Here is a 52,090-nt window from a genome sequence, read left to right on the forward strand (position 1 = left end):
ATTATCGATGCGTTTATCGAGCAGACCGGTTGTGGAGCTATCTATGGAAACAAAGTTGCTTCCGGTATCCCGATTATTGCGGAATATGGAGAAGAACACATGAAAACCGGATATCCGATCATCTATACGTCGGCAGATTCGGTATTCCAGATCGCGGCGTCCGAGGAGAAGGTCGGACTTCCGCGGTTGTATGAGATGTGCGAGATTGCAAGAAGGATTTTAGTCGGCGAACATGGCGTCGGACGCGTGATCGCAAGACCATTTGTACGAAAAGACGATGGCTTCGAACGGACGAGCAATCGGCGCGATTATGCGTTAGAGCCGTCGGAACACAATGTGCTGGTGCATCTGGCAGACGCGGGTGTGCGGGTATGCGGAGTGGGTAAGATCAGTGATATCTTCCACGGCAGTGGTATCTGCACTTCGGTGCATACAACCGGGAACACCGATGGTATGCAGAAGACGCTTGACTATATGCAGACAGAACCGGAGGGACTGATCTTCACGAATCTGGTTGATTTCGATATGAAATACGGACACCGCCGGGATACGCTTGGCTATAAGAATGCGCTCGAAGAATTCGATGCATGGCTGCCGAAGCTGTATGCACAGATGACGGACGAGGATATTCTGATCGTGGATGCCGATCATGGCTGTGATCCGACATTTAAGGGAACCGACCACACACGGGAATATATTCCGATTCTGATGTATGGAAAGGGATTGAAGCAGGGAACAGATCTTGGCACAAGGCCGACCTTTGCGGATATTGGCAAGACCGTGGAGGAGTACCTGCTTGGAAGCTGTGTGGATGATGCGAAGGCAATTGGGAACAGTTTCTTAAAAGAAATCATGTAGTTACGATAGGGGTGACGTTGGATGTATCGAATGTACGATATGATCATGAAGAAGCGGAGCGGTGCAGAGCATACCACAGATGAAATCCGTTTTATCGTGGAAGGGTTTACGAAGGGAGAAATCCCGGATTATCAGATGAGTGCGTGGTTGATGTGTGTCTATTATAAGGGTATGACACACGACGAGACCTGCGCACTGACACATGCGATGGCACAAAGCGGCGATCAGTTAAGTCTTGCAGCCATCCACGGTGTGAAGGTGGATAAGCATAGTACCGGAGGTGTCGGGGATAAGACGACATTTATCGTGGCACCGATCCTCGCAAGTCTGGGCGTACCGGTTGCGAAGATGAGCGGCAGAGGGCTCGGACACACGGGTGGTACGATAGATAAGCTGGAGGCGATTCCGGGCTTCTGTGTGAGTATCCCAGAGGAAGAATTTATCGAGCATGTGAATTCCATGAAGCTGGCGCTCGTCGGACAGACAGGTGATCTGGCACCGGCAGATAAGAAAATCTATGCGCTGCGTGATGTGACGGCGACGGTCGACAGTCTGCCGCTCATTGCATCTTCGATTATGAGCAAGAAGCTTGCGGCAGGGGCGGATGCGATCGTACTGGATGTGAAATGTGGCAGTGGCGCATTTATGAAGAACGAGGCAGATGCGAAGGCACTGGCACAGATCATGGTTGACATCGGCAAATCCGCGGGCAGAACATGTTATGGTGTGATTACCGATATGAATGAACCGCTCGGCTGCAAGGTCGGCAATGCGCTCGAAGTGATCGAGGCGGTGCAGGTGTTGGCAATGAAGGATGTGAAGGCATATCTGAAACCCGATTTATCATTGGTTGAAGATAATAACACTTCTACCCGCGAGGGCTACGACAGGCATGGCATTCATCGCCTGCTTACCGTGTCGCTCACACTGGCGGCATACATGTATATGGCGGCAGGTAAATCGGATGATTTTGAAGCTGCGAAGGCACAGTGTGAAAAAGCAATCGAGAGCGGTGCGGCGCTTGATAAGTTCAAAGAGTTCGTGGAAGCACAGGGTGGCGATGGCAGTTACATCGACGATGTGAACAAATTCCGGCTCGCGGCAAACTGTGTTCCAATCGTCTGCGAAGAGGATGGATATCTGGCAGCCTGCAACACAAGCGAGGTTGGCATGGTAAACCTCATCTTAGGCGGCGGACGTGCGACGAAGGACAGCACGATCAACTTAGGTGTCGGGCTCGATATCAGAAAGCATCTGGGCGATGTGGTGCGAAAAGGCGACGTGCTTGCCTATATGTATATCGATGATATGGGTGTATTTGAAGAGGCAAAGAAACGGTTGCTTGGGGCATATACGGTTGAGCAGAAACAAATAAAACCAGAGAAACTTGTGAAAGATATAGTGGCGTAGGAACTACAATAACATAACAGCAACAAATACTGTTTCCTTTATCAGGAGATAGTGATACAATACAATATATTTAACATCAAGGAGGCAGAACAAATGAGAGTAGCAGTGATTATGGGATCCACAAGTGATCTTCCGAAAGTAGAACCGGCAATTAAGATTCTGAAGGATTATGGCGTACAGGTTGATGTGCGGTGCCTGTCCGCACACCGTGCACATGCAGGACTTTCCGCATTTATTGAGGAAGCAAACGGAAACGGCACAGAAGTGTTTATTACAGCCGCAGGTATGGCAGCCGCACTTCCGGGCGTTGTTGCAAGCCAGACCGTACTTCCGGTTATCGGTGTTCCAATCTCCGGTTCCGTACTCGATGGACAGGACGCACTTTACTCTATCGTGCAGATGCCATCCGGAATTCCGGTTGCAACCGTAGCGATCAATGGTGCAAAGAATGCCGCATATCTCGCATTGCAGATCATCGGTGTACAGCATAAGGAAGTGCAGGAGAAGCTCCTTGCAGAGAGAAAGCAGATGGAAGAAAGCGCCATGAAGGCAAACGAAGAGGTTATCGCAAAATATAACTAGGAACCGATAACTTGCAGAGACAACACCAATTTTTAACAAAATTCCATTTTACTTTACTATCTTTATCAAGTATAATAAAAGCAACGTGGATTTCACGGTATGAAGATGAGAGTTATAGGAGGGTTTTATTACAATGGGAATTTTACAGAGATTTAAAGACATTATGGCTTCAAATATCAATGCACTTCTCGATAAGGCGGAAGATCCGGAGAAGATGATTGATCAGACACTTCGCAACCTGACAAAGGATCTGGCAGAAGTGAAGAAGGAAACAGCTGCCGTTATGGCAGATGAGCAGAGATGCAAGCGTGAGCTTGATGAAGTGAATTCTGAGATTACGAAGATGCAGGCATACGCAGAGAAGGCACTTCTTGCCGGAAACGAAGCAGATGCCATGAAGTTCTTAGAGCAGAAGAACCAGCTTACAGCGAAGCAGGCAAGCTTGCAGCAGACCTATGATGTTGCAGCTGCAAATGCGATGAAGATGCGTCAGATGCATGACAAGCTTGTGACAGATATCAACCAGCTTGACTCCCGCCGTGATGCAATCAAGGCGAAGATGAAGGTTGCTAAGACGCAGGATCGTCTGAACAAGATGACAAACAATCTGTCAGATTCAGCAAGCAGCATGGCTGCCTTTGATCGTATGGAAGCAAAGGCGAACGCAATGCTTGATCAGGCAAATGCCATGACCGAATTAAATCAGACAACACAGGAGAGTGGCATCGACAGTTTAGCAGCCAAGTATGATGCAGCTCCGAATGCAGCTGTACAGGATGAACTGGCAGCGATGAAGGCAAAGTTAGGTTTACAGTAAACCGATGCCGGGATTAAATGACAAACAGTTAGAGGCCTGTTGTACAACCGACGGGCCTTTACTTATTTTAGCTGGTGCGGGCTCCGGAAAAACCAGAGTGATCACGCACCGGATCGCATATCTGATTGATGAGATGTCAGTCAATCCATACAATATACTGGCAATCACATTTACGAACAAGGCTGCGGCAGAGATGCGGGAACGAGTAGACAATCTGGTAGGATTTGGCGCAGAGAGTGTGTGGGTATCGACGTTCCATTCGATGTGCGTGCGGATCCTGCGTAAACATATTGACAAGATCGGTGGAACAAGCAGTTTCACGATCTATGATGCAAGTGAACAGAAGACGGTTGTAAAAGAAGTGTTAAAATATCTGCAATTAGATCCAAAGCTATATCCGGAGCGTGCGATGCTTTCGGCGATATCAAAGGCGAAGGAAGGGTATATGACACCGGACGATTACGAAAAAGCACATGCAGCAAGTTTCCGGGATCAGAAGATTGCAGAGGTTTACCGGGAGTATCAGAAACGTCTGCAGAGCAATAATGCACTTGATTTTGACGATCTGATCTTCAAGACAATCTTCCTTTTTGAGACGAATCCGGATGTGCTTGCCGAATATCAGACTCGGTTTAAGTATATTATGGTGGATGAGTATCAGGATACGAACCATACACAGTTTATATTGGTGAAGATGCTGGCGGCAAAATATCGGAACTTATGTGTCGTAGGTGATGACGATCAGAGTATCTATAAGTTTCGTGGCGCGAACATCTATAATATACTGAATTTTGAGGAAGAATATCCGGATGCCAAGGTGGTAAAGCTCGAGCAGAACTATCGTTCGACAGCGAACATCTTGAATGCAGCAAATGCAGTCATTGCGAACAATGAGGGCAGAAAGGATAAACGTCTCTGGACAGAGCAGGAAGACGGAGACAAGATTACATTTACCAGATATGGGACAGAATATGAGGAGGCGACAGGCGTCGCATCCCGCATCAAAACATTGAAGAATCAGGGAATATCGCTCGATGATATTGCAGTCTTATATCGTACCAATGCGCAGTCCCGTGTGCTTGAGGAAAAACTTTTGTATGAGAATCTTCCGTATAAAATATATGGCGGACAGAACTTCTATGGAAGAAAGGAAATCATGGATCTCGTAAGCTATCTGAAGGTGCTTGCAAATCCAATCGATGACCAGGCAGTCAAGCGTATCATCAATGTGCCAAAGCGTGGAATCGGTGCGACGACCGTGGATAAGCTTGATATGTATGCGCAGTCGCATGATTATAATCTGTATGATGCACTGTTAGATATCGAAGAAGTACCGGGCATGACACGGAATGTAGAAAAGATTCGGAAATTCACAGATATGATGGAAGGTTTTAAGGCGCGTCTGGTACAGGGGGAATTTATCAGTGAAGTGTTCGATGCAATCATGGATGAAAGCGGATATCGCGAAGCATTGGAGGCGGAAGCTACGGATGAAGCGCGTACCCGGTTGGATAACTTAGAGGAATTAAAGAATAAGATCGTTACCTATGAAGAGAGTGCAGAGGTGCCAACACTGACCGGACTTCTCGAAGATATTGCACTCGTGGCAGACACTGAGGAGGAAGACGAAGATGGTGTGCCAACCGCGAAGGTGACGTTGATGACGTTACATAGCGCGAAAGGCCTGGAGTTTCCGTATGTATTTATGACAGGTATGGAAGAACGGTTATTCCCGAGTGGAATGTCGCTGGATTCCGATGATCCGGATGCACTTGAAGAGGAACGTAGACTCTGCTATGTCGGAATCACACGTGCGATGGAGAAGCTGTATATGACGGCTGCCGGACAGCGTATGGTACATGGTTCGACAAATTTTGAGGAAGTATCGCGGTTTGTCAAGGAGATTCCGAAGCATTATCTCGAGTATGAAGAGAAGGCTTTTGGCTATGCACCGGCAAATATGGACCGGATTCCGTCGAGAAAGCCTGCAGAGCAGGTAATTCAGTTAAAGGCATACGGAAAGAACAATCCGTACATACGACCTGCCACAGCGAATGCGAACCCGAGTGCCAATCCGGGATTTGGGAAGGCGTTCCCGATGGGAAATACAGCTTCTGTGCCGGCAAGTTACGAAGTGGGAGATAAGGTGCGTCATATCAAATTCGGAAACGGTGAGGTAATCGATGTGATTCCATCGGGCGGCGATCAGGAAATCGTGGTGAATTTCGACCGTGTCGGAGAAAAACATTTATTTGCATCGCTTGTAAAAATGAAAAAGTTGTAAATCACGGTAGAAATATCAGATAAGCTGTGGTAAAATCAATATATCAGTAGCGATGAAAGGAAGGTAGAAAACTATGAAAAAGTGTTGTGACGAAGTAAAAGTTGTAAAAGAAGACGAGTGCGTAACAGAAGCAAAGAACGCGTTTTTCTCTGTTGCATTGATCGTTGGTATTCTGACAATTATCGTAGGTATCTGTGTAGCAGTTTACAAGTATCTGACACCGGATTACTTAGATGATTTCGATGATTACGATGATGACTTTGATGATAGCTTCTTTGATGATGACGATGCAGAGGCATCCACAGAGGAGAAGAAGGAAGAGGAGTAAAACTGCTTCGGAAAAGAAGGTTAAAAAAAACCGCTACATGGAGACAACAATCAGGTTGTTTCCATGCGGCGGTTTTTTTGTGGTGGTGCGCCTTGCGGTGCACGATTCTAAAATAGTCAAAAATAGCGTGTTTTTACAGGCATGATATATTGAAAATACGGATGGTTTCGTGTAGAATATTATGCAATAGTGGGTTACTGTCGATATACATAATAAACAGTAATTATTCTTAACTTAACCGGGCATAGCGAGATGCTTAGGTTTTATCATAGATTATTCAGATGCATAGATGCGAGGATGTGTCTGAAAAAATAAAATGGAGGATGGAGTTTATGAACAAACAAAAAAACAAGAAAAAAGTAATCGCCTTTCTGCTTTCAATGTTGATGTTAATTTCATTATTCCAGAACATCAGCTATACACCGGTTGCGGAAGGTGGGGAGACAGAAGCGACGGTTACGATAGAGACAGAGGAGATGACCGAAAGTCTGCCGGATGCTTCGGAAACCGATGCGGTATGTGCACAGCCACTAACATTGCAGGAAGATGGAATACAGGTATATGCCGGAGAGACAAAAGATCTGTTAAAAGATGCAAATGCAATATTAGATGGTCTGACATTAAAAGGTGTTTATAAAGATAAAGATGGAGTCAGCCATGTGATAGAGTTTACACAGGATAGTGAAATCACGATACCGGGTGATGCAGATATCAATATGGACTTGAACTTCCTTTTGAAAGATGGAAACAGCATTGACGGATCTGCAAAGTATGTGTATAAGCTGCCGGATACAGTTCGTGTGGATGTAGAGAAAAAACATGAGCTGCTCGACAAGAATGGAAAATCAATCGGAAATGTACAGATATCGAGGGATGGTACACTGACATTCCAGTTCTATGAAGATGCAGTACAGAACAATAATGATATCCCATTCTATGTAAAATTTGATGGTAAATTCAGCTCAGAACTGTCGGAAGGAGATAAAAAGGGCGATCTTGTGTTCCCTGCCGGAGATACATCCTACACATATAAGGTTGATGTTACGAAACCAAACAGTAGTGACCCGTCAAAGGTTTATTCGGATTATGGTATTCAGAAGAGCGGTACGGTTACAACAACAGCGGACGGAAAAAAGGTGATTCGCTGGACGATATCGGTATGCCCGCAGGGAAGAAAAGATTTCTGTGGAACAGTCGTGGATGTGCTGCCGGAAGGACTTACATATCAGGGAAATGTAACATATGAAGGATTGCTTGCAGGTGGAACGATCACACCGAAACTGGATGGAAATATCTTAAGCTTTGATATGGATAAGTGTAATACTTATTATGATATCAAAATTTCGTTTGATACAGAGATAACCCCGGATTATGGTGCCACTATTACAAATGAAACTTCTATAACAAAGGAGAATACATCTACCTTCAATCCGGATGATACGGAAGATAAGTCCGTTACAAGTAATAAGGCGAATGTAAAAGTAACGCCGAATGTATTATCAAAATCCGGCGTGAACAATGGAGGCGTGATTACATGGACGGTTAAGATCAACGCGGACCGGTTTGATCTTGCGGGAAGTACATATACAGACACGATTGGGGCTGGACAGGAATTGATATCGGACAGTTTTACATTCACAAGTCCGGCAGGTGCGAATGCATCCACTATTATATCTTCTAAATCCCAAAATGGATTCACAATTAACTTCGGCTCAGATAGTAATACAGGATACTATGAGTTTACCTATCAGACACAGCAGACGGATTGGGCTGCTTCCAGTCTGAGTAATACAGGTACTTTGAATGGCGGAAAGTTTAGCAATTATACAACAGGACCAGTAACGGTCAACGGTGTCTCCATGATTACCAAGCAGAGTACCGGATATGATAATATCCTTCATACATTAACCTGGAAGATCGTAGTGAATCCGGAAGCTTATGGTGATATGGGGGAGGTTATGATTACAGATTCATTTCCACAGTTGTCTAAGTGGACGAGTAGTGGGGAAACGAAATATGATACAATGGATTTGGTAAGTGTGACAGATGATACAGGCAAAAAAATTTCTGTAAATGAAACTGGAAACGGATTTACATATACATTTGCGAATGGAGCGCTTGATAACAAATCAATCACGTTAACAGTCGTAACAAAATTAAAAGACAACTGCATAGAGGCTTTTGATGGTCAGTGGATGAGAGTAAAAAACAAGATAGAGATGACCTCAGGGAAAAATACAACACCGGCCACGGCGGAAGCAGAACGGAATATCGAGATCAAGAAGACATCTCTGATTGAAAAGACAGGAAAGATCCAGACAGATGGAACAATCATGTGGCAGATCAGAGTCAATGCATCGGAGATGAAGAAAAATAAGATTCTGATTACAGATACGATCGATAATAAGCAGAAGTATATTGCAGGTTCTTCTAAGATTGCAACAGATGAATGGAGATTGGATCAGGACAATGGTGTATATGCGAGAGAACCACAGGTATCAGCAGATGGAAAAACGCTGACGTATACATTTGATGCAAGTGATGCGTTGTATGATTCCGGATATTTTAATTCACAGTTCTATATCCGCTATTATACAAAGGCAGACGTTACGGTAGATAAATCCAATATAGAAGATACATACAACAACAAAGCAAAGGCGGAAATCGATTTTGACGGGGATGTTCATCTCAAGGATGAGAAAACTGCAAGTGTAACCGGAAAAGTAGGCGGTGTAGTAGATAAGACTGCGAAATATTCCGAAAACCAGAATTATATTGACTGGGCGATTACAATAAACAAGCCTGGGTATGATCTGAGCGCGGCGGTTAATCCAAGAATCGTCGATAAGCTGGCATCTTATTATGATTACAGTGTGGGAACCCTCTATGAAGTGGTAAATGGAGTGGAGACAGAGGTACCAGGCTCTGAATATATTATTACAGTGGTAAATCAGGAACTGATAGTGCAGCTTCCGACAGATGGAAATGGCAAGTATAAAGGTACTGCAACCTATGTATTTAAGTTCCGTACGAGATTTAACTGTCTGGATGTAGAATTACCTTCAAGTCTTACAAATTCGGTATCTTTTATAGGACTGGCAGATGTATATGAGCAGACATCACAGGAAATTAAGAACATACATTTCTCTTCTTCTTCCGCCGGTGCAAGTACAAGACAGCGGATCCGGATTAAGAAGGTAGATGAGGGTGATTCATCAATGGTACTGAAAGATGCGGTATTCGAGATGTATGCGGGTACGGTAAAAGTTGGTGAGGCGCAGACAGATGCCCGTGGCTATGCAGTTTTTGATAATCTGACGATATCAGAAGATGCAACGGTTAAGATTCGCGAGACGGTTGCACCGGATGGATATGATCTTCCAAGCGAGACGGAGCGGGTTACGACGATTCCGATGTCTGCTTTCAAGACGGTATCTGTGATAAATGGTATGCAGACGATGGAAGTTGAAATCCAAAATAAGAAGACCGCTTCTCAGGCAGTGACCGGTAAAATTGAGCTTACAAAAGTGGACGCGGCAGATGCTGCTCCGTTGCAGGGGGCACAGTTTACGTTGTATACGGAGCTCCCAACTGCAGCATCAACCGGACTTACTCGGAAAACAGATGCAGATGGCAAGGTGGAATTTGGAGCTTTGGAGGCAGGAACTGCAGGAGCTCCGAAGAAATATTATGTTGTAGAGACGATGTCGCCGGATGGGTATCTGTATGATGCGGCAAAGCAGGTTGTGATAATGGCAAGTATTGATGACCAAGGGAATACGACCTATAAGCAGGGAACGATTGTCAGTGGCACGTTTATAGAAGACACGATAATAACAAATGCTCAGACGATTGCAAATACAAAGACAACGGCTGAATTGCAGATTATCAAGGTAGATGCGGCGAGTACCACTACATTGTTGCAGGGTGCGGTATTTGGCTTATACAAGGATGCGCAGTGTACTGACCTGGTAGGAAAGGCAACAACTGACGTTGATGGCAAGGCGGAATTTACCGGCCTGGAGCTCGGAAAAACATATTATTACAGAGAAGAGAAGGCCCCAACCGGTTATGTGCTGGATAGTAGCATCAAGGACGTTACAATTGGAAACGGTACAGAGACAGCGATTGAAACAAAGAAAATCACAGTGGAAGATGAGAAGCAAAATGGTTCTCTTCGCGTGAAGAAGGTGGATGACGGCGTACCGGCAAATCCGATTAAAGGGATACAGTTTAAGCTTAAAGACAGTAGCAGTGTATATGTACAAAAAAATGGCACGGATTACACTGTTACAACCGATGAAAACGGTGAAGCAATCTTCGAGAATCTTCCATATGGCAGCTATACTTTAGAGGAGGTAGCCGTCAGCGTTCCGGCAAAATATACATCTTCAACAGAAATCAGTGTGAAGATAGATTCCAACATAGCAAAAGATGTTACTGTTGTGAATGCTGTGAAGAAATTTAAACTTCAAGTTGTAAAGGTGGATAAGAATAACACAACAAAAAAATTGTCAGGTGCAACCTTTACACTTTATTCTTCTACTGGTGCTAAATTAGCGGAGAAAGAAACAGGGGCAGATGGAACAATTGAGTTTGATAACCTTGCATATGATGGTTATTATATCACAGAGATGAAAGCTCCGGATGGATACAATTCTATCGGCAGAATAGCATTCAGTGCAGACAAGTTCTCTGCTACGCAGAGTGGTACAGATTGGAGTTCTGTATGGGATGAAGCTTCGCGCACATTCAAAATTACGGTACAGGATACAAAGCAGAACGGACAGATTGTTATGACAAAGACAGGTAAAGATGGAGTGACAGTATTGGAAGGTGCGGAGTTTACGTTATACAAGGATGGTCTGAAAGTTGCGAAAGCTACTTCAGATACATATGGTAAAGTCGCTTTTACCGGTCTTGCATATGGAACTTATACCGTTCAGGAGACAAAGGCACCTACTGGAACTGGAAAGACGTATATTATGGATCCGACAGTTTATACCGTTGAGGTTGTGAGTGATACGCAAAACAAAATCACAGCTCCAGATACTCTGACAAATGTGGGACAGTTGATTGATTCAACAAATAGCCTTGTGACAGTGACTAATGATGAACAGATAACAACGCCGCCAAACATCAGCTTCAAGCTTTTGAAGCAGGCAAAGAATGGCGTGACATCAGCGAAAACAGCGTTGAGCGGGGCAAGCTTTGGTTTTTATGAGCAAACAAGCAGCGGAACGGAAAAGTTACTTGCAACAGCTACCAGTGGTAATGACGGCATGGTTTATTTCCTCCAGATTAATATTGAAAGCTGTGCCAGCGATTCAACCTTTGTTGTTCGTGAACTGCATGCACCAGCAGGATATAAGAAATCAGATATAGATTATGTTCTAGGTAGTACGAAGAAGGATTTAACAGACTATGCGGATGTTCCGAGTAGCGGAAGTTCCGGCAAGAGTGATGAACAGATATTATGGATGCTTGAAAAGTCCATAAATCAGAATGCACCATCTAAGGCAACGGTTGTAAATGAGCAGATACTTGGACGTGTCTATGTAAAGAAGACTTCTTCTTATGATAATACGGCACTTGCAGGTGCGGAATTTACGCTGTATAAGGAAGATGGAACAACTCAGGTAAGTGGAATGAATATAACGAATCCACAGAAAACAGACGCGACAGGCGGGGTAACGTTCGGTAATCTTCCACTCGGCAAATATGTGGTGAAGGAGACGAAGGCTCCGAAGGGATATGTTGTTTCTACAGAGACACAGACGGTAACGATCAGCGATGACACATTGCAGAGCTGCACATTCCGGGATAATCGAATTGATCTGAGTGTTAGCAAGCTGGCTGTTGGCGGAAGTGCAGAGCTTCCGGGTGCAAAGCTTGCAATCAAGAAAACAGATGGAACAACTGTAGTTGAATGGACGAGTTCAACGACACCAAAGAAGATTTCGTATGCGGAATTGGAGACAGGTGTAACATATATCCTGAAGGAGACAAGTGCACCGGCAGGGTATGCATATTCAGCGGATATTAAGTTTGAAATCAAGGCAGATGGAACGATTTCAATAACCAATTCTGCAGCAAATGCTTCTGTATCCGGTCAGACACTTGTGATGCGGGATGCACCGATTGCCATTTCGGTTGAAAAGGTAGATGAAACCACCAGTGCGCATCTATCGAATGCGATACTTGCAGTCATTGATGCAACAAGTGGTAAAGAACTGGAACGGTTCACGACGAATGGAACAGCCCATGCACTGGATATGAGCAAGATTACAGTTCCGGCAGATAATACAAAGAAAGATTATATTCTGCGTGAGATTTCTGCTCCAACCGGATATGAAATTGCAGAGGATATTATCTTTGCGGTAGATAAAACTGGAACAGTTTATACGAAGGATACAGTTGGGAATTATACGATGGTAAGCGTAGTTGGTACAACTGCGACTTTGACCATGACGGATAAGAAAATGCCGGAGGGAACGATTTATATTCGGAAACTGACACCGGCAGGTAATACTTTGAGTGGTGCAAGCCTTGCAATATATAATAAGAATGATTACGACCAGAATCAGGCTTCTGCAACGCCTGCAGTTTCGGAATTTACATCCGGGACAACGCCGTATGCAATTAAGGTTACTCCAAGTGAGACAGACACTCTGCATCCGAATGTAGAATATGTTCTTGTGGAGAAGTCGGCACCGGATGGGTATATTATTGCAAAGCCAATTACATTTAAAATTAAAGACGTCGGAGCAACAAGTGGGACAACTCAATACAGAATCACAACGATTTCCGATACTAACAGCCTGAATAGCGATAAGGTTACAATCATGATGACAGATCAGCCATTGTCACTTCGAATTAAGAAGGAGACGAGCTCTGGGGATCTGCTTGCAGGAGCAACCCTGAAATTATATGAAGGAACTGTTGCAGACGAAGCAAAGCTGGTAGAGGAGTTTACGACAAACCGTACGAATATGCATACGGTTGAATTTACAAAGCTGAAGGCAGGGCAGGAATATCTGCTTGTAGAGACGGCCGCTCCAAATGGATTCCTCAAGTCAGGAGATATAAAGTTTACAATAGAAGCAGACGGAAAGATTACCAAACAATATCTGCAGCAGGAAAATGGTACATGGAAAGAAAGTCGTGTGTCAGGAAATATAGTAATTATGACGGATGACGAAGAAGCAGTCACACTCAGCAAGATTGATTCTGGCACGAACGGTAATCTGGCAGGGGCAACTGTGAAGTTAGAATCAGTTGTGTATGGTTCCTATGGTGTGAGTGGATATGATCGGAATTTCACACCACAGATATTCACGACAACCAATGATGTGATTTCGTTGGATGCAAATCTGTTCCATACAGGCTGTGTCTATGCATTGTCCGAAGTAACTGCACCACAAGGGTATGGATATGCGAAGAATGTAGTGTTCTTATATACAGATGACCATCGTGTGCAGTATCTTACAAGCTCGAATACAGGGCGTGATCGCACGGTTTATATGTTTGATGAACCAATTGAATTAAGTGTTCATAAGAAGAACAGCGTGACGAATGGATATGTGAAAGATGCGAAGTTACAGATCCTTGATGATGCAGGAATAGTTGTAACAAGCTGGACGACAGGAACAGATGCAAAGGCAGTCGGTGGTAAGCTTACAGCACCGGTAGCTGGTCGTAAGCGGTATATTTTGCGAGAGACAGAGGCGCCGAAGGGATATACAAAAGCAAAGGATATCAGTTTTGAGGTTGCTTCGGATGGAACGATTTATATCGCTGATGCAAATGGCAATTATACACAGGAAGTAACAGAGATTACGATGCACGATGAGCCACAGCTTCAGGTCATCAAGCAGAATCCGGACGGGGATGAAGTCGCAGGTGCGACACTCACGATCACGAAGAAGGATGATACAGCATTTACCCCGATCACATGGGTAAGTACAGATGAACCAAAGGTATTTGATAACAGTCAGTTTGCTCCGGATGAGACATATATACTGACAGAGACGAAAGCACCGGATGGATATGGATATGCAAAGCCGGTTTCATTTACAATCGGAGCAGATGGCACAGTCAAGGCAGATGGTAAAGTCGTTTCAAATCATACAATTGGTATGACAGATACACCAATTGAGGTTGTATTTGAGAAGCAGGATGCGGACAGCAAGCGTACAATCGCGGGTGCGCAGATTGCAATTCAGAATGCGGCAGGGGATGTGATTTACACATTCACAACGACAGAGAGCGCAATCGCGATTCCGAAGGAAGTGCTTCAGGCACCGGCCAAAGAGGGCGTGCTTGCGAACTATACATTTGTAGAGCTTTCAGCACCGTTTGGATATGAAAAGGCAGAACCGGTAGCGTTTGCGATTGATTCGGAGGGAAATGTATATGCAAAGAATCCGGAGAACGGGGAGATGACATTACTTTCCTCACTTGGAATTAAGGCATTGATCATGTATGATGCACCGGATTATCTGCATATCAGTAAGGTGGATGCGACGAATTCAGAAGAGATTGACGGAGCGAAACTTGCAATCCGGGATGCGGATGGAAATGAGATTGTTTCATGGGAGTCTTCGAAGAAGGATGGTGCAAAGAAGCTTAGTATCAGCGAATATTTCGAGGCAGATAAGGAATACACGTTGAATGAGGTAGAAGCACCGAAGGGATATAAACTTGCGGAGGCGATTGTCTTCAAGATTGGAACGGATAATGTGATCTACGTGAAGGATGCGGGTGGAGCATTCGCAGCGGTTACAGATCAAACGATTGTGATGAAGGATCTGCCGTCAACATCAGTTGTGACTACAGAGACAACCACCACGACAACAACCACGACAACAACCACGACCACCACCACCACTTCTTCAACCACTTCGAAGAAGACAGGCGATACAGCGCCGGTTGCACCGATTACCGTAGTAATGCTTGTTGCAGCCGTTGGAATTATCATTCTGGGTGTTGTCAAGAAGAAACGAAACGATAAGTAAATAAGATTTACGAAGAAGGGCTTTCCATAAGCCCTTCTTTTAAGTAAACAGAAGGATTTTTCATAGATGAAACAAACATATTATAAGACAGCTCTGCGGTCGCTGATCAGCCTGTCCATCCCGACGATCTTGGAAGAAGTTCTGTCGACACTGCTGCAATATGTCGATACGGCGATGGTGGGACATCTGGGCGAGAAAGCGACAGCGGCGGTCAGTACGACAGCAACGATTGGCTGGCTGATTCACTCGATTCCGAGTGCGATTGCAGTTGCTGTGCTGGCAATTGCATCGAAGGCAAATGGAGCCGGGGACGAAGCGAAACTGAAGAAGCTGGCGGGACAATCAATACTATATGCATTTACAATTGGTGCGCTGTTGGAGATAATCGTGCTTGTACTGTCCCCGTATATTCCGGTTTGGATGGGCGTTGAACCAGAGATTGTAAAACCGGCAAGCACATATTTCACGATTACGAGCATTTCGCTCATATTCCGGGCAGCCTCCCGTGTGTTCTCGGCGATGATACGATCCATCAAGGATACAAAGTCTCCGATGTTTATCAGTGTGGGTGAAAATGCACTGAATATTGTATTAAATACCGTATTTATTTACGGATTGAATCTCGGCGTTACAGGTGCGGCAATTGCATCCTGCATCAGCTTTGGAATCGGCGGCATCGCAATGTTTCTGCTGATGCTTGGCAAGACGAAGCTTCGCCCGTCAAAATCTGATATAAAACCCGACCGGGAGATTTTGGCGGAGACATTTACAATCGGACTTCCGACACTTGGGACGACATTCGTCAGCTGCTTCGGATACATTGCGTTTGCGCGGATGGTATCCGGCATGGGAACGACGATATTTGCGGCACATTCGATTGCTATTACAGCGGAGCAGATCGTCTATATTCCGGGATATGGACTGCGTGTGGCGACAAGTACTCTGATTGGAAATGCACTTGGAACGAAGGACAGCAGGAAACTGAAGGCGATAGAGAAGGTGTCGATCCTGATTACACTATTGATCATGGGTGTAAACGGAATCGGACTTTATCTATTTGCGTATCCATTTATGCGCGTGTTCACGAACTCGGTAAATGCCGCGCGAATTGGAAGCGGGATGCTGCGACTGGTGGCATTCTCGGAGCCGTTCTTCGGACTGATGATCGTCTTAGAAGGTATCTCCTATGGTATGGGGCGCACGAAGCATGTGTTTGCGTGTGAGGCGGTAAGCATGTGGGGAATCCGGATACTTGGTACATTCTTGTGTGTAAATGTGTTTGGGCTGGGATTGAAAGCGGTATGGCTGTGTATGATCGCGGATAATATATGTAAGTCGGTTTTGCTGTATATGTTCCGACCGCGGATCATGGATTCCGGGCCGTATCAGGAGACAATAGTCTGAAAGCACCGTCGTGAAATCATTTGTTACCTGGAAAATAGTATGGTTGAAGTGAAAATTGATTACGAAGGAGAGGTACAGTGAATAATAGTGCATTTGATCCGATACAATTTTATCTGGCACCGATGGAATCCGTGACAGGGTATGTGTACCGGAATGTGTATCATGCGATGTTTGGCGATATGGATAAGTATGTGACACCGTTCATCGCACCATCGAAGAAGAAAATATTGAAGACAAGAGAGCGGAAGGATGTAGCACCGGAGCATAACCGGGGCATGTATGTCGTGCCGCAGATTCTGACGAACGTTGCAGAACAGTTCCTTACGACGTGTAATATGCTGTCAGAGCTTGGCTATCGGGAGGTAAATCTGAATCTGGGATGTCCGATGGCAACGGTCGTATCGAAGAAGAAGGGAAGCGGATTCTTAGAGGATCCGGAGCGGTTAGACCGGTTCTTTGATGCGGTGTTCGAGGGGATGGCAAAATTGCCGGAAGAAGATAGATGTGAAATCTCTGTAAAGACGCGGATTGGAGTGGAATTTCCGGAGGAATTTGAGGATATCCTGCAGATCTATAACCGGTATCCAATCTCCGAGGTGATGATCCATCCACGTCTGCAGAAGGATTTCTATAACAATCATCCTAATCTCGATATATTTGCGGAAACATTGCAACAATGTGTGCATCCGATCTGTTATAACGGAGATATCTTCACGGCGGAAGATTATCGTGTGTTCCGGGAGAGGTTCCCACAGGTAGACCGTATCATGTTTGGAAGAGGTGTGATTGCGAATCCGGGGCTGGTGCGGGAGATCCGGACAGGGCAGCTGGTGACAACGGCAGAGTTGAAGGAATACCATGACCGGTTGTATGCTGGGTACCGGGAAGAGATGGACTGTGAGCGGGATGCGCTCTTTAAGATGAAGGAAGTGTGGTTCTATCTTGGGAAGATGTTCCCGGAAGCAGAACGGGAGCTTAAGAAGGTCAAGAAAGCGGATAGACCGGAGGAGTACCTGGCTGCGGTGAGAAGTGTATTTACTTTGCCAGTGCATGCGCTGCAATAACCTCCATTGCCTGCATATCCTCTGGTGTGTCGATGTCTGCTAGCTCATAGTGTTGTGTAACCGGTAGGAGACTTACATGTTCCCTGTGGTTTTGAATCACAGTATTGCCGCCATGTTTTGGAGGTAGCGCAGAAAGTTCATCAAAGTAAGCAGATGGAAAAACAACCGGGGAACCGGCAGTATTCTGATCGTAAGTTCGCCAGATCGTATCGGGTGCATTTTGGGCGCAGAAAAGCAATGCACCGATTGTCTCCCGTGAGACGAGCGGCTGGTCTGAAGGCAGGAACAGGCAGTGGCTTGCTTTGTTTTTTATTGCACCGGTTCCAAGCCGGATCATATCGTTCCGGTCCGGCAGATTATGCAGAAGAAATGGGATATCCTGTTTCTTACATATATGTGCAATTTCCGGGTGGATCGTCACAACCAACCGGTTTTGCCCAAGCATTTCGGTCGCATCAAACGCGTATGCAATCAGTGGTTTCCCATAAAAATCTGTGAGGAGTTTATTGGCACCGAAGCGTTTGCTTTTTCCGGATGCCATGATGATACAGAACGCGTCTCCATAAGGCTTATCTAAATCTACGAGAAAACAATCATCCCGCTTGCAGAGAGAGTCCAGGAAAGGAAGTTTTTGTTTACGGACAACTAAAAGTACATGTTTGGCTGCGAGCAGACGGGAAATTGCTTCCTGATACGCAGACATTGTCTGTTCCAGATAACCGGTTTCGTCGATGGTTACCCAGTCGGATGGATGACGGATACACATATCCAGAAATTCGATGCCTTTTGTGAGAAATGCTTCCGGAACCGGTTGCATTTTGTTTGTGTTTCCAGGTGCATTTGCCTGATATCTTCCAATCTGGACAGTCTCGCCTGACAGGTTTTCTTTCATATAGACCCCATCTTCGGGTACTACATAGGACGTAAGCCCGGGCATTGGTTGTGGGAAAAGGGCAGAAAGAAGCGTGGACTTTCCGCTTCCGCGGCTTCCGGTCAGAATCAGATGCTTTTTGCTGCTAGCGCGAAAAGATCTCCAGATACAATTTGCGGTTGGCCTGTATGCAGGCATCTCGATACCGTTCATATTTTTCTATCCATTCCTTTCCTTCCTGTGTCAGAGTGCTTCCACCGCCGGATTTGCCACCGACAGTCCTGCTTGTGAGTGGAAATCCGAGTGCATGCTCGGCATTTTTTATCATACGAAGCGCTTTCGAGTAAGCAAGTCCCATCGAGCTTGCAGCTGCACGCAGGGAGCCTTCTGCTTCGATGGCATGCAGCAGACGACAGGGACCTTCTCCAAAGAATTTTTCATCCTGTTCATCGTAAAAAGTAATTTTTGTAACAGCTTTCATATGGACTCCTCCTGTATCATAACAAGGTGTTCGTTCCCGCTTTTGTCGTGGAGCTTTGTGATATTGATTGTACCATAAATCGAGGAAAGCAGCGACTCCATCTTTGAAACAGGAGTCGACTTCGGGGAGATTTTCCCGGAATGTGTGCCATTCGACAGGACAAGGAGCTCGTCACAGGTGTTTAATGCCAGAGAAGGGTCATGGAGTGTGACAAGCGCACAGGCGTCATGGGCAGTCACATATGTCCGCAGGTGCTGCATCATCTGGTTCCGGAACCGGAAATCTAAGGCACTTTCCGGCTCATCGAGGAGCAGAAGCTTACGTGCGCCGACGAATGTCCGTGCAAGGATACATAACTGTTTTTGCCCTTCACTTAGCTGGTTGTAGTTTGCCTGCTCACGATCGGGAAGACCGACCATCGTGAGAGTTGCTTTGGCATGTTCTTTCATCTGCGCGGTGGGAGGCTGCAACAGCGATAAGTCCGGATGATACCCCATCAGGACAACATCCAGGACTGTCAGATCAATTGTGATTCCGCTTTTTTGGGGGATATATCCACATTGCTTTGCAAGTTCCCGTGCAGAAAGTGATTCCAATGTATTTTCTGCAAGCAGACAGGAACCTTTGTGCGGGAGGATGTTCGCAATCGCTTTTAAAAGTGTAGTTTTGCCGCATCCATTTGCACCGAGAATACCGGTGATTGTTCCGGGACGCGACGTAAAGCTGATATCGTGTAGGATTTCTTTTCTGCCATATCCGGCAGACAGGTGACTGACTGTGAGCAGACTCATGATTCGCGGTTCCTCCTTACGCATAGATAGACCAAAAATGGTGCTCCGACAAGACTGGTGAAGATACTGACCGGCAGCTCTGTGGAAGCTACGCTTCGTGCCAGAATATCTCCGAGTGTCAGCAGGCAGCCACCGATGATCCCACTTAGAAACATCGTGGATAGCCGGTTGTTTTTGATGATCAGACGTGCACCGTGCGGTGCAAGCAGAGAGATGAAGCTGATAAGCCCGGTCATGCTGATGATTCCGGATGTTGCCAGCGTTGCAATCAGGAGAATCAAAAGCCGGAGATGTTGTGTGTGAACACCGAGCATACGCCCTTCGTCATCGTGCAGGGAAAGCATCATAATCTGCCGGTACAACAAAAAAAGTGCGCTGATACAGAGGATACAGAGAATCACATTTCCTTTGATGGTATAGAGACTGATGCCATTTAAACTTCCCATAATCCAGTATTCGATGGATGAAAGCTGTTTTTCCGGGTCGGCGAGCAGCTTCAGGAAGATGAGAGTGGTCTGGGCTAAGCTGTGTACCGCGATTCCTGCCAACACGATTCCTCTGCCATCCTGCCCGGCAGTGAGGGATGCGAGCATAAGCGCTAGAACAACAGAACCGAGAGCACCGGCAAATGCAGACGCAGTCACTGCCATAGAGCCGGACAGAAACAGGATGCCGAACGCGGCACCGGCGCTGGCACCGGAAGATACGCCGATGATATCCGGTGATGCCAATGGATTCCGGAATACAGTCTGGAAGACAAAACCTGCTACGCCGAGAACGAAGCCGCCGATACAGCCGACGATTCCGCGGCTTGCGCGTAATGTCACAAACACCTGCCACTGTCTTGGATCACCGGATATAATTCCGGAGAGTGTGAGTGGGTAGCGGCCGACAAAAAATGAAAAAATCGTCAGAACCGTTAAGATAACGGTTCCGACGATAAGAGTGAATTTAATTTTATTATTTGATTCCATAAAAAGTTTCATAGAACGCTGCCTTTTCTTCTGTATACATATCTGCAGATACCTGATCCGGGTGCAGGATTCCGGCAAGCCAGATGGATGCAAGGATTCCGCCCGGTACAGGACTGTCTAATGCTTCGATATCGCCAGGGATTGCATAGACATTTCCGTTTTTGACTGCGGTGCACTCCTTCAGATTCTCGTCGTTTAATACATCTTCGGGTGTGTATTCTGCATCCGAAGCGAGAATAATATAAGAAGGGTCCCATGCCAGAAGCTGCTCGTAGCTGATCTCGGCCCAATAGGTATCCGTGATTTCGGATGCTGCATTTTTACCGCCTGCCAGTTCGATAAGCCCTGACTGATACATCGCTGGACCGGCAGTGGAAAGAAGGGAAGAGTTACCGGCGAGATAGACGCTTTCTGCATCGACGCCGAATAAGTCTTTTTCGAGCATCTCTTTTTTCTCATCAATATAAGAAAGAAGGGCATCTGCGTTTTCCTTTGTATTGGTTGCGGTGGAGACAAGTTCAATCATCTGTTCTAACTGATCTTCGCTTTCCGGATTGACGAGCAGGACAGGGATGTCAAGCTCGGAGAGGCTTTGCGCTGCATCCTTTAATTTCATAGGCAGGATGACAAGCTCTGGGGAGAGGGAAGCGCAGGTTTCTAAGTCAAATTCCTTGGCTGTGCCGACATTTGGAAGCTCGAGGAATTCTGGCGCCGCAAGTTTGTAGATTGGCCGCTTATCTGCTTTTGCTTCGATGCCTGTTACCTTGTCTTTCAGACCGAGTGCAAGCAGGAGACTTGTGGAGATATAGTATCCGCTCACGATTGACTCCGGTTCTTTTTCAATTGTGACTTCACGACCAGCCTGATCGGTGACTGTGACCGGATAGACCGTCTGCGCATCAGAGCCCTCTTCACTGGCATCTGCGGGGGTGCTGTCTGCCGTTGTAGCAGCATCCGATATGGAGGCTGCCGGTGCTTCTGTGACAGCTGCTTCCGTTGTTGTGGTTGTGTCTGTGGATGCAGGTTTGCCGCATCCGATCAGAGAGAGCAGCATCAGGCTGATGAGTATAAGTGCTACATGTTTTTTGAATCTTTGTTTCATGATAAAAACCCTTTCGTTGTACTTTTGATAATACAACGGTATTGTAACAAAACCGCTTTTCAAAGGCAAGTATTTTTACTATAATATAAAGTTGGAAAAAAGCGGTTAGAGAAATAGAAGGAGCTTTTATGGTAACAATACAGAATTATGTTCGTGTAAAAAATCTGGAAGAAGCTTATACGCTGAACCAGAAAAAAGGAAGCATGATCCTCGGTGGAATGCTTTGGACGAAGATGCAGGATCGGACAATTCAGACGGCAATCGATCTGTGCGAGCTGGGACTTGACAGGATTGATGAGAACGCGGATGCATTTTTTATCGGTGCGATGGTGTCTCTGCGTGAAATCGAGCTGCATGAAGGTCTGTATGCATATACGCAGGGCGCAGTCAGAGATGCCTTAAAGGATATTGTCGGTGTTCAGTTCCGGAACCTGGCAACTGTCGGCGGCAGTATCTGGGGACGGTTTGGTTTCTCGGATGTCCTGACGATGTTCCTTGCTATGGATACATACGTGGAACTGTTTCAGGGCGGTATAATTCCGTTGCAGGAGTTCGCCGAGAAAAAACCGGACCGGGACGTGCTTGTGCGTCTGATCGTGAAGAAAACACCGGGTGTCTATGCGTATGCATCGGTCCGTAACCAACGGACAGATTTCCCGGTTCTTGCATGTGCAGCGGCAAATGTTTCCGGTACATACCGGATTTCTGTCGGTGCGAGACCGGGCAGAGCAATCTGTATCACGGATGAGGAAGGATTTCTCACAGACGGAATCACGGAAGAGCGTGCAAAACAGTTTGCAAAATGGGTAGAGACAAAAATCCCGACAGCCGGCAATCACCGGGGCAGTGCAGCATACCGCACACGCCTTACAGGTGCGCTTTGCTATCGGTTAACAAAGAAAATCGGAGAGGAGCAGGCATAGACATGGATATCAAAATCAAAGTAAATGGAACACTGATTTGTGAATCAGTATCGCCGGATCTTCTGCTCCTTGATTTTCTGCGGAAGCATGGCTGCTACAGTGTGAAGCGCGGTTGTGAGACCGCAAATTGCGGGCTTTGTACCGTGCTTTTAGATGGAACCCCGGTCTTGTCATGTTCGGTGCTCTGTGCAAGAGCGGATGGACATGAAGTATATACGCTCGAAGGACTGCAGGAGGAAGCATCCGGTTTTGTTGGATTTATCGCTGACCAGGGGGCTGATCAGTGCGGATTTTGCAATCCGGGATTTGTCATGAATACGATTGCATTGCTCCGGGAGAATCCGGATCCTTCGGATGATGAGATACGTGCGTACCTGGCAGGAAACTTATGCCGGTGTTCCGGATACGAAGGACAGCTCCGGGGAATCCGGAATTACCTGGACTATATAAATAGGAAGAAGTAGGTAAAGGAGTAAGCGATGGAACATAAGAATTACAATGCCATTCACAAATCAGTCCGGAAGAAAGACTCCATGCAGCTGCTGCTGGGAAAACCGGTGTATACAGATGATATCACGGGTCCTGCGCTTGTCGTGAAGCTTCTACGCAGTCCGCATGCCAATGCGATTGTGGAAGAAATCCATACAGAAATTGCAAAGAAAATTCCGGGCGTGGTGGATATCTATACATGGGAGGATGTGCCGAAGACGAGGTTTGCAATCGCAGGTCAGACTTATCCGGAACCATCTCCGTATGACCGGTTGATTATCGACCGGCACGTGCGGTTTGTGGGAGATGTTGTCGCAATCATTGCAGCAGAGGATGAAAAAGCGGCATGCAAAGCGATGAAGCTTGTGAAAGTGAAATACAATGTGTTAGAGCCGGTGCTTGATTTTCACAAAGCGAAGGATAATCCGGTGCTTGTGCATCCGGAGGATGACTGGTATCCGCCGGTTGATGTGGGCGGTGATGCAAAACGGAATGTGATCGCACATGAATTGAGCGGAGATGGCGACGTCGATGCCGTGATATCGGACTGTGAGGTATCATTTTCCCACGCCTATCATATGCGTGCGTTCAACCAGGCAATGATGGAAACATTTCGCACATATACATGTCTTGACCGGTATGGAAGACTGCATGTGATTTCTTCGACACAGATTGTTTTCCATGTGCGCCGGATTTTATCGAGAGCACTTGGAATCCCGAAAAGCAAAATCCGCGTGGAAAAACCGCGGATCGGTGGTGGATTTGGCGCGAAGCAGACTGCAGTCAGCGAAGTGTATCCGGCGTTTGTGACGATGCAGACGGGGCGTCCGGCGAAACTCATCTTCACAAGGTACGAAAGCCAGATCGCCGGTTCGCCGCGGCATGAGATGGAAGTCACTGTCCGGCTGGGTGCAGACCGGGACGGACATATCCGCGGACTCGATCTGTACACACTTTCCAATACAGGTGCATATGGGGAACATGGACCGACGACGGTCGGGCTTAGCGGACACAAGTCAATTCCACTTTATACAGGAGGACTTGAGGCGTTTCGGTTTGGTTATGATGTCGTCTATACAAATACAATGGCGGCGGGCGCTTATCGCGGCTATGGCGCAACCCAGGGAATCTTTGCTCTGGAGTCCTCGGTCAATGAGCTTGCGGAGTCGCTTGGCATCGATCCGACGCAGATTCGGGAGAAAAATATGCTCCGGGAGGGCATGAAGATGCCGGCGTATTATGGAGAGACTGCAAATGCCTGCGCGCTTGACCGCTGTATGGCAAGATGCCGTGAGCTTTTTGGCTGGGAAGAGAAATATCCGGTCCGGGAGATGGGCGATGGAAAAGTGCGGACTGCCGGTATTGCGATGGCGATGCAGGGTTCCTGTATATCCAACGTCGATGTCGGTTCTGCAACTGTGAAGCTGGCTGATGATGGAACGTTTAACCTGATCATCGGTGCGGCAGATATGGGAACCGGCTGTGATACGATTCTGGCACAGATGGTGGCGGAGTGTATGGACTGCTCTGTGGATGACGTGGCAGTATTTGGTGCAGATACGGACGCATCTCCGTATGATTCCGGTTCTTATGCATCTTCGACTACCTATGTAACAGGAAAAGCAGTAGAACTTGCCTGCGAGGAACTGAAGAAAAAACTGTGTGCGATTGCGGCGGGAATGCTTGGATGTGAGCCGGAAGAAACGGTATTCGAAGATGGGTGTGTGCGGAAGATTAACACAGACGAGCGTGTCACACTGGCGCAGATCAGTGTGAAGGATCAGGTGGCAAATGATATTGCAGCGGTTGCGACTGCATCGCATTCTTCACCGGTTTCTCCACCGCCATATATGGTTGGTATGGTGGAAATTGAGCTTGACCGCTATACAGGGGAGGTAAAAATCCTCGATTATGTGGCAGTTGTGGATTGTGGAATCGCAATCAACCCGGCACTTGCACGTATCCAGGCAGAGGGTGGAATCGTGCAGGGAATCGGTCATACGTTGTTTGAGAATATCACATATGATGAAACCGGAAAACCGGTTGAGTCCAATTTTATGCAATATAAAATCCCAACGCGGCTGGACATGGGACACCTACGGGTTGAGTTTGAGAATAGCTACGAGCCGACAGGCCCATTTGGTGCAAAATCCATCGGAGAAATCGTGATCAACACACCGGCACCGGCGATTGCACATGCAATTTACCGGGCGACAGGTGTATGGCACAGAGAACTTCCAATCACACCGGAGAAGATATTGATGTCGATGCCGGAAGATGATTTTAGATAAGTAAATACCAAATACAAGGAGAAAAACAGATGAAAAAGAGTTTTAAGTTATCGGATGCGGCATTTCAGATGGATGGAAAGATGCCGCTTGCGCAGGCAATTCCTCTTGGATTGCAGCATGTTTTGGCGATGTTTGTTGGAAACCTTACACCGCTTTTAATCATCACAGGTGCCTGTGGAATTGCAGGAGGAGAGTTTGCTGGGCTGCAGCTTTCCCTGCTTCAGAATGCAATGCTTGTTGCAGGAATTGTGACATTGGTGCAGCTTTTTGCAATCGGTCCGGTCGGCGGACGTGTACCGATCATCATGGGTACATCATCCGGGTTTATTGGTGTATTTAACAGCGTTGCAGCAACGATGGGGGGCGGTGTATCCGCATATGGAGCAATCATGGGGGCATCAATTTTAGGCGGTTTTTTTGAGACGGTTCTTGGGTTCTTTTTAAAACCGCTCCGGAAGTTTTTCCCATCGGTTGTGACAGGTACAGTTGTTATGTCCATCGGTTTAAGCCTGATTTCTGTTGGAATCAATTCTTTTGGCGGTGGAAACAAGGCGGAAGATTTTGGCTCGATGGAGAATCTGCTGCTGGCACTCTTTGTGCTGATTGTAATATTGATCTTCAAGCATTGCACAAAAGGATTTTTGAGTTCTTCCTCGATTTTATTGGGTATTATTGCTGGATATATTGCTGCAATCGTTATGGGATTTGTGCTTCCTACGACCGGGGTGACTGCCGATGGCGTCGAGTATACAAAAGCGTGGGTGCTGAACTGGGACAAGGTAGCGGATGCTGCATGGTTTGCTATCCCGAAGATCATGCCGGTCAAGCCGGTATTTGATATGCGTGCAATTCTGCCGGTTATGATCATGTTTATTGTTACAGCGGTTGAAACAGTTGGAGATATCTCCGGTGTTATGGAAGGCGGTCTGGGACGGGAAGCAACCGATAAGGAGCTGTCCGGTGGTGTTATGTGTGATGGACTTGGATCTTCGCTTGCTGCCTGTTTTGGTGTCCTGCCGAATACGTCTTTCAGCCAGAATGTCGGACTTGTTGCCATGACAAAGGTTGTGAATCGGTTTGCGCTTGCAACGGGAGCTGTGTTCCTGATTCTCTGTGGACTCTGTCCGAAGCTTGCGGCGCTTATTTCTATCATGCCGCAGTCAGTACTCGGTGGTGCCGCAGTTATGATGTTTTCTTCGATTGTATTCAGTGGAATCCAGCTCATCACGAAGAATCCGATGAATTCGCGTAATCTCTCCATTGTCTCTGTAGCGCTCGGTGTTGGCTATGGTATGGGAGCAAATCCGGATATTCTTGTCCATGCACCGAAGCTTGTACAGCTTGTGTTTGGCGGTTCTGGAATCGTGCCTGCTGCGATTGTGGCAATCCTGTTGAATATTGTACTTCCAAAAGAGAAAGAAGAGCAGTAAAGTATCTGGCTGCGGTGGGAAGTGTATTTCGGGGATAGAAAAATCCGGCAAGTATGTCTGAAATATATTGATAAATTACAATGTAGATGTTACGATATATTTGAGATAAATATTAAAGGGGGAATTATATGCCAGAGTTAAGTAGATTTGGTGGAATGGTTATTTATATGCTGTTTATGGATACAAAACAACATAATAAACCCCATGTTCATGTATATTATGGAGAGTATGAGGTAGCAACAGGAATAGATGGTGAATTTAAACCTATGTAAGGAGGTGCTTCATGATGTACGTTGTAGATGGAGTTTGTTATGCGGCAAGTGAAGCAAAAGAAATAAAAGTAAAAGATGCAACATTGCTTCGCGGCGGAATGATTCTTGTAACATTTTCAAATGGTGAAAAAAGATTGTTTGATACGACATTGTTGACAGGAAGTGCATTTGAACCGTTAAAAGACGAGGAAGTGTTGAAAAATATGAGCTTTTTCCACGGTGTTATTACATGGATGGTGAAATAGATATAGCACCAGAAACTGTCTATCAGGAAAGCTATCCGTATGATTCTTTGAAGAGCGCAATGTGAATGGAAATATAAAAACAGCAATCGATAGATTGCTGTTTTTATATATGATTAGGTGGGGAATCTTATGAGAAAACGATTATATGAAATAGTAGAACAATCAACTGAAAATGATAAGGCTAGTAAAGTATATGACATATTTATGATGGTTGTTATTTTTATCAGTCTGGTGCCATTGGCATTTAAGAAAGATTATAATGCTCTTCTGATAATAGATAAGGTGGCAGCAGGTATTTTTATTGTAGACTATATAATACGATGGCTCACAGCAGATATGAAGATGAAAAAAGGAAAACTGTCATTTGTTTTATATCCATTTTCTATGATGGCAATCATTGATTTAATATCCATTTTACCATCAATAACAGTATTGAATGCAGGATTTAAGACTTTGAGACTGTGTAGGATGATTAGAACATTTAGAGTTTTTAGGATTGCTAAAACTGTGCGCTACTCGAAAAATATACAGATAATTTCGAATGTTTTGAAGAAATCGAAAGACTCATTGATTACTGTAGGTTCGTTAGCTGTTTGTTATATTATGATAGCAGCGCTTGTTATATTTAATGTTGAACCAGACTCGTTTGAGACATTGTTTGATGCAATATATTGGGCTACGGTTTCATTAACAACGGTTGGCTATGGTGATATATATCCAGTTACTGATGCAGGGAGAATTATTACAATGTTATCTTCGTTTGTCGGAATAGCGATTGTTGCATTACCGGCAGGTATTATTACGGCAGGTTATATGAGTGAGATAGAGGAGAAATAGTTTTTGATGGGGACAGTTAAATTGACCTTTAGAGAATGGTGTGAAAAATATCAAAAAGATATATATATTAAACAATGGGATATGGTAATGAATGGTGGATATACACCAGATAGTCTTTCATATGGAAGTACTAAAAAAATTCATTGGAAATGTGAAAAAGGACATAGATGGGTGGTATCAGTAAATAATCGAACATCAGTAAAAGATAGTAATTGCCCATATTGTTCAGGAAAGAAGTTATTAAAAGGAGAAAATGATTTACAAACTTTATATCCAGATATTGCGAAAGAATGGGATTGGAAATTAAATAGTAACAAACCATCAGATTATTTCGGAAATTCAAATTATAAAGTGCATTGGGTGTGCGCTAAAGGACATAAATATGAGGCTAAGATAAATGATAGAACAAAATCAAAGGGAACAGGCTGCCCGTATTGTGCTGGAAATAAGGTGCTGGTAGGTTTTAATGATTTGCAGACATTATTTCCGGAACTTGAAAAGGAATGGGATTATGAAAAAAACAATAGAGATATAGAAACTATAAGTGCACATAGTGGCTATAAAGCATGGTGGATTTGTGCGAATAATCATTCTTATCTTGCTAAGGTAAATGATAGAACAAAATCAAAGGGAACAGGCTGTCCGTATTGTGCTAATAGAAAAGTATTGATAGGGTATAATGATTTGTTTACAACAGAACCTCAATTAAAAGCAGAATGGAATTATGATAGAAATTTGGAATATTCACCAACAAAGCTGACTGTAGGAAGTTCAAAAAAAGTATGGTGGAAATGCAAATATGGGCATGAATGGCAGGCGAATATACATAGTCGATCTTTTGGGCGTGGTTGCCCGTTTTGTGCTGGTGAAAAAACAATAATTGGGGAGAATGATTTACAAACAGTATATCCAGAGATTGCAAGAGAATGGAATTACGATAAAAATGAATTAATAAAACCTTTTGAAATAATGCCAAATAGCGGTAAGAAGTATTGGTGGAAATGCAAAAGAGGTCATGAGTGGATGGCTACAGCTAATAATAGGGTTTCTTTACACACGGGATGCCCGGTTTGCTCTCGAGAGTTGCATACATCATTTCCAGAACAGGCGATATTGTACTATATTTCGAAATATGAAGATGTAATCAATAGATATATTATAGAAAAAAATGAAGTGGATATATATATTCCTGATTATCGCATTGGAATAGAATATGATGGGATTTTTTATCATAGTTCTTTGGAAGCTAAGGAGAGAGAATTGAGAAAAGATGAATATCTGCGTAAATCGGATATTGTTTTGATAAGAGTAAAAGAAACTGAAAAAGATATTCAAGATCAAGATAATATAATATATAGAAATTTAAAACGAAAAGATCTAGAACTTGAAAATATTATTTATAAGATTTTTGATAAAATAAGTAAAGTTAATGGAAAAAAATATGAGCCAGATATAGATATAAATAGAGATAAGCAGGAAATATGGGCTAAGTATATATTTTTATCAAAATCAAATAGTTTATTAGTGAAATATCCTGACTTGGCGAGAGAATGGAGTTATGAAAAAAACAACATGATTTTGCCGGAACAAGTGAGTGTTGGAAGTCACAAAAGGGTTTGGTGGAAGTGTAAACAGGGGCATGAGTGGGAAGCGGAAATAAAGAGCAGAGTAAATGGAGAAGGCTGTCCGTATTGTGCAAATAAAAAAGTTTTGGAAGGATATAATGATTTACAAACCTTTTTCCCAGAGCTGGTAAAGGAATGGAATTATGATAAGAATAAAAATAAGCCATCACAGTATACAAGATTTAGTAGCAAAAAGGTTTGGTGGAAGTGTAAACAGGGACATGAGTGGGAAGCGGTTATAAGTAAGAGAACACTAGGTAGGGGATGTCCATATTGCTCAAATAGAAGAATTTTGAAAGGATATAACGATTTACAAACAAAATTCCCATTAGTTGCAGAGCGGTGGGATAGCAAAAAGAATGGCATAGAAGCGAATCAAGTGTTTCCTTTTAGTAATAAAAAAGCATGGTGGAAGTGCAGTTGTGGTTGCGAATGGGAAGCTGTTATTAATTATATGAGTAGAAAAAATATTTGCCCTAGATGTGGTAAAACGAATTGATAGATATAGTAAAAGTTAAAGATTTGTCTGCTATTGGATAAAGGATATTTATATTACATGTGTCTATGATAAACAAAATACAAAAGAAGGTGGAAAAGGTGATATATTTGTATAAGTATATTGATATGAATGACAATATTACAAAGTATGTAGGAATTGTAAGTGAAAAGAACAGAGAATTAAAAGATCGCATTATAGAACATTATAAAAAAGATGTTTGGAGCCATGGCTATTTTAGGGTTGAATATATTGAATTGCAAAGTAAAACGGATGCTGAATATTTGGAATCTCATTTTATTTCGGTATATCGAACAGATAAGTATTTTAATAAGGCAAAAAAAGAATGGGGGAAAAGCGCATTGCTGGAGAATCGTAAATTCATTTGGAAACTGTATATAGTATATAACAATGATATTACAGTAGCAAATATAAAAAATCTAGTAGAGAAAACCCAAAAGTTAAAATATATGGTGAATAAATTAGACAAAAAACCTTCTATATGGCAGGGGAAAAATGGATTTTGGTATGTATATGTTCCAGATGCAACCAAAAAAAGAAAAATGAGATTGGTCAAAAGAAAATCAAAAGAATCTCTGGAAAAATATATAAGAGATTTTTATAATGAATTTAAGGAATGAAAAGTAGATTAATTAATGAATATATTTTGCTCCATAAAAATAAGCAAGAGAGAACTCTTGCTTATTTTTATGGAATGCGGGTGACAGGACTTGAACCTGCACGGGGGGTGCCCACTAGAACCTAAATCTAGCGCGTCTGCCAATTCCGCCACACCCGCATGTGAATTGTGAAATTAATATATTATAATATGAAAGAACGAAAGCTAAATCCATGCCCCTCCGTAAGCTGCGCTTACTTCGGTCACGGGCTGTCGCCCTATCATCTGTCGTAACTGTGACCTCCTGTGAGCAAACTCCCATCGGTCTCGTTACTTCCAGCTGGCATGGCTTGTAGCTTTCGCGAAAATTCCGCCACACCCGCATATGGGATTGTGAATTAATATATTATAATATGAAAGAACGAAAGCTAAATCCATACCCCTCCGTAAGCTACGCTTACTTCGGTCACGGGCTGTCGCCCTAATAAAAAATTAGCAGATGAGTTCATCTGCCAAAGAGTGAGCCACGGGGGAATCGAACCCCCGACAACTTGATTAAAAGTCAAGTGCTCTACCGACTGAGCTAGTGGCCCATATAAAATAAAAAAGCTGGGCTAGTTGGATTCGAACCAACGAATGCAGGAGTCAAAGTCCTGTGCCTTACCGCTTGGCGATAGCCCATTAAAAACCTGCTCTTGCAAAGCCTGCAATCTAAAAAAGAAGAGGGTGGATAGAGGGACTCGAACCCTCGGCCTCCAGAGCCACAATCTGGCGCGCTAGCCAACTGCGCCATACCCACCATATAATATAAAAATGTGCCCGAAGGGATTCGAACCCCCGACCCACGGCTTAGAAGGCCGTTGCTCTATCCAGCTGAGCTACGGACACATAATATCTTGCATACATAATATGTATTTGCAAAATAAAGAGCGGGTGATGGGAATCGAACCCACGTATCTAGCTTGGAAGGCTAGTGTTCTACCATTGAACTACACCCGCTTAATCTGAGCTTGGCGAAGAGAAGATATCAAGTCGGGGTGACAGGACTCGAACCTGCGACCTCCTGATCCCAAATCAGGCGCTCTAGCCAAACTGAGCCACACCCCGATAAGGCATTTGTTTTTGTCTGCCTCGTCTCAACGCAAGTGTTATTATACATAAAGCATGGGTGGTTGTCAACAACTTTTTTAAAAAAATTTATAATGCCGGAAAATATAGGAAAATAGCGCCATTTCTTGGAATTTGTCGACGGGTGTGGTACACTAGGCAATGCAAAAAGATATTTAAGAGGAAAAAAGAATGGATAATTTTATATTTAGTGTGAATGTGACGATTCCGATTTTTTTGATTATTCTATTAGGATATATATTGAGAAGAATCGGTTTCCTGACAGACGAATTTGTGCGCGTGGCAAATAAATATGTATTTATTGTAGCGCTTCCGGTTATGTTGTTCCGGGATATTGCAGGTTCCGATGTGAGAAAGGATATGAATGTGAAGTTCTTACTGTTCTGTATGATCGTGACGATTATTATGTTCTTCCTTGTGTGGGGCATTGCAAAGCTTACCCTGAAGGACAAGACGATGGTAGGAGCGTTTGCACAGGCAGGGGCACGGGGAAGTGCAGCAATTCTGGGCGTTGCATTTGTGGAAAATATCTGTGGAGAGATTGGTATGACGCCGCTTATGATCGTAGCGGCGGTTCCGTTCTTCAATATATTATCGGTGATTATATTGGTGTTTAATGCAAACACAGAGGCGAATAAAGATTATGGTAAGATTAAAAATGCCTGTATCAACATCGCGAAAAATCCAATCATTATAGGAATTGTTCTGGGTCTCATCGCATCGCTGGTGCGATTGCCAATCCCGACAATCCCTGCACGTACGCTCAATTATATTGCACAAACTGCAACGCCGATTGCTTTGCTTGCGGTGGGAGCTGGCTTCGATACCAAACAGGCGATTGCCAGATTAAAGCCTGCACTTGGGGCAACCTTTATCAAACTGATTGGACTGCCACTTGTGTTTTTACCATTTGCGTACAAGCTTGGATTTGCACCGAGTGAGATGGTGGCAATTCTCATTATGCTGGCATCCCCGACGACGGTGAGCTGTTATGTTATGGCAAAGAATATGGATAACGATGACATTCTGACTTCCAATGTCATTGTGCTTACTACATTGCTGTCATCCGTGACGCTTACCTTGTGGATATTTATTCTGCGCACGATTGGCTGCATCTAAAAACCGCGGAAATATGCGGGATTCGGAGCACATGAAAAAAATCTGTTAAAAATTTGAAGAAAAAGGCTTGACAAATGGGAACGAGGTATGTAAAATAGCAAGAGTGTTAAGCAAACAACACAAAACGAATGGGATCTTAGCTCAGCTGGGAGAGCATCTGCCTTACAAGCAGAGGGTCATAGGTTCGAGCCCTATAGGTCCCATTTTTATGGCGGAATAGCTCAGTTGGCTAGAGCACACGGTTCATACCCGTGGTGTCGAGGGTTCAAATCCCCCTTCCGCTATTTTTTTATGCCTGGAATTCCGGTAACATTTTAGAAGATGCATGAATGCATCTTTTTTTATGGAAAAAATCGGGCAGAAGAGAAACTGCAAAATGTAACATTTTGTAATATAATGGGTGTCGAAAAAGGAAAACACCATAGTTTTTTACTTTTTTTCTGTAATACAATGTCTGAAAATGTAACAAATGAGCGAAAATTGTTACAAAAATGTTTCAAATATTTCTAAAAAATTTCAAAAATGTATTGACAAGTTAATAAATGTGATGTTAAATAGGGGAAGTTTGTTGCGAACAAACGGTTTTGGAAAAGGAGTGATTAGATGAGGTTAAACATCGATAAGCTAATGATAGGATTTGTGATGATCTTAGCGGTATGTTTATACACACCAACATTATTGGAAGATTACAAAGCCAATAGCACAACAAATGAGAAGGTAACAGAGGTACTTGCGGAAGCTCCGGCACCGGCAATGACAACAGAGTCTATGGTGCTTGCAGCAGTTACAACGCAGGAAAGCATCGGGGAAGCTGTTCAGGCAGTGGAAGTTACAGATGTGATTGGGAAAGATATGGCAAAGACTGTAACGACTGATGTAACAAAACTCACACCGAAGTTTCAGACAAAGATGGATATGACAAATATGATAGAAGAAACATCGGTTGCAGACAAAAGTGTGCTTCGGACAATGGTTGAAGCACAGACCAATCCGGTATATTCGGAATTCATTGCACATGTAAAGACATTACCAGTTGAGATCAAGCCGTCTCTGATGGCGAGCGATGAGCGAGACAAGGTATTGACAGTTCGCGACAATTATGATGAATTTCTGAATACAGTAGAGACATATTATGCAGAGCGTGGTTCAAAGAAATCTACACAGACATATGTGGCTACATATACAAATATTACCGGAGATGGAACGCTGACTGCATCCAAGGGTGTAAACTACGGACCAAGCGGAAAAGAAACTTATTATAACCTGAATATGAGTGGTGTCGTAGATATTATGCAGAGCATGGGATACAATGCGCAGTATTGGGTTCGCGAGGATGGCGTGAAGATGTATGGCGACTATGTTATGGTAGCTGCCGATTTGAATACACATCCGAGAGGATCGCTTGTGGAGAGCAGCCTTGGTACAGCGATTGTTGTAGACACAGGCGGATTTGCAGCATCAAATCCAAATCAGTTAGATATTGCAACTGCATGGTAAAAGAAAAGGGAATGTTTTCATGAATTACATGGAAACATTCCCTTTTTTTTTGTAAATTAGTAAGTTTGGATTATCAGTTATGTAGTTATGACTTGTTATTATCCTGATTATCGTACTTTGCTTTTAAATCATCCATCGGAGTGGAACCGAATGTTTCGAGTGGAGTATTTAAGGTACGCTCTAAGTCTTCTTGCTCCTTGTTCTTCTGTGCAGTACGTTTCTTCCACCAGGAGAAGAGGATGCATACGACAATGACAACTGCCGCTGCGATGATCAGTACCTTGAATACGCCGGCAGAATGATTGGTTGCCTTGGCGATGGTACGTGTCTTTACAAACATAACGTAGAACTGGATTCCTGTAGCATCATAGAATTCCTGTGCACCGGTTACGACATTATTTTTTGTATCAATCCAGTTTAAATCATCCCGATAGCAGTGAGAGTCAAATGCCTTGTCGGATTTGACCTTTGATATGCCATCCTGATTCATGATCTGCAATGTATCCTCCAGCATGCCCTTTAACTGGACACCGAGATCATCATTATAATTGTTCTGGTATGCAGAAATCATATCGTTGATATAATTATCCATGAGTGCGTTGGCTTTGACACCATATTTGAACTGACCATTATCGTTTTCGTCTACGACCAGAAGCAGTCCGTCCTCGCGCCCGCTGAATATTGTATTATATTGATCCTCTGCGTATTCGGAAATACGGTTGTCGCTGAGTGTATCTCCGGTATATCCACCTTTAAACTGCATATAGAAGGAGAAGACAATCAGGACGAGCATGAGCATGATAATAGTAACAAATGCACTGCCACCGCCATTCGTATACACATAAGTTGTTCTGCCACCATAATATCTTCTTCTTGGTGGTGGAGGTGGTGGCATACCCGGACCTCCGTGATAGTGATGTGGACCTGGCCCGTAATCGTCATATGGCCTAGGGCCGCCTCCAAAGCCACCGCCTCTCGGACCACTGCTGAAACCGCCTCCGCGTGAACCACTGCTGCTGCGGAAGCTGCTTCCGCAGCCACTGAAACTTGCACCATGATGACTGCCGCCACCGTGACCGCCACTGCTAAAGCCGCCGCCACCGCCGCCGGATCTTCCCATAATAAACCCTCCTCGTTATGTATAAATTTGTACAGTTCATTTATATATGCCTGTAATGATAACATTTTACAATGAAATGGCAAATTCGTAAATATAGAAAAGTAAATTGTGACAATTCTTTCCGTGGGAAAAAGGAAACGTTTGCATATACGTAGCAAATATGATAGATTATAGTTCGATACTTTGGTTTTGTTCGATATAAAGGAGCGTAGTGACCATGAGAGTTGGCATGGGGTACGATGTACATAAATTAGTAGAGGGACGACGCCTTGTCTTAGGAGGTGTGGAGATCCCGTATGAGAAAGGACTGCTTGGACATTCGGATGCGGATGTGCTGGTGCACGCGGTTATGGATGCTTTGCTCGGCGCGGCAGCGCTTGGCGATATCGGAAAACATTTCCCGGATACAGATCCTGCATATGAAGGGGCGGACAGTATGAAGCTTTTGGAAGAAGTACGGAAGCTTTTGGACGAGCACAATTTTATGATAGGAAATGTGGATGCGACAGTGATTGCACAGCGACCGAAGCTGGCACCATATATTGAGATGATGCGGGAGAACATTGCAGCACGGCTGTTAATTGATAAAAATCAGGTGAATGTCAAGGCAACCACAGAGGAAGGTCTGGGATTTACCGGTCAGGGGCAGGGAATCAGTTCTCAGGCGATCTGCCTGCTTGAGACAATTGATAATTTCGATTATCGCAGCTCCCGCGTGGTGGATGATACGGTAGAAAATGCTGCCAATCCATGCATGGGATGCATGGGCTGTGCGAAGAGATAAAGAAAACAAAGAGTAATAGGAGGATATTTTAGTTTCATGAGTGACGGAGACAGTTGCAGGCTCAAATATTTTGAAGGCGAACCAGAGGTACTTGCTGAGGTTCGACAGATGTGGGATGAAATATTTGATGATCCGGAGGAGTTTGCGGATTATTATTTTACAGAGATTTGTAAGCAGAATAAGATTTTACTTGCCTATAAGGGGGATGTGCTGGTGGGCATGATCCATCTGAATCCTTATGAGATGCAGGTAGAAGGAAAAAAGGAACTGTGCTATTACATAGTCGGAGTGGCTGTGAAACCGGAATATCGGGAGCAGGGGATTATGCATCGGATGATGCAATATGTGCTTGCAGATATGAAGAAGGATGACAGAATATTTGCATTTTTGATGCCGGAACGGGAAGAGTACTATGAGAGCCTGGGGTTCGAAAAAGTCTTTCATACATTGGAACTGGATATTGATATTGCAGAGCTGGAGGACGAAGATGTCGTACCGGATGATCTTTCCGGAGAGGAAGGATATTATACGAAGAATCTGAGGAATCTGTATGAGGAACGTGATGATATTTTGGAGCACCTTTCCGGTGAAGTGAATGCTGCGCTTGCAAAGAAATATCAGGTTTATGCATATCGGACGCCGCAGTATCTGGAACAGATGTGCATGGAACATCGCTGCCAGAATGGTGATGTGGTTGCTGTGTATGAGGATGGCATGCACATGGATGACGGACAGGTGGAAGAACGTCTGGCCGGTATGTTTTCCTATGATATCTACGATGATACGATGTATGTGGAACGTTTTGAGAGCTTTGATGAGCATGTGCGGTATGTACTGGATGCAGCGGTACGACTTGCCGAACAGGCATTTTGCAGAAGACTTGTGGTAACGATGTCAGAACGCCATTTCTGTGATGATATCGCAAATATGCTTGGCGTGTCAGTGCGGATGAACGAAGGGCATGGATTTATGGCAATATCTCTGCAGGAGGATGCTGCGTTGATGTCAATCCTGCATGAGGCAAGTTTTTTCGACGAAATTGTATAAAAAGATAGAAATTTCAAGAAAAACTTTGATTATGAAAGTATATGTGATATAATTTATCAGATAATGACGCATGATAAGTGATGCGTAAGTATAAAGTAAATTTTTAAGAGATAGGGGTAGACCATGTATAAGATTGTAAAAAAAGAAGTCTTAAATTCGGTTGTTGTCATGATGGAGATAGAGGCTCCTTATGTAGCTGCACGCTGTGAGGCAGGGCAGTTTGTTATTGTCAGAGTGGATGAAGATGGCGAGCGTATTCCTCTTACAATTGCGGATTTTGACCGCGAGCGCAATACAGTCGAGATTATTTTCCAGGTAGTTGGGTATTCGACTACTTTGATGGCAAAGCTGAATGAGGGCGATTACCTTCAGGATTTTGTAGGACCACTCGGACAGCCGGCACCACTTAATAAAGAGTGGAAGCGTGTGATCGGTATCGCGGGTGGCGTTGGAGCAGCTCCGCTTTATCCACAGGCAAAGAAGCTTGCTGAGCAGGGTACAAAGGTGGATGTGATTATCGGTGGACGTACTGCAGAGCTTGTGCTTCTCAAGGAGAAATTCGAGAAGTTCTGTGATAATGTATATATCATGACAGATGACGGTTCTCTTGGTGAGCAGGGCGTTGTTACAAAGAAGCTGCAGGAGCTGTTAGATGCCGGTGTGAAATATGACCATGCAATCGCAATCGGACCACTCATCATGATGAAGTTCGTAGTAGCACTTACAAAGAAGCCGGAATATAACCTTCCGACCGCAGTTTCTTTGAATCCGATCATGATCGACGGTACAGGTATGTGTGGTGGATGTCGTGTCACAGTTGGTGGCAAGACGAAGTTTGCCTGTGTAGATGGACCGGACTTCGATGGATTTGAAGTTGATTTCGATCAGTGTATGAAGCGTCAGACATTCTTCAAGGAAGAAGAACACGAATGTATGATGAAACTTCAGGCAGATCAGATGCAGAATTAGGAGGGAACGAAAGATGCCAAATATGAGTCCAACAAAGGTTCCTATGCCACAGCAGGATCCGAATGTACGAAATAAGAATTTTGAAGAGGTTGCGACTGGTTATACAGCCGAGATGGCAATGGAGGAAGCAACCAGATGTATTAATTGTAAGAATAGACCTTGTATGACCGGATGCCCGGTTAATGTACCGATTCCTGGATTTATCGAGCAGGTAGCTGCTGGTAACTTCGAGAAAGCATACGAGATCATTACAAGTGAGAATGCACTTCCGGCAATCTGTGGACGTGTCTGCCCACAGGAGAATCAGTGCGAGGGTAAGTGTATCCGTGGTATTAAGGGTGAGTCTGTATCCATCGGACGTCTGGAGCGCTTTGTAGCAGATTACCACATGGCACACGGTGCAAAGACAGAACTGAATATCGAGAAGAACGGCAAGCGTGTTGCAGTTGTAGGCTCTGGCCCTGCTGGTATTACCTGTGCAGGTGAACTTGCAAAGAAGGGTTACGATGTAACAATCTTCGAGGCATTACATAAGGCTGGTGGCGTGTTGAGCTATGGTATCCCGGAGTTCCGTCTTCCAAAGTCTCTGGTTGCAAAGGAGCTGGAAAATATTACAGATCTTGGTGTAGATCTTGAGACCAATGTTGTAATCGGGCGATCACTGACTGTAGATGATTTGTTCGCACGTGGATTTGACGCTGTGTTCCTTGGAACCGGTGCCGGGCTTCCGAACTTCCTTCGGATTCCGGGCGAGAACCTGCTTGGCGTATATTCCGCAAATGAGTTCTTAACACGTGTGAATCTGATGAAGGGTTATAAGAAGGGCGAAGTTCCAACACCTGTCAAGGTAGGTAAACGTGTTGCAGTTGTTGGTGCCGGTAACGTAGCGATGGATGCAGCAAGAACGGCTAAGAGACTTGGCGCAGAGGAAGTGTACATTGTATATCGTCGTGGCGCAGAGGAAGTACCTGCGCGTAAGGAAGAAGTGGAGCATGCGAAGGAAGAGGGCGTAATCTTCAAACTCTTAAACAATCCGGTAGAGATCCATGGAGAAGATGGATGGGTAACCGGTATCGAAGTTGTTGCACAGGAACTTGGTGAGCCGGATGCTTCCGGACGTAGACGCCCACAGCCAATTGAGGGATCGAATACGGTGATTCCGGTTGAGACAGTTGTTATCGCAATCGGTCAGTCACCGAACCCACTGATTCGTCAGACAACGGAAGGTCTGGAAACACAGAAGTGGGGCGGTATCATCGTCGATGAAGAGACCGGTGAGAGTACACGTGAGCATGTGTATGCCGGCGGAGATGTTGTTACAGGTGCAGCAACCGTTATCCTTGCAATGGGTGCCGGTAAGAAGGCAGCAAAGGCAATTGATGAGTCATTAAAGGAAATGTAAACATGGTAAATAACTTGGAAGGTTATGCAGAATACGCAGTACAAAAGAAATTAAAAGCAAAGGATCGGATGCCGGTTGTGGCATCCGTAGCTTTGATGATCGCCGGACTTGCAATCTGGACGTTTATAGCAGGCTGGGTAGGCCCGTCAATCCTAATAGTTGGTATTGCTCTTACGATTATTACAGCAACGCGGCAGGAACTGGAGTATGAGTATATATTTGTTAATGGGGATTGTGAAATCTCGAAGATTGTGAAGCGCTCGTCAAGGAAAAAGGTGTATGAGTTTGAGGCAGGTAAGATACAGAAAGTATTACCGTATACATCAATCTTGTTTGACAACGAACGTCAGGCACATCCAGAGATGGTTATCCGGGATTATACATCCTGTTTTTCGGACAGGGAAGATAAGTGGTATGCATTTATTAACAACAGTAAGAACCGTACAGAAGCGGTAATTATAGAACTGAATGATAAGTGTTTAGAACATGTGAAACTTTTTTACAAAAATAAATATAGTGAATAACAAAAATCCGGACCCCCGATTTACATCGAAGTTCCGGATTTTTTGTGTTTTACTTATACGAAATATGTACAATTATGGCTCGAGTGGGGTCATCTTAAGCCCTTTGTACATCTTGGAATAAATACTTTTTTCATCCTGATAAAGCACATAACCACGTGCACCATCTTTTACGATGTAGGCATATTTGTTCTTCTGGACATTCATATACAGAACCTCATCTACGTTTAATTCTTTTGCTTTTGCCTTCGCCGTATATACGTTAAGTGGCTCTAATTTGAATTTTTTAACTGCCTGATCCACTGTCATAGTTTCTTACCTCCCATATAGCGATTCTATCGTTTTTACTCTTGCCCTTCAAGCTGTAAAAATATATAATCATAACTAACTATATTATAGTTCTTTCGTTAGCTTTAGTATATTGTATATTATTGCCAAAGTCAACTGTGAATGTTGCACAAAAATAGGCGTTTTGCATAGGCGGTTCGACGTTTATTTTCGTCGAAGTGACAAGAAAGGGTAAAAAATGATAATCGAAAACAAACAAAATGCAAAAAAACAAAAAAAGATGCTATTGCATGTATGTTGCGCACCATGCAGTTCCCATGTGCTGAGTGTATTATATGAGGAATATGACATTACGGCTTTTTTTTACAATCCCAACATTACGGAAAAAGAAGAGTATGAAAAGCGGATTGAGGAACTGAAGCGGTTTACACAGGAAGCAGAGTTTGCGAGAGCTGTAGATGTGTGTGATGGCGCATATGAACCGGAGAAGTTTTATGCGATTGCAAAAGGTTTGGAGAAAGAACCGGAGCGGGGACGTCGCTGTTACAAGTGTTATGAGTTACGATTGGAAGAAACTGCCCGCTATGCGAAGGAGCATGGATTCGATATTTTTACGACAACATTATCGATCAGCCCGCACAAAAACGCGGCATGGCTAAATGAGATTGGAGCGCGGATGACAGAAAAATATGGTGTTGCATATCTGTACAGTGATTTCAAAAAAAAGAATGGATATGCACATTCCATCGAACTGTCGCGGGAGTATCACCTGTACCGGCAGGACTATTGTGGATGTATTTACAGCCGCTTAGAAAGGGAAGAACAAAAGAAGAATAAAAGAATCTGACAAAAGGGGTTGTGCTATGGCGAAAATTGATGTATAATTTTTGCAATTTGAGAAAAAAGAGCTTCGGATAACTATGCAATTTTTCCGTTTCACTCTTTTTTTTTGAGCAAATTTCTTGTTTTGCAAGTAAATCTAAGAAGAAAGGACAAAGACTATGAAAGCATTTCTGATACTGGAAGATGGCCATGTATTCGAGGGGAAAAGCGTCGGTTCGACCAAAGAAATTATCAGTGAGATCGTATTTAACACATCGATGACTGGTTATCTGGAAGTACTGACGGATCCTTCTTATGCAGGACAGTCTGTGTGTATGACGTATCCGTTGATTGGTAACTATGGTATTTGTAAGGAAGACATGGAGGCAGAACGTCCATGGCAGTCTGGCTTTATTGTCAGAGAATTGGCGAAGCGTCCGAGCAACTTCCGAAGTGAGGAAAGTGTCGAGTCATTTCTTATAGAAAATGATATTACCGGAATTGAGGCGATTGATACACGGGCTCTGACGAAAATTCTGCGTGACAAAGGTACGATGAAGGGCATGATCACAACGGATGAGAATTTCGACAAGGATGATTGTATTAAGCGGATCAAGGCATGGAACATGGGACATGTTGTGCTGGATGTCACATGCAAGGAGAAGATGCGTTTTCCTGGTGAAGGATATAAGGTAGCAGTCATTGACCTTGGTGTGAAGAAAAATATTGTTCGTTGTCTGCTGGAACGTGGCTGTGCGGTTACGGTATATCCGGCGGAAACTCCGGCGGAGGAGATTATCGCAGATGCACCGGACGGCATTATGCTGACAAACGGTCCTGGTGATCCGAAGGATAACGTGAAGACAATCGAAGAGATCAAGAAGCTTTTTGCAACGAAGATCCCAATTTTTGCAATCTGTCTGGGACATCAGCTTCTGGCACTTGCGAATGGCGCAGATACGCAGAAGATGAAATATGGACATCGTGGCGCAAACCATCCGGTAAAGGATTTGAAAACAGGGAAAGTATATATTTCAACACAGAATCATGGCTATGTGGTAAAGGAAGAGACACTGGATCGTGACATTGCAGAGCCAAGCTTTATCAATGTAAATGATAAGACTATCGAGGGTGTGCATTATCTTGGAAAGAATGTTCAGACAGTACAGTTCCATCCGGAGGCCTGTGCAGGTCCGCTCGATACAGGATTTTTGTTTGATGAGTTTATGAATATGATGGAGGTGTCTAAATAATGCCAAAGAATCCGCATGTAAAAAAGGTTGTAGTTATTGGATCTGGTCCGATCGTTATCGGACAGGCGGCAGAGTTTGATTATGCTGGTACACAGGCATGTCGTTCCCTGAGGGAAGAGGGCATCTGCGTTGTTTTGATCAACTCGAATCCTGCTACCATCATGACAGATAAGGATATTGCAGATAAGGTATATATCGAGCCTCTGACACCGGAGGTTGTAAAGGCAGTTATCAAGAAGGAAAAACCGGACAGTGTGCTTCCGACACTGGGTGGACAGGCAGCGTTAAATATCGCGATGGAACTGGAAGAGTCCGGTTTCCTGAAGGAACATAATGTAAGACTGCTTGGTACATCTTCGAAGACAATCAAGAAAGCAGAGGATCGTCTGGAATTCAAGAAGACCATGGAGAAGATCCATGAGCCTTGTGCACCATCCGAAGTTGTAACGAACATCAAGGATGGTCTGGCGTTTGTTGAGAAAATCGGGTATCCGATTGTGCTGCGTCCGGCGTATACACTTGGCGGTAGCGGTGGCGGTATTGCACATAACGAAGAAGAATTCGTAGAAATATTGATGAACGGACTGCGTCTGTCGCGTGTCGGTCAGGTTCTGGTCGAGCGTTGTATCGCGGGCTGGAAAGAGATAGAGTACGAGGTTATGCGTGATGCGAACGGTACCTGTATTACCGTATGTAATATGGAGAATCTGGATCCCGTTGGTGTCCATACCGGAGATTCCATCGTTGTCGCGCCATCACAGACACTGGCAGATAAGGAATACCAGATGCTTCGTAGTGCTGCTTTAAATATCATTACCGAGCTTGGTATCCAGGGTGGATGTAACGTACAGTTCGCATTGCATCCGACAACATTTGAATATTGCGTAATCGAGGTAAATCCGCGAGTAAGCCGTTCTTCTGCACTTGCTTCAAAAGCAACCGGTTATCCGATCGCGAAGGTGGCTGCGAAGATTGCACTTGGATACAATCTGGACGAAATCAAGAATGCAATCACTGGCAAGACTTATGCAAGCTTTGAGCCGGCGCTTGATTATGTTGTAGTCAAGATGCCGAGACTTCCTTTCGATAAGTTCATCAAGGCAAGCCGGAAGCTGACGACGCAGATGAAGGCAACCGGTGAGGTTATGAGTATCTGTACGAATTTTGAGGGTGCACTGATGAAGGCACTTCGTTCGCTTGAACAGCATGTGGACAGCCTGATCTACGAGAATTACAATGATCTTCCGACGGAAGAAATCCATGAGATGCTGCACCGTGTTGATGACCGTCGAATCTTCGTTATCGCAGAAGCACTGCGCCGTGGAATCTCTGCAGAAGAAATCCATGATATTACGAAGGTAGATATCTGGTTTATTGACAAGATCAACAATATTGTACAGGAAGAAAAATTGCTGCGTGAGACACCTGAAATCACAAAAGAAATGATGCAGGAAGCAAAGCGCATGGAGTTTCCGGACAAGGTAATCGCACAGATTACAGGAAAGAAAGAAAAGGAAATCAAGGAGCTTCGTTATGGCTATGGCATCCATGCATCCTACAAGATCGTAGATACCTGTGCGGCGGAGTTTGAGGCGGAGACACCATATTACTATTCCTGCTACGATGGAGAATCGGAAGTCGAAGTGGATGAGAATAAGAAGAAGATCATGGTACTTGGCTCCGGTCCAATCCGTATCGGACAGGGTATCGAGTTTGATTACTGTTCGGTACACAGTACATGGACATTGAAGAATAAGGGCTATGAGACCATTATTGTAAATAATAATCCGGAGACAGTCAGTACAGACTTCGATATCGCAGATCGTCTGTATTTCGAGCCGCTTACGGCAGAAGATGTAGAGTCTATCGTAAATATCGAGAAGCCGGACGGTGCGGTTGTACAGTTCGGTGGACAGACAGCCATCAAGCTGACGGAGGCGCTTTTGGAGATGGGTGTGACAATCCTTGGTACAAGTGCTGAGAATGTTGATGCAGCCGAAGACCGTGAACTGTTCGATGAGATTTTGGAGAAGTGCTGTATCCCAAGAGCAGCCGGTAAGACTGTATTTACTGTAAAGGAAGCATTGGGAGCTGCCAACGAGCTTGGTTATCCGGTCCTTGTCCGTCCTTCCTATGTATTGGGTGGACAGGGTATGCAGATTGCAATCTCGGATAAGGATATTATTGAGTTTATGGAGATTATCAACCGGCATGAGCAGGAACATCCGGTTCTGGTTGATAAATATCTGATGGGTAAGGAAATCGAGGTCGATGCCGTATGTGATGGCGACGATATCCTGATTCCTGGTATCATGGAGCATATCGAGCGTGCAGGTATCCATTCCGGAGATAGTATCTCCGTGTACCCGGCACAGACGATCACACCGAAGATCAAGCGTGTGCTCGAAAACTACACGAAGAAGCTTGCGAACAGCCTGCATGTTATCGGACTGATTAATATTCAGTTTATTGTATATCAGGATGAGGTATATGTCATCGAGGTTAACCCACGATCAAGCCGTACGGTTCCATATATCAGTAAGGTAACCGGTATTCCAATCGTTGATCTTGCAACGAGAGTTATCACAGGCGAGAAGATCAAGGATATGGGCTATACACCGGGATTACAGCCGGAATCTGAATACTTCGCAATCAAGATGCCGGTATTCTCCTTCGAGAAGATCCGGGGGGCTGAGATCAGCCTTGGACCGGAGATGAAATCAACGGGTGAGTGTCTTGGTATCTCGAAAAATTACAACGAAGCGTTGTTCAAGGCGTTCCTTGGAAACGGCGTGAATCTGCCGAAATACAAGAAGATGATACTTACAGTGAAAGATTCCGATAAGCTGGATGCGGTGGAAATCGGACAGCGGTTTACCGCACTTGGTTATGAGATCTACTCAACAAGAAGTACCTGCCGCGTTCTGAATGAAAATGGTGTTCCGGCAAAACCGATTAACAAGGTGGAGGAGCCTTCTCCAAACCTTCTGGATCTGATTCTGTCGCATGAAATCGATCTTGTTATTGATACACCATCCCAGGGTGTAGAACACAGCAAGGACGGCTTCGTGATCCGTCGAAATGCGATCGAGACAGGTGTGACAGTCCTCACAAGCTTAGATACCGCACATGCGCTTCTTACCAGCTTGGAGTCATCTGACAGACACAATCTTTCTCTTGTGGATATAAGCGAAATATAGTAAAATGAAGGTAACCATGCAGATAACCTGTCTGGTTACCTTTATTTTTTGAGGTGATGGAATGAATATTGGTTCGATGAGTAATAACTATATAATTCCATATAGCGTTGTCAGCCGCGTGACACCGGTCAATGCGGACAATACGGTCGACACTTCCACGAAGGTGAAGCCGGTCGAATGTCAGACGTGTAAGAACCGGGAATATGTCGATGGTTCGAACGAACCGGATGTGTCATTTAAGACACCGGGCAAGATTGCGGCAGGAGAATCGTACGCGAAAGTAAGTGCACATGAACGGGAGCACGTGGCGAATGCGATTCAGAAAAGCAGCAAGCCGGGTGCAAAGCTGATATCGGCGAATGTGACATTGAAGATGGGAGTCTGTCCGGAATGTGGCAGAACATATGTTGCCGGTGGTGAGACAACCACGCAGATTCAGTATTCGGAGAGCAATCCATATGAGAAGAACCGGAAACAGGCAGAAGCCGGATTCCTGATCGGAAACAATTTTGATGCTACTTCTTAGACCAGCATTTGACGTTGCGCTTTCGGTTGCGCTTCGTGTCTGCTTTATATCTTATTTCACATAACGAATTTAAATATTGCAGATAATGCTTTTGTGAATCGAGCAAGTCCTCCGGGAAAAGCGGAAGCAGCAGTTTCACGGGATTTTGTTTATAGAAGATACATAGCCTGACAAAAAAATCCATGGTCGGTTTTCGATAGTCTGATTCTAAGTGGCAATATGATGAACGTGAGATGCCGGTCGATGCGGCTATTTCTTTCTGGGTGTAACCGGAGTGGAGTCGGAGACGAATGAGTATAGCTCCGAAGGTTTTGATATCTGACATGACAGATCCTCGCTTTCTGGATAAATTTGAAAATTAGAATGAAATAATTTGGAAGCAGCTGCTTCCAGAAAAATAGAAAAGAAATCATATTCGAGAAGTATGGTGAGCTCAGCCAGAACATCTACCGGTGGCGCGCATCTTCCCGTTTCATAGTTACTATAGGCTTGTCTTGTAATGTTGAGTCGCTTGGATATATCGGTTTGATTCAGATGTTTTTGACGACGTGAAATTTTTAGACGAGGCCCGAATTCTTTTGGAATCATAGAATGTACCTCCATGGGCATTATGTTATCAGAAAAAGATAGAATTACAAGCAGAAAAAATAAGATTGGCACATATTCACAACCACGACTGTGAATATTGCACAAAATAGGAGAAGGAGACAGAATATGAGTAAAGCAGATGATTTGTTCATTGCAATGTGTAAGGATATTATTGAGAATGGTTACGATACAAAAGGGGAAAAAGTTCGCCCCAAATGGGAGGATGGAACGTCTGCGTATACGATCAAACGGTTTGGCGTTGTGAACCGGTATAATCTGGCAGAGGAGTTTCCGGCAATCACGCTGCGCAAAACATATGTGAAATCCGCGATTGATGAATTGCTCTGGATCTGGCAGAAAAAATCAAACAACGTACATGATCTGCACAGCCACATCTGGGATGCGTGGGCGGATGAGGATGGTTCAATCGGTAAGGCGTATGGCTACCAGCTTGGTGTGAAACATAAGTACAAGGAGGGGATGATGGATCAGGTGGACCGGGTAATCTATGACCTGAAGAATAATCCATACAGCCGTCGTATCATGACAAACATCTATGTGCATCAGGATCTGTCAGAGATGAATCTGTATCCGTGTGCGTACAGTGTGACTTTTAATGTGACAGGCAATAAATTAAATGCGATCTTAAATCAACGTTCACAGGATGTGCTTGCAGCGAACAACTGGAATGTTGTGCAATATGCGGTTCTGGTCTATATGCTGGCACAGGTAACCGGATTCGAACCGGGAGAACTGGTGCATGTGATCGCAGATGCACACATCTATGACAGACATATCCCGATCGTGGAGGAACTAATCAGCCGGCCGACTTATCCGGCACCGAAATTCAAAATGAATCCGGACATTAAGGATTTTTATGATTTCACGGTCGATGATTTTACGATTGAGGATTATCAGACCGGACCACAGATCAAGAACATACCGATAGCAATTTGAGTTGAAATATATGGAGGGTAACATGGATTTAATAGTAGCGGTTGACAATAACTGGGCGATTGGAAACAAGGGTGATTTGCTTGTTTCAATACCGGAGGATCACAAATTCTTCCGTCAGACGACGATGGGAAATGTTGTCGTGCTCGGAAGAAAAACACTGGCAGGATTTCCGAACGGTCTGCCACTTGCGGGAAGAGATAATATTATTTTATCAACCGATCCGGATTATACCGTGCGAGGGGGTACGGTTGTACATTCGAAGGAAGAACTTTTTGAGACACTCAAACAGTATGCGGACAAGGAAATCTTCGTGATTGGTGGTGGACAGATCTATGAGATGCTGCTTCCGTATTGTAAGTATGCGCATGTGACGAAAATCAATTATGATTATGCAGCGGATACCCATTTTCCGAATTTGGACGAACTGGAGAACTGGGAAATGATCGCGGACAGTGATGAGCATACCTATTTCGATTTGGAATTTTATTTCCACAAATATGAGAATAAAAGTCCGTTAGCATTTTAGAAATTTGGTGATTTTTGCATAATATGCACAAAATAATTGATGAAAATGTTATAAATCATACAAAAAGTCTTTCAAATACGACGGAAGTATGGTATCATTTAAGGTATATTTGAGCGATTATTTTTATTTTGGGAGGGTAATAAAAATGGCAGATGTAATGTTGACGTCCGGACAGGGCTTTGAGGGTTACGAAATCGTAGAGTATTTGGGATTTGTGAATGTACAGTCTGTACTTAGCTCGAACTTTTTTAAGGGCTTTGCAGCCGGTGTAAGTGAGATGTCAGATTCCGAGAGTGAGAAGTTGACAGGTAAGCTTGAGCAGGTAAATGAGACAGCTTTGAAACGTTTGCAGACAATTGCAGCAAGAAAGAAAGCAGATGCGGTAATTGGTGTAGAACTGAACTATACACAGTTCGCCAGCTATTCCGTAGGAACAATCGCTTCAGGTACAGCAGTTCGCCTGAAGAAGAAGCCGGAGGAAAACCCGATTACAGAAAAATTTCTGTATGTCAGCAACTACTATAACCGTCTGGTTCCAAGACCGGTTCGTGTATGGTTACGTGGATCAAAGAATGGGGTAACCATTTCTGCAGATTTCTTTAATTATAACAAAGATGATATTTGTGCAATCCGTGCAGATGTCGAGTTGACAAATCTGTATGAAGAGAGATTGCTGTTAAAAGATTTGGATTTTGTATTTCAGAAAGGAAATGTTTCTCTGATTGAATCCAAGGATATGGAGTGTAAGCTTCCTGCAAAGGATATTCTACTTTTGAAGGATGCAAAGGTTCGTATCTCAAAATATGTGACAAGCCGTGGCGTATATGCATGCAACGATCAGCCTATCGATGTTACTATGCCGTTACATAGGTTATCTGCGCTTAAGGAGAAACGAGGTATTGATGCGGTAGAGAAGTATCGTACCGACGGCATGATCTGGACTTGTAACTGTGGCTATGTGAATGAAGCTGGTGCAGATGAGTGTCTGATTTGTGGACGGAAGCAGGAAGATATGAAGAGCACATCGAAGTTCAATCCGGATGAGATGCTTGCAAAGATGCAGACGAAGGAATATGTCATTGAATTGAAGGACGTATTGATGGAATACATCAAGGATATTGATAATGAGTACAGAATGGAACTCCTGGAGATTATGGAGTCCGGATTGCAGTATGAGAAGACAAGAGGTAACATGAAGGATACTGTAATTGAGAAGGTAGAAAAGGTGTTTGAAGGACACTAAGTAAAGTGGAACTGACAGAGGTGACAGGGCATGGGCGCAGGACTCAGCATGGCGAGTGTAAATAAAATTAAAGAGTTGGCGAATTCCAGAGAATACAGTCTGGCACTTGAGTTAGTGGAACATCAGGATTTGACAAAATCGCTGAACCCACAGTTTTTGAGACTGTGTGGAGAGATTTACATAAAAAATGACAAATATAAGGATGCCAGACGATGCCTGATCATGGCGCATCGTTTGGGACCGGAGTCAAAACGGATCCTGTATACGTTCGTGGAGCTTTATCTGCGGATGGGATATTTCCAGTTGGCAAAAACATATTATGATATGTATATGTTTGATGCCAATGCATATGATAGCCGGGACATCGAATATGTCTGGAACAAGCATGAACATGCGGATGATTACAAGCTGCTGGAACCTTTGATTGGTGGATATGCACATAATCTGGATTATGACTGGAGCTTTGAGTTGTATCTACTCTATAAAAAAGAGGGAAAACAGAATGAGGCAGATGCGCTGGCAGAGTTGTATCATGCATCGTTTAAGAATTCGGAGAACAGTCAGATTATATTGGATATTGAAGCTGGAAAAGCAAAGGTAGATACATATTTTAATATATATGCGGATACTGAAGCTGCGGATGATAGTCCGGATATGGAAGCACTTCGTACAGAAGAACAGGAACTGCTTGCAACCGATGATCTGCGAATGCATCCGAAAGAGGCGGAGATTACAATTATGTATGAGGATTCTTATGCACCTGCCGGCTCGGAGAAAAAAGTGCAGAAGATGCTCAAAAAACAGGAACGCGAGGAGCAACGGAAAGAAAAGAAACTGCTGAAAAAACAGAAACAGCAGGAAAAGGCTGAGGCTGTGGCGACAGCGGAAGCTGGGGAGAAAGCGAATGCAGAAGCAGAGGTGAAACGAGACACCGAAGCAAAATCAGAACCAGAGCCGAAAGCACCTGAGACAGTTGCAGATGAAACAGAACAAAAGGTAACTGTGGAGGCATCTGGGACAGAAACGGAAAAGGAAACAAAAAAGGGATTTTCCCAAAGGTGGAAGAAAAAGAAACACGAGGAAGAATCCGAAGAAGTTGTTTCGGATGAAGAAGTGGTGGAGAAGAAAGAGACTCCGGCACCAGAGACTGCAGAGAATGTGGAAGAGAAAAAAGAGTCTGGAACAACCGATATAGAGGATACAAAAGAAACAACATCGGAATCAAAAGATGCAAAGACATTGGAAGAACCGAAAAAATCAAATAGTGACATTTCATCAGAGATTGCAGAGACAACAGGGCAGGCGGAAGATATGAGACATAGAAAAGGAACAATTGCAAAAGATGTAGTCGTAGTAGATGAAGATGACGGGTTTGAAGCGGAAGCAGATACAATCGAAGAGCTTACGGAAAAAGAACATGGAACGCAGGTGTCTGAGATGAAAGAAGCAGAAGTGACAAACGGGAAACCGGTGTTTGAGTTCCAGACTCTGGAACTGGCACCGGAAGATTTTGAAGAAGAATATGAGGTGGATGATTTCTCTGAGAAGCTGGATGCAGAATTCGGAGAGATGAAGATGCCGGAACCAAAACCGGAGATCGAGGTAGAAGTCGAAGAGCCAGAGACAGTAGAACCGGAGCCGGAGATGGAGACTGAGCCAGAACCGGAGATCGAGGAGACGGTGGAAGAAGCTGTTGAAGAAGAATCGGAGAATGAGGTAGAAGTCGAAGAGCCAGAGACAGTGGAACCGGAGCCGAAGATGGAGACTGAGCCAGAACCGGAGATCGAGGAGACGGTGGAAGAAGCTGTTGAAGAAGAACCGGAGAATGAGGTAGAAGTCGAAGAGTCAGAGACAGTAGAACCGGAGCCGGAGATGGAAACTGAGCCGGAA

General features: G+C 44.3%; 42 protein-coding genes and 9 tRNA genes (1 of these 51 only partly in view). 35 read left to right on the plus strand and 16 right to left on the minus strand.

Annotation, left to right across the window (positions count from 1 at the left end; genetic code table 11):
- The 9 genes from ACZQK9_RS00560 to ACZQK9_RS00600 all read left to right on the plus strand — a co-directional run.
- A protein-coding gene (locus tag ACZQK9_RS00560; protein ID WP_483269300.1) for a phosphopentomutase crosses the window boundary here: on the plus strand, nucleotides 1-858 show its 3' portion. Its footprint begins 333 nt before the window's first position; only the last 858 of its 1,191 coding nucleotides appear in the window; its start codon lies beyond the left edge, outside the window; it ends in the stop codon at nucleotides 856-858.
- Nucleotides 859-879: 21 nt separating this feature from the next.
- Entirely contained in the window at nucleotides 880-2,268 is a 1,389-nt protein-coding gene (locus tag ACZQK9_RS00565; protein ID WP_483269301.1) for a thymidine phosphorylase, read from the plus strand.
- Between the two features lie 93 nt (nucleotides 2,269-2,361).
- A complete protein-coding gene (gene purE, locus ACZQK9_RS00570) occupies nucleotides 2,362-2,850 on the plus strand; it encodes a 5-(carboxyamino)imidazole ribonucleotide mutase (RefSeq protein ID WP_021984952.1) in 489 nt (162 codons plus the stop codon).
- 133 nt (nucleotides 2,851-2,983) lie between these two features.
- Entirely contained in the window at nucleotides 2,984-3,667 is a 684-nt protein-coding gene (locus tag ACZQK9_RS00575) for a PspA/IM30 family protein (RefSeq protein ID WP_021984951.1), read from the plus strand.
- Nucleotides 3,668-3,671: 4 nt separating this feature from the next.
- Nucleotides 3,672-5,951 carry a DNA helicase PcrA gene (pcrA, locus tag ACZQK9_RS00580; RefSeq protein WP_483269302.1) on the plus strand — a complete coding sequence of 760 codons (2,280 nt, stop codon included), beginning with the start codon at nucleotides 3,672-3,674 and terminating at the stop codon, nucleotides 5,949-5,951.
- Between the two features lie 73 nt (nucleotides 5,952-6,024).
- The gene (locus tag ACZQK9_RS00585; RefSeq protein ID WP_483269303.1) at nucleotides 6,025-6,279 is read left to right on the plus strand and encodes a hypothetical protein; all 255 of its coding nucleotides are present in this window, start codon (nucleotides 6,025-6,027) and stop codon (nucleotides 6,277-6,279) included.
- Nucleotides 6,280-6,611: 332 nt separating this feature from the next.
- The gene (locus ACZQK9_RS00590; RefSeq protein ID WP_483269304.1) at nucleotides 6,612-15,296 is read left to right on the plus strand and encodes a SpaA isopeptide-forming pilin-related protein; all 8,685 of its coding nucleotides are present in this window, start codon (nucleotides 6,612-6,614) and stop codon (nucleotides 15,294-15,296) included.
- A gap of 66 nt (nucleotides 15,297-15,362) precedes the next feature.
- Nucleotides 15,363-16,700, plus strand: a complete 1,338-nt coding sequence (locus ACZQK9_RS00595) for an MATE family efflux transporter (protein WP_483269305.1) — start codon at nucleotides 15,363-15,365, stop codon at nucleotides 16,698-16,700.
- 77 nt (nucleotides 16,701-16,777) lie between these two features.
- Nucleotides 16,778-17,764: a tRNA dihydrouridine synthase gene (locus tag ACZQK9_RS00600; RefSeq protein WP_483269306.1), complete on the plus strand. Its 987-nt coding sequence runs from the start codon at nucleotides 16,778-16,780 to the stop codon at nucleotides 17,762-17,764.
- Here the strand turns inward: ACZQK9_RS00600 and ACZQK9_RS00605 are convergent.
- The 5 genes from ACZQK9_RS00605 to ACZQK9_RS00625 are packed head-to-tail and all read right to left on the minus strand — an operon-like array spanning nucleotide 17,736 to nucleotide 21,983.
- Nucleotides 17,736-18,848, minus strand: coding sequence for an NTP transferase domain-containing protein (locus ACZQK9_RS00605; RefSeq protein WP_483269307.1), 1,113 nt, complete (start codon nucleotides 18,846-18,848; stop codon nucleotides 17,736-17,738). The two genes, ACZQK9_RS00600 and ACZQK9_RS00605, sit on opposite strands and share 29 nt — an antisense overlap.
- On the minus strand, nucleotides 18,781-19,116 hold the full coding sequence (locus tag ACZQK9_RS00610; RefSeq protein WP_117780956.1) for a winged helix-turn-helix domain-containing protein: 336 nt from the start codon (nucleotides 19,114-19,116) through the stop codon (nucleotides 18,781-18,783). Before ACZQK9_RS00610 ends, ACZQK9_RS00605 begins: the two co-directional genes overlap by 68 nt.
- Nucleotides 19,113-19,907 carry an ABC transporter ATP-binding protein gene (locus ACZQK9_RS00615; protein ID WP_483269308.1) on the minus strand — a complete coding sequence of 265 codons (795 nt, stop codon included), beginning with the start codon at nucleotides 19,905-19,907 and terminating at the stop codon, nucleotides 19,113-19,115. The genes ACZQK9_RS00610 and ACZQK9_RS00615 overlap by 4 nt, the downstream gene beginning before the upstream one ends.
- Nucleotides 19,904-20,893, minus strand: coding sequence for a FecCD family ABC transporter permease (locus ACZQK9_RS00620; protein ID WP_483269309.1), 990 nt, complete (start codon nucleotides 20,891-20,893; stop codon nucleotides 19,904-19,906). Before ACZQK9_RS00620 ends, ACZQK9_RS00615 begins: the two co-directional genes overlap by 4 nt.
- Entirely contained in the window at nucleotides 20,868-21,983 is a 1,116-nt protein-coding gene (locus ACZQK9_RS00625) for an ABC transporter substrate-binding protein (protein ID WP_483269310.1), read from the minus strand. The genes ACZQK9_RS00620 and ACZQK9_RS00625 overlap by 26 nt, the downstream gene beginning before the upstream one ends.
- 128 nt (nucleotides 21,984-22,111) lie before the next feature.
- On the opposite strand from ACZQK9_RS00625, the gene ACZQK9_RS00630 reads away from it, so the two are divergent.
- From ACZQK9_RS00630 to ACZQK9_RS00670, 9 genes are all read left to right on the plus strand, one after another.
- Nucleotides 22,112-22,906: an FAD binding domain-containing protein gene (locus ACZQK9_RS00630; RefSeq protein ID WP_118545107.1), complete on the plus strand. Its 795-nt coding sequence runs from the start codon at nucleotides 22,112-22,114 to the stop codon at nucleotides 22,904-22,906.
- Nucleotides 22,907-22,908: 2 nt separating this feature from the next.
- The gene (locus ACZQK9_RS00635) at nucleotides 22,909-23,370 is read left to right on the plus strand and encodes a (2Fe-2S)-binding protein (protein ID WP_483269311.1); all 462 of its coding nucleotides are present in this window, start codon (nucleotides 22,909-22,911) and stop codon (nucleotides 23,368-23,370) included.
- Nucleotides 23,371-23,385: 15 nt separating this feature from the next.
- Entirely contained in the window at nucleotides 23,386-25,686 is a 2,301-nt protein-coding gene (locus tag ACZQK9_RS00640; RefSeq protein WP_483269312.1) for a xanthine dehydrogenase family protein molybdopterin-binding subunit, read from the plus strand.
- Between the two features lie 29 nt (nucleotides 25,687-25,715).
- Nucleotides 25,716-27,116, plus strand: a complete 1,401-nt coding sequence (locus ACZQK9_RS00645) for a uracil-xanthine permease family protein (RefSeq protein WP_021984937.1) — start codon at nucleotides 25,716-25,718, stop codon at nucleotides 27,114-27,116.
- Between the two features lie 128 nt (nucleotides 27,117-27,244).
- Nucleotides 27,245-27,388, plus strand: coding sequence for a DUF4160 domain-containing protein (locus ACZQK9_RS00650; RefSeq protein ID WP_483269313.1), 144 nt, complete (start codon nucleotides 27,245-27,247; stop codon nucleotides 27,386-27,388).
- An 11-nt stretch (nucleotides 27,389-27,399) separates the two neighbouring features.
- On the plus strand, nucleotides 27,400-27,633 hold the full coding sequence (locus ACZQK9_RS00655) for a DUF2442 domain-containing protein (protein ID WP_483269314.1): 234 nt from the start codon (nucleotides 27,400-27,402) through the stop codon (nucleotides 27,631-27,633).
- A gap of 129 nt (nucleotides 27,634-27,762) precedes the next feature.
- Nucleotides 27,763-28,470 carry an ion transporter gene (locus ACZQK9_RS00660; protein WP_118670834.1) on the plus strand — a complete coding sequence of 236 codons (708 nt, stop codon included), beginning with the start codon at nucleotides 27,763-27,765 and terminating at the stop codon, nucleotides 28,468-28,470.
- A gap of 6 nt (nucleotides 28,471-28,476) precedes the next feature.
- On the plus strand, nucleotides 28,477-30,594 hold the full coding sequence (locus tag ACZQK9_RS00665) for a zinc-ribbon domain-containing protein (RefSeq protein ID WP_483269315.1): 2,118 nt from the start codon (nucleotides 28,477-28,479) through the stop codon (nucleotides 30,592-30,594).
- Nucleotides 30,595-30,701: 107 nt separating this feature from the next.
- Complete coding sequence (locus ACZQK9_RS00670) at nucleotides 30,702-31,232, plus strand: hypothetical protein (RefSeq protein ID WP_147341962.1); 531 nt, start codon at nucleotides 30,702-30,704, stop codon at nucleotides 31,230-31,232.
- Between the two features lie 75 nt (nucleotides 31,233-31,307).
- Here ACZQK9_RS00670 and ACZQK9_RS00675 read toward each other — a convergent pair.
- The 7 genes from ACZQK9_RS00675 to ACZQK9_RS00705 form a co-directional block, all read right to left on the minus strand.
- Nucleotides 31,308-31,390, minus strand: a tRNA-Leu gene (locus ACZQK9_RS00675).
- A 340-nt stretch (nucleotides 31,391-31,730) separates the two neighbouring features.
- A tRNA-Lys gene (locus ACZQK9_RS00680) sits at nucleotides 31,731-31,803 on the minus strand.
- A 16-nt stretch (nucleotides 31,804-31,819) separates the two neighbouring features.
- A tRNA-Gln gene (locus ACZQK9_RS00685) sits at nucleotides 31,820-31,891 on the minus strand.
- Nucleotides 31,892-31,935: 44 nt separating this feature from the next.
- Nucleotides 31,936-32,009 (minus strand) — tRNA-His (locus tag ACZQK9_RS00690).
- Nucleotides 32,010-32,024: 15 nt separating this feature from the next.
- A tRNA-Arg gene (locus ACZQK9_RS00695) sits at nucleotides 32,025-32,098 on the minus strand.
- A 40-nt stretch (nucleotides 32,099-32,138) separates the two neighbouring features.
- Nucleotides 32,139-32,209 (minus strand) — tRNA-Gly (locus ACZQK9_RS00700).
- Nucleotides 32,210-32,242: 33 nt separating this feature from the next.
- Nucleotides 32,243-32,317 (minus strand) — tRNA-Pro (locus tag ACZQK9_RS00705).
- A gap of 192 nt (nucleotides 32,318-32,509) precedes the next feature.
- Here ACZQK9_RS00705 and ACZQK9_RS00710 point away from each other — a divergent pair.
- The 4 genes from ACZQK9_RS00710 to ACZQK9_RS00725 all read left to right on the plus strand — a co-directional run bounded on the left by ACZQK9_RS00710 (nucleotide 32,510) and on the right by ACZQK9_RS00725 (nucleotide 34,954).
- Nucleotides 32,510-33,457, plus strand: coding sequence for an AEC family transporter (locus ACZQK9_RS00710; protein ID WP_178016502.1), 948 nt, complete (start codon nucleotides 32,510-32,512; stop codon nucleotides 33,455-33,457).
- A gap of 130 nt (nucleotides 33,458-33,587) precedes the next feature.
- Nucleotides 33,588-33,660, plus strand: a tRNA-Val gene (locus ACZQK9_RS00715).
- A gap of 7 nt (nucleotides 33,661-33,667) precedes the next feature.
- Nucleotides 33,668-33,741 (plus strand) — tRNA-Met (locus ACZQK9_RS00720).
- Nucleotides 33,742-34,060: 319 nt separating this feature from the next.
- Nucleotides 34,061-34,954 (plus strand): hypothetical protein, encoded by an 894-nt coding sequence (locus ACZQK9_RS00725; RefSeq protein ID WP_178016503.1) that lies wholly within the window; start codon nucleotides 34,061-34,063, stop codon nucleotides 34,952-34,954.
- 85 nt (nucleotides 34,955-35,039) lie between these two features.
- On the opposite strand, the gene ACZQK9_RS00730 is transcribed toward ACZQK9_RS00725, so the two are convergent.
- Nucleotides 35,040-36,074 carry a hypothetical protein gene (locus ACZQK9_RS00730; RefSeq protein ID WP_483269316.1) on the minus strand — a complete coding sequence of 345 codons (1,035 nt, stop codon included), beginning with the start codon at nucleotides 36,072-36,074 and terminating at the stop codon, nucleotides 35,040-35,042.
- Nucleotides 36,075-36,291: 217 nt separating this feature from the next.
- On the opposite strand from ACZQK9_RS00730, the gene ispF reads away from it, so the two are divergent.
- From ispF to ACZQK9_RS00755, 5 genes are all read left to right on the plus strand, one after another.
- Nucleotides 36,292-36,858 (plus strand): 2-C-methyl-D-erythritol 2,4-cyclodiphosphate synthase, encoded by a 567-nt coding sequence (gene ispF, locus ACZQK9_RS00735; protein WP_178016505.1) that lies wholly within the window; start codon nucleotides 36,292-36,294, stop codon nucleotides 36,856-36,858.
- A gap of 36 nt (nucleotides 36,859-36,894) precedes the next feature.
- Nucleotides 36,895-37,905, plus strand: a complete 1,011-nt coding sequence (locus tag ACZQK9_RS00740) for a GNAT family N-acetyltransferase (protein ID WP_483269317.1) — start codon at nucleotides 36,895-36,897, stop codon at nucleotides 37,903-37,905.
- Nucleotides 37,906-38,028: 123 nt separating this feature from the next.
- Nucleotides 38,029-38,874 (plus strand): sulfide/dihydroorotate dehydrogenase-like FAD/NAD-binding protein, encoded by an 846-nt coding sequence (locus ACZQK9_RS00745; protein ID WP_483269318.1) that lies wholly within the window; start codon nucleotides 38,029-38,031, stop codon nucleotides 38,872-38,874.
- Nucleotides 38,875-38,887: 13 nt separating this feature from the next.
- Nucleotides 38,888-40,276 (plus strand): NADPH-dependent glutamate synthase, encoded by a 1,389-nt coding sequence (gene gltA, locus ACZQK9_RS00750; RefSeq protein WP_483269319.1) that lies wholly within the window; start codon nucleotides 38,888-38,890, stop codon nucleotides 40,274-40,276.
- Nucleotides 40,277-40,278: 2 nt separating this feature from the next.
- Nucleotides 40,279-40,800 carry a DUF6106 family protein gene (locus ACZQK9_RS00755; protein WP_178016509.1) on the plus strand — a complete coding sequence of 174 codons (522 nt, stop codon included), beginning with the start codon at nucleotides 40,279-40,281 and terminating at the stop codon, nucleotides 40,798-40,800.
- A 72-nt stretch (nucleotides 40,801-40,872) separates the two neighbouring features.
- On the opposite strand, the gene ACZQK9_RS00760 is transcribed toward ACZQK9_RS00755, so the two are convergent.
- Entirely contained in the window at nucleotides 40,873-41,106 is a 234-nt protein-coding gene (locus ACZQK9_RS00760; RefSeq protein WP_178016510.1) for a hypothetical protein, read from the minus strand.
- Nucleotides 41,107-41,323: 217 nt separating this feature from the next.
- On the opposite strand from ACZQK9_RS00760, the gene ACZQK9_RS00765 reads away from it, so the two are divergent.
- From ACZQK9_RS00765 to ACZQK9_RS00780, 4 genes are all read left to right on the plus strand, one after another.
- Nucleotides 41,324-41,932, plus strand: a complete 609-nt coding sequence (locus ACZQK9_RS00765) for an epoxyqueuosine reductase QueH (RefSeq protein ID WP_483269320.1) — start codon at nucleotides 41,324-41,326, stop codon at nucleotides 41,930-41,932.
- Between the two features lie 154 nt (nucleotides 41,933-42,086).
- Complete coding sequence (locus tag ACZQK9_RS00770; RefSeq protein ID WP_178016512.1) at nucleotides 42,087-43,160, plus strand: carbamoyl phosphate synthase small subunit; 1,074 nt, start codon at nucleotides 42,087-42,089, stop codon at nucleotides 43,158-43,160.
- Nucleotides 43,160-46,360 carry a carbamoyl-phosphate synthase large subunit gene (gene carB, locus ACZQK9_RS00775; protein WP_178016513.1) on the plus strand — a complete coding sequence of 1,067 codons (3,201 nt, stop codon included), beginning with the start codon at nucleotides 43,160-43,162 and terminating at the stop codon, nucleotides 46,358-46,360. Before ACZQK9_RS00770 ends, carB begins: the two co-directional genes overlap by 1 nt.
- A gap of 61 nt (nucleotides 46,361-46,421) precedes the next feature.
- The gene (locus tag ACZQK9_RS00780) at nucleotides 46,422-46,886 is read left to right on the plus strand and encodes a hypothetical protein (RefSeq protein WP_483269321.1); all 465 of its coding nucleotides are present in this window, start codon (nucleotides 46,422-46,424) and stop codon (nucleotides 46,884-46,886) included.
- Here ACZQK9_RS00780 and ACZQK9_RS00785 read toward each other — a convergent pair.
- Nucleotides 46,876-47,211 (minus strand): helix-turn-helix domain-containing protein, encoded by a 336-nt coding sequence (locus ACZQK9_RS00785; protein WP_483269322.1) that lies wholly within the window; start codon nucleotides 47,209-47,211, stop codon nucleotides 46,876-46,878. The genes ACZQK9_RS00780 and ACZQK9_RS00785 overlap by 11 nt on opposite strands.
- Nucleotides 47,136-47,474, minus strand: a complete 339-nt coding sequence (locus ACZQK9_RS00790) for a helix-turn-helix domain-containing protein (protein WP_216506984.1) — start codon at nucleotides 47,472-47,474, stop codon at nucleotides 47,136-47,138. Before ACZQK9_RS00790 ends, ACZQK9_RS00785 begins: the two co-directional genes overlap by 76 nt.
- A 126-nt stretch (nucleotides 47,475-47,600) precedes the next feature.
- Here ACZQK9_RS00790 and thyA point away from each other — a divergent pair, with 126 nt between their 5' ends.
- From thyA to ACZQK9_RS00810, 4 genes are all read left to right on the plus strand, one after another.
- On the plus strand, nucleotides 47,601-48,431 hold the full coding sequence (thyA, locus tag ACZQK9_RS00795; RefSeq protein ID WP_178016517.1) for a thymidylate synthase: 831 nt from the start codon (nucleotides 47,601-47,603) through the stop codon (nucleotides 48,429-48,431).
- A gap of 22 nt (nucleotides 48,432-48,453) precedes the next feature.
- Entirely contained in the window at nucleotides 48,454-48,957 is a 504-nt protein-coding gene (locus ACZQK9_RS00800) for a dihydrofolate reductase (protein ID WP_178016518.1), read from the plus strand.
- Between the two features lie 145 nt (nucleotides 48,958-49,102).
- The gene (locus ACZQK9_RS00805) at nucleotides 49,103-50,200 is read left to right on the plus strand and encodes a heavy metal-binding domain-containing protein (RefSeq protein WP_178016519.1); all 1,098 of its coding nucleotides are present in this window, start codon (nucleotides 49,103-49,105) and stop codon (nucleotides 50,198-50,200) included.
- Between the two features lie 30 nt (nucleotides 50,201-50,230).
- A partial coding sequence (locus tag ACZQK9_RS00810; RefSeq protein WP_483269323.1) for a hypothetical protein occupies nucleotides 50,231-52,090 on the plus strand: 1,860 nt, incomplete at its 3' end.

It is taken from the genome of Wujia sp. (genome assembly GCF_056872695.1).

Coding starts and splice junctions, on each gene's coding strand:
- ACZQK9_RS00585 (WP_483269303.1), top strand. CDS start 6,025: ATGAAAAAGTGTTGTGACGAAGTAAAAGTTGTAAAAGAAGACGAGTGC.
- thyA (WP_178016517.1), top strand. CDS start 47,601: ATGAGTAAAGCAGATGATTTGTTCATTGCAATGTGTAAGGATATTATT.
- ACZQK9_RS00665 (WP_483269315.1), top strand. CDS start 28,477: ATGGGGACAGTTAAATTGACCTTTAGAGAATGGTGTGAAAAATATCAA.
- ACZQK9_RS00590 (WP_483269304.1), top strand. CDS start 6,612: ATGAACAAACAAAAAAACAAGAAAAAAGTAATCGCCTTTCTGCTTTCA.
- ACZQK9_RS00660 (WP_118670834.1), top strand. CDS start 27,763: ATGAGAAAACGATTATATGAAATAGTAGAACAATCAACTGAAAATGAT.
- ACZQK9_RS00575 (WP_021984951.1), top strand. CDS start 2,984: ATGGGAATTTTACAGAGATTTAAAGACATTATGGCTTCAAATATCAAT.
- ACZQK9_RS00625 (WP_483269310.1), bottom strand. CDS start 21,983: ATGAAACAAAGATTCAAAAAACATGTAGCACTTATACTCATCAGCCTG.
- ispF (WP_178016505.1), top strand. CDS start 36,292: ATGAGAGTTGGCATGGGGTACGATGTACATAAATTAGTAGAGGGACGA.
- ACZQK9_RS00615 (WP_483269308.1), bottom strand. CDS start 19,907: ATGAGTCTGCTCACAGTCAGTCACCTGTCTGCCGGATATGGCAGAAAA.
- ACZQK9_RS00645 (WP_021984937.1), top strand. CDS start 25,716: ATGAAAAAGAGTTTTAAGTTATCGGATGCGGCATTTCAGATGGATGGA.
- pcrA (WP_483269302.1), top strand. CDS start 3,672: ATGCCGGGATTAAATGACAAACAGTTAGAGGCCTGTTGTACAACCGAC.
- gltA (WP_483269319.1), top strand. CDS start 38,888: ATGCCAAATATGAGTCCAACAAAGGTTCCTATGCCACAGCAGGATCCG.
- ACZQK9_RS00800 (WP_178016518.1), top strand. CDS start 48,454: ATGGATTTAATAGTAGCGGTTGACAATAACTGGGCGATTGGAAACAAG.
- ACZQK9_RS00760 (WP_178016510.1), bottom strand. CDS start 41,106: ATGACAGTGGATCAGGCAGTTAAAAAATTCAAATTAGAGCCACTTAAC.
- ACZQK9_RS00605 (WP_483269307.1), bottom strand. CDS start 18,848: ATGAACGGTATCGAGATGCCTGCATACAGGCCAACCGCAAATTGTATC.
- ACZQK9_RS00780 (WP_483269321.1), top strand. CDS start 46,422: ATGAATATTGGTTCGATGAGTAATAACTATATAATTCCATATAGCGTT.
- ACZQK9_RS00610 (WP_117780956.1), bottom strand. CDS start 19,116: ATGAAAGCTGTTACAAAAATTACTTTTTACGATGAACAGGATGAAAAA.
- purE (WP_021984952.1), top strand. CDS start 2,362: ATGAGAGTAGCAGTGATTATGGGATCCACAAGTGATCTTCCGAAAGTA.
- ACZQK9_RS00770 (WP_178016512.1), top strand. CDS start 42,087: ATGAAAGCATTTCTGATACTGGAAGATGGCCATGTATTCGAGGGGAAA.
- ACZQK9_RS00710 (WP_178016502.1), top strand. CDS start 32,510: ATGGATAATTTTATATTTAGTGTGAATGTGACGATTCCGATTTTTTTG.
- ACZQK9_RS00595 (WP_483269305.1), top strand. CDS start 15,363: ATGAAACAAACATATTATAAGACAGCTCTGCGGTCGCTGATCAGCCTG.
- ACZQK9_RS00620 (WP_483269309.1), bottom strand. CDS start 20,893: ATGAAACTTTTTATGGAATCAAATAATAAAATTAAATTCACTCTTATC.
- ACZQK9_RS00635 (WP_483269311.1), top strand. CDS start 22,909: ATGGATATCAAAATCAAAGTAAATGGAACACTGATTTGTGAATCAGTA.
- ACZQK9_RS00630 (WP_118545107.1), top strand. CDS start 22,112: ATGGTAACAATACAGAATTATGTTCGTGTAAAAAATCTGGAAGAAGCT.
- carB (WP_178016513.1), top strand. CDS start 43,160: ATGCCAAAGAATCCGCATGTAAAAAAGGTTGTAGTTATTGGATCTGGT.
- ACZQK9_RS00725 (WP_178016503.1), top strand. CDS start 34,061: ATGAGGTTAAACATCGATAAGCTAATGATAGGATTTGTGATGATCTTA.
- ACZQK9_RS00640 (WP_483269312.1), top strand. CDS start 23,386: ATGGAACATAAGAATTACAATGCCATTCACAAATCAGTCCGGAAGAAA.
- ACZQK9_RS00655 (WP_483269314.1), top strand. CDS start 27,400: ATGATGTACGTTGTAGATGGAGTTTGTTATGCGGCAAGTGAAGCAAAA.
- ACZQK9_RS00785 (WP_483269322.1), bottom strand. CDS start 47,211: ATGTCAGATATCAAAACCTTCGGAGCTATACTCATTCGTCTCCGACTC.
- ACZQK9_RS00745 (WP_483269318.1), top strand. CDS start 38,029: ATGTATAAGATTGTAAAAAAAGAAGTCTTAAATTCGGTTGTTGTCATG.
- ACZQK9_RS00790 (WP_216506984.1), bottom strand. CDS start 47,474: ATGATTCCAAAAGAATTCGGGCCTCGTCTAAAAATTTCACGTCGTCAA.
- ACZQK9_RS00650 (WP_483269313.1), top strand. CDS start 27,245: ATGCCAGAGTTAAGTAGATTTGGTGGAATGGTTATTTATATGCTGTTT.
- ACZQK9_RS00805 (WP_178016519.1), top strand. CDS start 49,103: ATGGCAGATGTAATGTTGACGTCCGGACAGGGCTTTGAGGGTTACGAA.
- ACZQK9_RS00765 (WP_483269320.1), top strand. CDS start 41,324: ATGATAATCGAAAACAAACAAAATGCAAAAAAACAAAAAAAGATGCTA.
- ACZQK9_RS00565 (WP_483269301.1), top strand. CDS start 880: ATGTATCGAATGTACGATATGATCATGAAGAAGCGGAGCGGTGCAGAG.
- ACZQK9_RS00740 (WP_483269317.1), top strand. CDS start 36,895: ATGAGTGACGGAGACAGTTGCAGGCTCAAATATTTTGAAGGCGAACCA.
- ACZQK9_RS00755 (WP_178016509.1), top strand. CDS start 40,279: ATGGTAAATAACTTGGAAGGTTATGCAGAATACGCAGTACAAAAGAAA.
- ACZQK9_RS00730 (WP_483269316.1), bottom strand. CDS start 36,074: ATGGGAAGATCCGGCGGCGGTGGCGGCGGCTTTAGCAGTGGCGGTCAC.